The following is a 57,289-nucleotide window of genomic DNA, read 5'->3' as shown; positions in this document are numbered from 1 at the left end:
GAATCCTATAGGAGCCAGCAGAGGAGCAAAGATTCCCCCCAGAAGCGCCAGATAGCTTTCATCCATGCTGACATTCATGCCGTCTGGACCGGCATAGGCGAGCAGCCAGATCAGGACAGAGCCTGCAAAGATGAAAGTACCGGCTTTTTTTACGAATCCTTTTCCCTTATCCCAAGTGCTTCTCCAAAGCGCTTTTGCCTGCGGCATTCTGTATGGAGGCAGCTCTATGACGAAAACGGAGGTTTCCCCTTTCAACAGTGTCTTTGAAAAGACCTTGGCCAGAATAAGGGCGATTGCCACCCCTAGTACATACAAACTAAGAACCACAGCGGCCTTATGCCCTGTAAAAAAAGCACCTACAAACAAAGCATATACAGGAAGCCTGGCTGAACATGACATCAGCGGCGTCAGCAGGATGGTCATTAATCTCTCTTTTGGTGTCTCAATCGTCCTTGCCGCCATGATGCCTGGCACATTGCAGCCGAAACCGATCATCAACGGGATGAATGCCTTCCCGTTGAGGCCTACAGATTCCATCAACCTGTCCATGACTAGCGCGACACGGGCCATATACCCTGAATCCTCGAGCAGGGAAATGAAAAAGAACAAAATGAAGATTTGTGGTACAAAGACAAGAACTCCACCTACCCCGGCCACAATTCCATCAAGCACAAGGTCTTTTATAAATGAGGATGCTCCTGCCCAGTTAAGTGCCGCCGCGATACCAGCTGTCACAGGTCCGGATAAGATTGTGTCCAGTTTATCTGAAAGCGGGAAGCCAAGCCAGTCAAAGGTAAGCATGAACATGATATACATCATGACCAGGAAGATCGGAATCCCGAGGAATTTATTCGTCACAATCATATCAACTTTCTCAGTCAATGGTATTTTTCCATTTTCCGGTCTCGTTGTAGCAGCAGATACAATTTTATCTATCGCTTCACTTCTTTTGCGATGTATTACCTGGTCCAGCGCTTGTTTGCTCCCTGATTGTTGTTGCTCTGTAACAATGATAGAGTCGACAAGTGATTCGATTTCTTCCGATGGCAAAAAGGCAGTCAAATAGTTTTTAACATAGGGATTCCCTTCAAACAATTGAATGGCCAGCCAGCGAACAGGAAATCGTGTCCTCCCATCCAATTTCAGCCCCAGCTGGAGGATTCCCTCCTCTATTGCTTTTCCATAATACACAAGATTTGTTTTGCCAGTTCCTGACGGTTCTCTTGTCGCAAGTTCAGCAAGTTCGTTACAGCCCTTTCCTGATCTTGCCACGACAGGAGCAACATGGACCCCTAATGATTTTGACAACTGTTCAATATCGACTTGTATGCCCCTGTTTTTTGCAACGTCAAGCATATTCAAACCAATAGTGATCGGGGCGCCATATTCCAGAAGCTGCAGGGTAAGGTGCAAATTACGCCTTAATTGCGACGCATCGAGGATATTCAAAAGTTTCTCGAACGAATCCTCCAGGAAAAAGTTCGTAACCACACCCTCATCCTTCGACAATGGATTGAGCGTATAGACTCCTGGTAAATCAATCAGCTGATCCTTTCCATTCTTGAAAAGGCCAACTTTCTTTTCGACCGTTACTCCGCTCCAGTTGCCAACATATTCATATGATCCTGTTAAGTTATTAAATAACGAAGTTTTTCCGGTATTCGGATTGCCGATAAGCGCTATGTTCATCATACTCGCTCCACTTCGATCCGTAATGCTTCCTTGCGGCGGATACCTATGCATTGGCCGCATGATTCAACCATGACCGGGCCGCCAAAAGGCAGAATGCATTTTATGCATACTTCCGATCCTTCAGAAATCCCGAAATCAAGCAATCTTCTTCTGACATATTTGTCAGTTCCAGCAATATTCATGATCCGGCCTTTTTCACCAGTCTTTAATTTTCCCAGCATAGCCATCACCTTTTTTCAGTTTGTTAGTTTTTTATATCTAATTGAGAATGATTATCTTTATTTAATCAGTTTCAGGTCACTTTCACTGTGACATAAATCACAAAACACACTTATAACATATGAGAATATGGAAAACTCCATAGAATTGACAATTTTTCCGAGTTTCAGTTTCACGCTCATCACATACCTTAACGGGTATATTATAAAGGTGAAAAAGGAGAGCTGAATGAATTGTCAGCTCTCCTTGATATATCACATTTTATTGCTTACAAGTGTCGATTTGACCATCCTTGATGGAGCATAGCCAATGACAAGAATAATGATAATTGCGCTTAAAATCATACTTGGAATCATATAGGTTCCGTTATAGATGAGTGAATACAGCCAAGCCGGCTGTCCTTCTGGCGCCCAAACTCCGAAAAAGACCCAGCCGGAAAAGAAATGGGCGATAAAGCGAAGCAGGCTTCCAAGGAAGGTCCCCGCGATGATCAATCCTATCCACCTCTTTTTATATCCATTCCTGATATTCTCTTGGATCTGTCTTGCAAAAATACCGGCAAACCCTAATACAGTGAAAGCCATCAAATAATCGATGATTCCCTGGACAGGATGGAATATTTGCGAGAATCCCAGGATGAATTGCAGTAGTCCCAGCAGAAGCCCTGTGATGGCTCCTCCCTTGATTCCCCAGCGAAATGCCATCAGGAAAACCGGTACCATCGCGATTGATACTGAACCGCCCTGCGGCCAGATTCGAGAAAATAAAAATCCCGAGAATAAATCCAACAAATAAGCCAGTGCGGAAAACACTGCCACTTCCACTAAAAATAATGTTTGTTTTTGCTTCATAACTGTTCCTCCTTCTTTCCAGAATGAGGTCCGTTTTCAACACGCCTTTTCTGCTTCAGAAACAAAAAAAGCAATCAGGGGATCGATATAGGATTCCCATGATTGCTTTCCTATCGCATCCACATTCCTTCGCTAGCATTAACTAACAGGTTCAAAGGGTAAGAACTCGGCCGCTCACTCTCAGCTGCTCTCTGGCAGCTCCCCTTGTGGTTATTATTTAGTTTCTACACTATGAATATACTACTTCTTCTTTCTTATCACAAGTTAAATATTATTTTTCCAATCCTTGTCGAATCAAAAAAGACAAATCTCACCTCAAGTTGCTAAAAATATCGGTCTTTTGTCACGTTTTTATCGATTCGACGCTATTCAGCGGATGTTCTCAATTTTCGACAAAGGGATTTCGAGCTGCACCTCGAATCTTTAATATCGAAAAGAAAAACTGGGGGACTTAATAAAATGCTGCCAATCACGGATAACCGTTTGCTTAGCTTCCTGACTAGTGAAAGGGAACAACTCATTGCCGACTGGGCTGTAAAAATCATCGTCTCGGAAGATGATCCATATAAAGAAAAAATAACCAAGAACGCTGAGAAAATGTATGAAATCATTCTCTCTGTTTTTTCCAAGACAAATGAAGAACTGGAGGACCACCTCCAAAAACTTGCCTTTATGGTAGGAGAAGAACGAGTTCGCGCAGACATCAATATTGGGGATTTTGTCTACAATGTCAATTCAGGACGATCTGTACTTTACAAGCACCTGCACAAAATGAATATGGAATGGGAAGATATGCAGGAGTCCATCAACCGAATCAATTACTGTTTTGATACCTTCCTGTATTACGCAGTATCTTACTACAATGAACAGAAAAACAAAATCATTGAGGAAAAAAACCAATTCATCGACTCCACCCATAAGGACCGGCTGACATTGCTCGGCCAGATGACGTCAAGTTTTATCCATGAATTCCGCAATCCGCTGACTTCTATCCAGGGATTTATCCAGCTGTTGAGATCCGAACACGAGGATATGAAGTATCTTGATATCATTTCCGGGGAGCTTGAACAACTCAATTTCCGGATCTCTCAATTTCTGCTTCTTTCTAAAAAAGAACTAATTGGAAAGGAAAAAAAACTTTTCTCATTAAACAGAATGATTGATGAGGTTTTAAATTTCCTTTATCCCAGCATCCTCGACACCAATGTACGGATTGCCAAGGAAGTAGCAGATGACATGGAATTGTATGGATATTCCGATGAAATCAGACAGGTCTTGATCAATATCATCTTTAATGCAATTGATGTGTTGAGCCAGTATCGTGCTGACCCTAAAATTGAAATCAAGGGATACTTCGTGAATGATACACATATAAAAATCGAGATTTCCAATAATGGACCGGTCATTCCCGACCAGTTGCTGAAGACGATTTTCGAGCCATTCGTCACAACAAAAACGCTCGGAACCGGCCTAGGGTTATTTGTCTGCCGGGAAATAATCGAGAAGCACAAAGGCATACTTGCATGCTCATCAGAGCCAGATAAAACTTCATTCATCATGCTTTTGCCATTAATAAGGATGGAGAACTAACATCACAAAAAGACCCTTGCCGGTGCCGGCAGGGTCTTTTATTTAGGCTCTTTTCTCAAACTTTGTTGCTATTGACTACTAAATTGGATTGAATGACCTAGTTTTCTTTATAAAATTCAAGCTTATTATGAGAAAAGAGCTTGCACACTTAAAAACGAACTGCAAAATTGCTTATAGCACGTTAAAATCGGCTTTAAGATTTTAACAACAATCTTTACGAAAACAGCCTTTATTTATTCTTAATATTCAAGTGTACGATTGTCCTCTGTACTTGTGATTCTTCTTTTCTCTTTTTGAACAACATGTTTTTTCTCCGTTTCAGCAACAATGACTGCACATGCTGCATCTCCTGTGATATTCACAGCTGTTCGCGCCATATCAAGAAGACGGTCAATTCCCAGGATCAACCCGATGCCTTCAACAGGCAGGCCGACAGACTGGAGAACCATTGCCAGCATGATCAAGCCTACGCCCGGCACACCTGCTGTTCCAATACTTGCAAGTACAGCCGTTAAAACGACTGTCAACAGCTCAGTCATTGAAAGGTCTACTCCATAAACCTGGGCAATAAAGACAGTCGCTACACCCTGCATGATTGCAGTTCCGTCCATATTGATCGTAGCGCCAAGCGGCTGGACAAAGCTTGAAACAGATTCAGGAACGCGAAGATTCTTCTGGGCAGTTTCCATTGATACAGGAAGCGTTGCGTTGCTGCTTGATGTACTGAACGCAACCCCCATAGCCGGAGAGAATCCTTTGAAGAACTTGAAAGGATTCATTTTCCCCAGGAAGTATACACTTGATCCATAAGTCATCACAGCATGGATTACTAAAGCAAGAACTACAACGAGCATGTATACACCCATAGCCTTGATAGCGTCAAGTCCCTGGCTGCCGATAGCAGTTGCAATCAAACCAAATGTTCCGTATGGAGCAAACTTCATTACAAGTCCTACTAAATACATCATAATGTCATTGCCCTGTTCGAATAGGTTCAAAATTCCTTTGGTCTTATTACCCAAGGCAGTCAATGCTATACCGATGAAAATCGCAAAAACAATTACCTGAAGCATATTTCCTGTTGTCAGTGCTTCAAATGGGTTCGCCGGAATAAGATTTAAAAAGGTTTCACTTACTGGCGGTGCTTTTTCAGCTTTGAATTCAGCTCCAGCAGTATCAAACTGGCCCATCAAACCTGGCTTGATAAGGTAGGAAAGAGCAAGGCCTATTATAATTGCAATTGCTGTTGTAGCTAAAAAGAAGCTTACAGTCTTAAAACCAATCCTGCCGAGTTTCTTCGGATCACCCAGTCCTGCGGTACCAAGAATGATTGAAAACAGGACAATGGGCACGACAAGCATACTAATTAAATTGATAAATATCTTCCCTAGTGGCGTAAATAAGAATTTATCTAAAATAGTGAACAATTCAGGTGAAAAGATGTTAAGGATAAGCCCGGTCATGGCACCAAGTCCAAGGCCTATCAATATTTTAGTCGTCAGTTTCATAATCTTCCTCCCAGTTTAAAAAAGTATAAAAAAGAATGTAAAGATTTTTTCCCTCTTTCATTCCCTATAAACCACCTTTCGGCATTTAGAATTAATTCCCATTTGGGTTCTTACTGGAGGTATAGGATGTTTTATTTAAAGACCGATTCTGAGATCAGCGTTAATCTGTTTGGTTCACAGGACGCCAGGGAATTGTTCTGGCTTTTGGATACAAACCGAAGTTATCTGAGGAAATGGCTGCCCTGGGTAGATGGAATTCAATCACCGGGACAAATTCATTCTGTTATTCAAATGTGGGAGAAAAGTTCCCAAGAAGGGAGCAGCTTTCACTTTGGGATTAGATACAGAGGAGTCCTTGCGGGAAGTATCAGCCTTCATGCGATTGACTGGAACAACTCACAGGCAAGCATCGGCTACTATTTAGGTGAAAAATGGCAAGGCAGGGGCATCACAATCAGGGCAGTAAATGCAGTGATTAACCATGCCTTTTACGGACATGGATTAAACAGAATTGAAATAAGATGCGGTAAGGACAATCAAAAAAGCAAGGCTATACCAGTTAAACTTGGTTTTCGCAAGGAAGGAATCATACGCGACGGGGAATACTTGAATGGCAACTTTCACGACTTGATTGTATATGGACTTCTGGCTAGGGAGTGGAATGGCCGGTCAGCTGCATTCTATTAGTCATCTTATGGTTATTTGCTCTTAATATGTACCGGTTGTTTCCAGTAAGAATGGCTTGAAACAGCAAAAAATGGCAGGGGGAAGAATCTTCATTAATGCTGCCGAACAATTCACTGAATCGGCAGACTTATTGTGAAAGTTGTCCCCTGTGAACTCGATTCCACATTCATCTTGCCATTATGCTCTTCAATAATTTTATGGCATATCATCAGGCCAAGACCATTACCGTTTTCCTTCGTCGTAAAAAAAGGTTTGCCAATCTTATCCATATGTTCCTGAGCAATCCCTTTACCATTGTCTGCGACAATAATAGTCAAAACTTCCTCTGATTTCGAAATCCCCACGGTCACCTTGCCCGGCTGCTCCATCGCATCAATCGCGTTCATAAGCAAATTGATCAGCACTTGCTTGATTTTGTTTCCGTCACAAAGAAACATTCCATTCTCAAGTGTTGATTTCCTGGTAATTTCGACGCACTTCTTCGCTGCTTCAGCCATCAAAAGGGTGATCGCATGATCAACCACATCATTCATGTTGAAAGTTTTAAAATCGGACTTGTGCGGTTTCGCCATCAGCATCAGTTCTTTAGAGACCGCTTCAATGCGTTTGATTTCCTCTTCCATGATAGCTAAATAGCCTTGATTCAGTTCCCTTCCCGCTTTCATAAGCTGGATGAAACCCTTAAGGCTTGTCAAAGGGTTTTTAATTTCATGGGCAATCCCTGCTGCAAGCTGGCCTACAACATTCAATTTCTCGTATTCCAGGATGAAATGCTCCGCTTTTATTTTCGAGGAAACATCACTGGTTACAGAAATCAACTCAAAAGGCTCATTCGTTTTTGGGTCACGTGTGACAGAAATCTGTGAACTGACCCAGATGTATACCCCATCTTTTCTCTTTAACCGGTATGTCAGGCTGCACACCTCTTCCCCTTCAGGCATAGCGATTTTGGCAATTCTTTTATAATCTTCACCATGGACGAATAAGGTGTACAATCTTCCGATTATTTCACCCGGGGCATAACCTAGCATGGATTGAACGGATGGTGTCACATACTTAATGAGGCCGTCTGGCGTTCTTTTACAAATAAAATCTGTGGAAGGTTCCACCCAGATTTGATCATTTGTTTTCTCTTGCTTTTGCAGCTTGCTTTCCAGATTGGATAAAAGATTACTCATGTCCACCCTCCTTTCATTAATCTTACTGAATATTTAAAATAGTTTCAAACCTAAATTGCATAATATATTATTAAAAGTAAAATTTTTACATTGGGAAATTTTTCTTCAATCTGAAAATCGATTAAATTGTTATAATCAGAATTTTCTCATATAATTAAACATAAACTTCATACTTTATGTATCACTTTCATACATTGTTATCAACAACATTAATGTTCCCCGGAATTATTCTGGATATGGTATAATTAAATTTAAATGGTAAAGCAGAGGTGGTATGATGGGGCAAACTATCGTATCAAGAATGTAACAGCTGCTGAGCGGGCGGAACAGCTTAACAGGAGGTAGGCCCTGGCTGATCCAGCCGCACGGAAATGGGCCGTTGCAGTTTCTTGGAAAATTAAATTAATAAATGGAAGCTTGATTTAAGCTTAATTTTCAGTTTACTGGGAGGTGACTCCTTACCTGCAATTCTGCAGGCTAAGGGAACTTATTTGGACATATTTAACTTGGTTTGGATAGCCATTTTAATTGCTTTAACGGCATTTTTTGTTGTTTCAGAATTTGCAATTGTTAAAGTGCGAAGTTCCAGAATCGATCAATTAATAGAAGAAGGCAGCAAAAAGGCTATACTGGCAAAAAGAGTAATTACCAATCTGGATGAGTATCTTTCAGCCTGCCAGTTGGGAATCACGATTACCGCCCTTGCTATCGGCTGGCTTGGAGAACCGGCAATTGCCGAATTGCTGAAACCGTTATTCATCAGACTCGAGGTCTCTGAATCTTTGGGCCATATCTTGTCTGTCGGGATAGCCTTTGCGACCATCACATTCCTTCACGTCGTAGTCGGAGAATTGGCTCCAAAGACATTAGCGATTCAAAAAGCAGAGTGGGTGTCGTTGAATACCGCAGGTCCGTTGATCCTGTTTTACAAGATTATGTATCCGTTTATCTGGCTGTTAAACGGATCTGCCCGACTTGCTGTTGGGCTTGTCGGACTTAAGCCTGCCTCCGAAAATGATTTGGCTCATTCTGAAGAAGAACTGCGCATTATTCTTTCTGAAAGCTTTAAAAGTGGTGAAATCAACCAGTCAGAGTTTAAGTATGTAAATAAAATCTTCGAATTCGACAACAGGATCGCCAAGGAAATCATGGTGCCCCGTACGGAAATCATATCCCTGTCATTGGAAGATACGCTGGAGACTTTCCTCCAGATTGTAAAAGAAGAAAAATTTACCCGATATCCTGTCATTGATGGTGACAAGGACCATATTGTCGGCCTCGTCAACATCAAGGAGGTCATGACTGATTTGATTCACGATCAGGACCGCGGCAAAAAAGCGATAGATTCCTATATTCGCCCCATTATCCGGGTTATCGACAGCATTCCGATTCATGACTTGCTGGTCAAGATGCAAAAAGAACGCATACACATGGCGATTTTGATGGATGAATACGGAGGCACGTCAGGTCTGGTGACAGTAGAAGATATCCTTGAAGAAATTGTTGGTGAAATTCGTGACGAGTTCGACATGGATGAAGTGCCAATGATTCGTAAAATCAAAGAAAGCCACTATATCATTGATGCTAAATTACTTGTAAGTGAGGTAAATGACCTTCTTTCACTTGATATCAACGATGAAGACGTCGATACCATTGGGGGCTGGATGCTTACCGAAAATTACGAAGTAAAACAGGGTGACGTTGTCAGCTTCGGTACTTACCATTTCAAAATCATCGAGATGGAAGAACACCATATCAAATATATCGAGGTAACAAAACAACCTGAGCAAGAAAAGCCATCAGAAAGTTTTTTTATGAATAAAACTGAAGTCGTTTCATAAGCAAAACCCGGACATATTTTCCTGTCCGGGTTTTTGCATTGTTATTTACACTTTCCACGTCTGCACATCATCAGCTTCGATGATTCCCATGACTACATCGTCTACGTCAGGGTCAGTCAGTACCTTATCCCTGACCCTGAACTTGATATCATCCGCATCTGCCAGTGTCAGTCCCTTACGAAGTTCAAGATAGCTTTCGACGTGATACTGTCTGCCCTCCTGGACGATCCTTAGTGTATTGATGTCGACCACATCTGGATCGGACAGGATCAGCTGGGCAATCCGGTCCTCAACAACCTTTGGTGCTGCGACACCAATCAGGCCTATTGTATTCTCATAACCAATCTTCAAAGCAATCCCGATCAGCAGGATTCCAATCAGCAAGGTTCCGATACCATCGAGCAAATAAAAACCGGTTACTTGTGCCAGTACAATAGAAGCCAATGCTAAAAGTGCTCCGAATGTTGCAATTAAATCTTCATAGAAAACAAGCCTTGTCGGCGGTGCAGCGAAACTGACATTCTTAAAAGCATTCGGCACGATGCCAAACCCACTTGCTTGACTTCTAGTTTCATGGGCAATTTCCTTCATCGCTTTTACCAGTATACTTCCATCAACAAGGACCGCCACTAGCATAATCACGATATTCAGCCACATATTTGATGAAGCTTTTGGATGCTTGATGAGTTCCCATCCTTTGATGACTGTTTCGTATGCCATAATCGAAATGATGATAACTGCAATGAGTACAAATAGATTCACAACCCTGCCAAAACCGGTTGGGAACCGTTTGGTTGCTTCTTTTTCAGAAATGGAACTGCCAATGAAAACGAAAAATTGGTTCAATGCATCCGCAACCGAATGAAGAGTTGTCGCCAGCATTGTGCCACTTCCGCTAATAGCAGCCGCAACACCCTTGATTATTGCAAGGAATGTATTCCCGAGAGCAGCAATCCCGGAAGACTTGTTACCTCTTTTCAAAAATTCTATCATTGATGACATTCCTCCATCCGATTATCACTTGTGTTGATATTTCTTTTACATTTTTCACATTTTTGGCTACTTTAAACATTTATTATAATTGTCCTGTACACACGTTCCCTTTTTGCAGCAGACAAAAAAGGCTGTCAGGATATCCTGGCAGCCTTTTGTCATGGTTCATGTTCGGGTCTTTGAGGCTTCTGCGACTCGTTTATTATAAGCATTGAACCGCTGCTTGACATTGATTAAAATGTCCTCTGCCAATAGTTCAATCCCGATCGCAGTAAGTGAGAATATATCCGCATAATGCTTTTTAACTTCCCATTTCAGTTCATGCTTTCCGCATATACTGTATTTGTTGACCTCCTCCATTTCCTTGCTAAGCAGGGCCAGCTGGCGATTTTTTTCTTCTTCAGGCAGTGCGACGATTTGATCGATTTTTTCAATATACTCAAGTGATCTGTCAATTTTCTCATTGACTTCATCATGCGTCTTCTTGTCGACAAGGCCATGCTTCAACTTGAATGCATTCAGGTTTCTGGCAGATTCATAAGTTGACTGAACAATTTCATCCCTGGTCATATAATCGGTTTCAAAGCTGAGCATGTATTTCCAGGATGGCTGGGTGATTGCTTTTCTATGGTCTTCGATTGTGTGGCAGAACTTTTTATAGCCGTATTTCACCGGTTGTTCAAAAGCCGGGCTTGCCGGGTCGAGGAACGGCGCAAGCGGTGCGACAAAGTATGATAACCGTTTATCCCCTCCGCAGGCATTATGGATTTCCTCGCAAAAATTAACATTATCCAGGGCACTTTGGTAATCCTGATGCGGAATGCCAACCATGAAGAAAATATCAATCTTTTTGCAGCTGTGCTTCAATGCAGCCTGAAGCGTTTCAATTACTTTCGCATTCGTGCAGTTGAATTTCCCATTAAAACGGCGAATCTTTTCATCATGTGTTTCCAGGGTTAATTCAATGCTGTACTTGGGCACTGCCTGCTCGATTTTTCTAAAAAACTCTTCATTAGCATACTGGAACAGTTCAAAAACCAGTTCATTCTTAAGGTTGATTTGGCTTAGGCGGTCAAAAAACTCATCAACATACTCTTTGCCTGCCTGGCGGATATCATGAAGAATGAAAATCGGCGCTCTGCTGAAGCGCTGAATGAACAAAATGTCCTCTATTAATTTCTGTGGAGACCGTTTGGCAAGCACTTTACGGTTGCAGTTATCCTTATATGATTGCTTGGAGCCTCCGCAAATCAGGCATCCCTGTGTACAACCTTTTGCTGTGAGTATTGCTGTATTCGGATATTGGAGCCAGCCATTGTATGGCAGCGGGTCCAGGAAATTTTTATACTTGAACACAGACTTGATTGTATATCGATAGCCTGGTATATCAAATTCATCCAGACTGTCGGGGACATGGCTTAAAGGATTGTAAACAGGAGTATTGCCATCCTTCCATGTCAAGTTTGGAATCCCCCCAGGCTGATGTGTGCCATACTTCAAATACTTAATCAAAAGCAGCATCAATTTTTCGGTAGAATCGCCTCTCATGACAAAATCTATGAAGGGATACTCGATTAATTCTTTATGGTAATAGGTTGCAGATAGTCCGCCAAAAACGATGGGGGTTTGCGGGTGAAGATTTTTTACAATTTTGGCAAGTTCTATGCTGCCATGAGCATGGGGAAGCCAGTGCAGATCAATCCCAAAAGCACGTGTCTTGATTTTTTTCAGTTTCTTTTCCACATCGAAGCTCTCATCCATCAGCATCCGGTTTGCTATATTTATGATTTTCACCCGAAGTCCCTGACGTTCCAAATATTCCGCAATACTTGTCAGCCCAATAGGATACATTTCAAAAACGGGAGATGACGGAACAACATCACTGATTGGGCCAGCCAGCAATGCATTTTTTCGGAAATCATATACACTTGGTGCATGGAGAAGAACTAAATCGTATTTCAAAGTACTCACCTCGAAAAAATAGACTCTATTTAAATACCTGACAATGTTTGATTACACTTTAATCATAACTCCGGCCCCCTCCGTCCAAGACCAGTAATGGTAAATATTTTGTGAACAACTGAACATTCAATGTTCTAAAAGCTTATTGTAAACCACGTGCGACAAGCGTTTGCAGATTTATGAACGTTTTGTGGAAGTCTAAAACCATTTAATAAACAAAAAGAGACTGCATTTCGGCAATCTCTCCAAAATCTATTTTTCTTGCTGAACGATCAGGATTTCTTCCTCGACTCTTCCCAATTTCAACAAATGGGAATCAAGGCGTTTATGAATCGTGCTGAATTCAGCATTGTTCTTCGTTTCTGTCTGGGTCATTAACTCTTTCAGCATATTTTCGATTTTTGCACTTTGAAGCTCTTCCATTCTTTCCAGTGCGTCTTTTATATCTGTTATATCGATTTGGTTAGAAGTTACGCGATGCTCGATGCTATCCACTTTCTCAAGTCGGTCGAGTCTCTTTTCTATGCTTTCGGTCCGTTTATTCAGGGAATCGATTGAACTTTCGATTCCTTTTAACAGATTAACGATTTCAGATAAACCTTCCATTTTAGCATGCTCCCCTTCATTTGGCTTACATCAATTTTAACACCATTAAACATATCGATATGTTACAAAACTGGTAACAAATGCGGCCGATGTTTTCAAATCTGACATATTTTCAGTTGTATTCCCAGGGTGCCTCCTCAAAAGATCAAAGCAACAGCAAAAAAGCAGACCGCATGAAATTGCATGTCTGCTTTCTGTATGGTTAATTGCTTCCGGATGTTGCCTTCAGACCAATAATCCCGATTAAGATGAAGGCGACAAACATCAGCCTCAAAAGATTACGCGGCTCCCCGAACAGGATCATTCCAAGAATGACGGCACCTGCCGCACCAATCCCTGTCCAGATAGCATATGCGGTGCCAATCGGCAGTGTTTTGACAGCCATCGATAAAAAATAGAAGCTTATTGCCATCCCTGCCAGCGTAATTAATGAAGGTATTAGCTTCGTGAATCCCTCTGTATATTTCAGGCCAATTGCCCAAACCACTTCAAATATGCCAGCTATTACTAAAAAAATCCAAGCCATGCTCATTGCTCCTTTCATAAAGGTTGTTTTCGTAAAGATTGTTGTTAAAATCTTAAAGCCGATTTTAACGTGCTATATGCAATTTTGCAGTTCGCTTTTAAGTGTGCAAGCTCTTTTCTCTTAATAAGCTTTAATTTTATAAAGAAAACTAGGTCATTCAATCCCATTTAGTAGTCAATAGCAACAAAGTTTGAGAAAAGAGCCTTCATAAAAAAAACCGGGAGATATCATTTCGATATCTCCCGGGTTTTTATCCCTCCGTGTACACAGGTGTTCCTGTGCGTCCTCTCTCGGACCAGACCAGCAGTGCTGCCGCGGAACCCTAGAGGACTTTTCATAAGAGGAATAATATCATAATTGAACTGCACAGTCAAAAGAATGCGTTAATTCGCAAGGAGCTCCCTGTTCATCATGGCTTCGTATTCATTCGATGGCAAAGGCGGCGAATAGTAATAGCCCTGGACTTCCTGGCAGCCCAGTGACTTCAGCAAGTTAATCTGTGATTCTGTCTCCACTCCCTCGGCAATGACCTTCAACTTAAGGTTCGTTGCCATGGAAACGATCGTAGAAATAATTTCGCGATTTTCCTGGTAGTGTGAAACGAAGCTTTGGTCGATCTTCAGGCGATCGACTGAAAGCTTGCTCAAATAGCTCAATGAGCTGTACCCTGTTCCAAAATCATCGATGCTCACTTCAATCCCAATTTCTCTCAGGGCCTGAAGCTGTTCATTAATGCTGTCTTCCTTCTTGATCATGATACTTTCGGTCACTTCGATTTCAATCAATTCACCCACTAGACCATACTCTTTAAGAGATTGCTGCATGAACTTTACGAAATCCTCCTGATAAAAATGGATGATCGAGATATTGATGGATGTCCGCGGAACCTCGTACCTCTGCTCCTTCCAGGCGACAAGCTGACTGAACACCTGCCTGATGATCATCCTCTCAAGCGGAACAATCAAATTTGCCTCCTCGGCAATCGGGATGAACACTCCTGGAGGAATCATTCCGTGGCGGGGATGCTTCCATCTTGCTAATGCTTCTGCCCCGGTTATTTCATTTGTGATGGCATTGTACTTTGGCTGATAGAAAACAGTAAGCAAATCATTATTGATTGCGTTACGCAATTCATTCTCCAGTTCAAATTTATTGACATCCTGATCGACCATGCTTTCGTCAAAAAACTGGAAGTGATTCGTTCCGTTCTCCTTCGCTTTATACATAGCCATGTCGGCGTACTTCAGCAACAGCTCAAGATCGCTTGTATCATCTGGAAAATGGGCAATCCCGATACTTGCCGTAATCAGGAACTCCATTCCCCCGGCAAATAGCGGTGTCTGGAACGCCTTGATCACTTCTGCTGCGACGATTTCCGGCTTATTCCCTTCCGTCACGAGAATCGCGAACTCATCACCGCCGATTCTGGCAACCAGGCAGTTCTCAGGTGTCACCTTTGCAAGTTCCCTGCCGATTTGCACGAGAATCTTATCACCAAACGAGTGGCCAAACGTGTCATTGATCCTTTTAAAACGGTCAAAATCAAGGTAAATCAAAGAAAAGATTTCATCCTTAATGTACAATCCTGCCATCACTTTCTCTAAATTGCGTCTGTTCGGCAAATTGGTCAGTTCATCGTGATACGCAAGGTACTCAATCATTTTGTCTGCCTTGTTTTGTTCAGTAATGTCCCTGACAATTCCAAAGACACCAACAGTTGTATTTTTAACGATGATCCTTACGGCCGTGATTCTCACTTCGGCGAAGGTTGAATCCGCCTTTTTCAAAGAGGTTTCAATCACTTTGGTCTCGCCGCTCAACACTCTCCGGTAATATTTCCTGATTTTCTCCCCTTCTTCGCTGCTGCCAATCAACTCGATAAAATGGAGACCAGTGAGTTCATTCGCTGTATAGCCTGTCAGCTCAACAGCCTCTTTATTCACATTCAGGATAGACCCCTGTAAATCAACCCTGAAGACTGCATCGGGATTATGGCTGAACAAGGATAAATGAGACTGGACATTCTTCATGATCAATTTTTCGCCGAAAAGGTCTGGAATCAGCATAAAGAATAAATTAGCCAGGGCCATATAGATAAATGGTGCCATAAAGGATTGGATTCCTGCCCCTTCGGTGATCGGCATCATCGAAGTCAGGACAATATAAGGGATTCCGCCTAAGGCCATGCCGCCAAAGACACTCCCCCAATACTTATATTTTTTTATAAACTCATAGATATCCTCATTCGTAATCTGCATCAGGAACCTGAGCAGCAAAAAGGATGTGACTGACACCATGAAAGTGCTTAAAATCGCTAAAGCCCACTGGATCTCAATTGTATCTCTGAAAATGATATAGAATGCGGTATACTCTGCAATCATAATGCTGGCGGCGATCAACAGACTTGTGTATATGTACTGTGGCGTATTAGCAATATCTCTTTGCGCAAGGCTCAAAGATGAGTATGCTCCTATCGAGCAAATGCCATAGAACAGAAGAAAAAATAAATAGAAGTTGCCCGTTGAAAACGGAACACCTGCTGAAATGATCACGAAAATATGTGTCAATAAAAAGGTAAATGCCAGAAGCAGTGAATACAGAGCGATTCTTCGTTTTTTTCTATCCGTATTTTTTTTGACCTGTCTGCTGAATTCGACCGCCATGATTGATGAAATGATTAAAAAGACAACGGTCAAAGCTATTGTTTTTATGTCAAATATGTACATTTGGGGAATCTCCATCCTGCCCCTCGTTTCTGTCTTTTTAAGGCTGTTTTCGGATTGAATGCGGCTTTTTGATCACACTTATCCGAATTCTTGCTGGCTGCGGGGCTCATTTCGAATTTGCTTCCGAATCAGATTGCAGAAGTATTCGTTGTTTTTTGCTTTAAAAGCACAAAGAGCCTTCTTTCAATGCAATGCCTGTCAGGCTATAAAAAGAGCAAGTTTTTTAAATGGACTTCAGTTTAGTCCAGACGACAATTTCCCTGTAAAAGAACAAACCTTTTTCAATATTATACATTAATCATCAATGAAAAAAGCGACAAAAAAATCATTTTCTAAATTTTCAAAATGAAGTAACCCACAAAATTGGCAACTATTATATAATGAAAGTAGAAAAAGCCTCTTTATCTTTTGTTCAGCCCCTTACCCTTTACATCGATTTAATTCTTCTCAGTTCATTTATCGGCCATAAACATGGAATTCTTAAGAGGGAAACACCTGTAAGCGTTTTTGTTTTGACCCATTTAACATGTCAGCATTTTTTGAAAGGAGGAATTGTAATGAAAACTGGGAGAAAAAGAGGGATCCTGTTCATTTTTACAACGGTCATGAAAGCTTTATCCGCAATCGTCTGGCCCATCACTGGCTTTCTGTTTGACCTATTGGCCAATTTGTATCCTTTGTTCACGATCATAGGCACAATAGCAGGAGCGGCACACGTTACATTTGCAATCAGGAAAAAGCAAGGCGAAAAAGAAGAAAAAAAGTCCTGGCCAATCATAGAGTCCAGTGTGGGAGAGATTAGGCAGGCAGTCAGAATATATTCCGATCAACTCCCGAAAGGTGTTTACCGAACGATCCTTGTTAAGGACGATCATAGCATTGATTTAGAACAACTCGCCCCTATCTTGAAAGGTATCCCCGCCCAGAAATTTTACATGTCAAAGGAAACCTACGATATTTTTGCCGAGAATGAGAAGGACCTTGCGATCACACTCGATAAAGTCCAAAGAGCCGTAGATCATTATGTGAAAGAATTTAAAGAGTATCCCGTTTTGCCATTTGATCCATCGAACAGGGTAAACTATTATCAGTTGTTGAAAGCTCATTGTCTTGATGCAGAGCCGGAAATCGAGTTGTATATCACGAATTACGATGGTCTTGTCACTCATAAACAACCAGAGAAAAACAGCACAATGATGAAAACGTGAAGATCAAGCCAAGGATCAAAATAAAATGGAAATTAAATATAACCCGAGCAATAGGAAAATAAAAAAGATAATCCCTGTTGAAACTTTTATCAGACTATTTGCCGACTCGAAGGTTTGGCTGTTAATATTTTTCTGTACAGAAAAGTAATGAATGGTCGCAAGGAACAGGATGGTCAAGCCGATCAGCAGGGAAAAAATGCTGACAAAAACAGCGATCGTGTCGGCAAGCTGACTCACTGACTTGATATTGTTGAAATGCAGACTTGATGCCAAAAATCCAATCCCAATAATGGCGATGGATGTCCTGACCCATGCAAGATAAGTTCGTTCGTTCGCAAGATGCTGCTGGATATATTTAGATTCAAGCGTTTTATTCTCTTCCATTCCGATCCCCCTCTTCGATATCACATAAAGTTTACCACGTGAACACCATGCTTCCCCATCATATGCTCAACCCTATCCACTTTCTGCCTGTTTTATCATTCCTCGCGAATGGGAATAGTTATGCATCCTTATATAGGAGGGTGGAATTATATGATGTATTTTATGATTGCGGTAAAATTGGTCATCGGGCTTGCTGCCCTGATTATTGTAACCAGACTGCTTGGCAAAAAGGAGATGTCTCAGGTCACCCCTTTCGATTTTGTCTATGCAGTCGTTTTAGGCGGGTTGGTCGAGGAAAACCTGTTTAAAAAGTCATTTTCTACGATCTGGGAAATGCTTTTCGGAATTGGTGTCTGGGGATTGTTAATTTTCGTTGTTGAAAAAACAACCCAGAAATCTGATAACCTTCGGCCAATCCTGAAAGGACAGGCAGAACCTCTTGTCAAGAATGGGGAAATCCAGATTGAAAACCTGAATAATGCTGAGCTTGAAATGGAGCAATTAAAATCTCTGTTACGGCTTAAAGGCGTTTTTTCAATGAATGATGTGAAGGATGTCATACTCGAAACAAGTGGAAACATCAGCGTCCTGTTAAAGCCACAAGCACAACCCCCGACATACGCAGGGCTAGATGTACACGCTCCGAGAACGGAAATCGCTGAAACTGTCGTTGATGAAGGAAAGCCGGTATTGAAAGGTCTTAGAAATATTGGGAAGGATGAGAAATGGCTCAATCAAAAACTGACTGAGGAAGGAATACAAAAGCTGGATGAGGTCTATTTCGCTGAATGGTCCGAATCTGATGGATTCTTTATCCAGCAGAAGAGCTAGAGCAGATTTTAACGGGCGCGATTCCATCAGCCCCTGGATACGGTATAATGAAGGTGGGAGGCTGATGCAAGTGGAAGGAAAGAAAAAGGAAACTGCTGAACTGGATGAGGAAACTCTATTCATGGTGTCGCAAACATTCAAGGCCTTATCCGATCCGACTCGTCTGAGGATTCTTCACCTGCTGTTCCAGGGAGAACATTCAGTCAATGAAATTGCCGAAAAACTGTCATTACTGCAATCAACTGTCTCACATCAATTGCGTTTTTTAAAAAACCTCCGGCTCGTCAAATTCAGGAGAGAGGGTACAACCCTTTATTACACCCATGACGACGAACATGTCATTGACCTGCTGCAGCAAAGCATAGAACATGCCAGCCATCATTAAAGTAGATTAGCTGGCATTTTTTTTAAAAGTCTAATTACAAGGCCCATGCGCACACGGGCATCCGTGTTCCTCCGCTTCGACCTGAAGTGTGCTATGGTCGATGCCAAAACGGTCATGAAGCAGAGTCTGCGCTGCCCTGAGGACACGGTCATGTGCTCCTTCCCCTTTGACCGCAATATGGCCGCTAAGCATGAAAATCCCTGATGTGATCGACCAAACATGGACATCGTGCACATCCTTTACTTCTGGAATTTTCATGATTTCTTCTTTCACTTCATGCACTTTAAACTGTTCTGGGGTGCCTTCCATCAGTACATGAAAGCTATCCTTCGTAACCCTGAAGCCGCTGATGATGATCAGGATTGCAACTGCGACACTTGCGATTGGATCCGCAAGTCCCCAGCCAAAAAAGTAGATGAGCAATGCTGCAACGATTGCGCCAACTGAGCCTAGCATGTCACCTATTACATGAAGAAAAGCACTCCTGATGTTCAAGTTTTCATCTTTGTCACCACGCATTAAAATCCATGCCGCAACAATATTGACCAGCAAACCAATAACAGAAATGGTCAGCATTCCAAGACTCTGCACTTCAGGAGGATTGGCCAGGCGATGGTATGCTTCGACAAAGATATAAACCGAGATGATGATCAAAGTCAGACCGTTGAGGGCAGCTGCGATAATTTCAAAACGTTTGAATCCGTATGTCTTGGAGTGTGTAGCTTTTTTTTCACCAAGCTTCATCGCAAATAAACTCAACCCAAGTGCTGCCGCATCAGAAAGCATATGGCCGGCATCGGAAAGAAGTGCCAGACTGTTTGTAAGGATGCCTCCGATTACTTCCACAATCATGAACGCTGAGATTAAAAGGAAAGACCAGAACAATGCCTTTTTATTGTTTGAATGACTATGGCCATGACTGTGACCATGCGAATGATTATGACCCATTTGTCAGACCCTCCTTTACATATATGAATATATGCTCATATATATTATTATGACTCAATTGTAAAATTGGTTCAACAATAAGCTTGTCTATTTTATTTACCTTATTATTATGTTTTTTACACATAAAAAAACCGCTGGTATCAGCGGTTCTGTCCTGGACTTATAAATATTTGCGGTGGACCCCTTTTCCATCATACGTGTAAAGCATGGCCCTGCCTTCGACAATCGTTTCAATATGACACTTTCGGCCCCATAGCTGATGGATATACGGGAGAACTTTTTCAAGGTATTTAATGTCCAATTCTATTCCTTCGAAGCCATGCGTTATATATAGCTCACCGTTTTTAAGGTAATCACCATCTGTCACAGTCAGATAAGGGAACCCGCCATTCACTCTCATCCCTACAAGCTGGTCACGGACTTGTTCCCAGGCTTTGTCTACGACTTTGTATTCCCTGCCCTGCTTTTGGAAAAGATACATATCCTCTCGCATGACAAGATCCTTGGTCAGGTAATTGCGTAAAAATGATATATCCGATTCAATCTCACGGACTTCGAACATTTTTTCCCTTCCTGATCCTGGTTTGACACCTCGTCGTTTCATTTCCTCAGTTGGATTATCATACCGCTCTTCTATATCTTCAAACATTTTAATACCAAGATAATATGGGTTGATTCCTGTCTTCGATGGCTGAACAACACCAGCATTCAATTTGGCGAACTCGATTGACTCCCCGCTGGTCAGGTCCATCTCTCGGAGAATCCGTTGGTGCCAGTAAGATGCCCATCCCTCGTTCATGATTTTCGTCTCCAGCTGCGGCCAAAAATAGAGCATTTCCTCACGCATCATCGTCAGGATATCCCTTTGCCAGTCAGCCAACTCCCGGCTGTAGCTTTCGATGAATAAAAGAAGATCTTTCTCCGGCCTTGGCGGGAATTTCTTTTTCTTGTTAGCTTCTTTGGGCTGTGCATTTTTTGTATCAAGATCCCAAAGATCATCATATGGACTGGCTGCAGTTACTGGTTCATCATCACCGTCATCGTCTTCGATTGACCATGCGAGCTTTGGCCTCATTAATGAAGGATCGATATGCTCTTCAATCGCCAATACAGCATCCAGAAATGACTCAACTGCTTGTTTCCCATGCTCGATTTCATATTTGCGGATCCGTTCCGCGGTCGCTGCCATGCTCTCAACCATATCCCTTTTCGTATTCTGGAAACGTACATTATTTTTGAAAAAATCGCAATGAGCGAGTACATGGGCAACAATTAATTTGTTCTGGATCAGCGAATTCGAATCAAGCAGGAAAGCATAACAGGGATTCGAATTGATTACCAATTCATAAATCTTCGATAGCCCCAAATCATAATGAAGCTTCATTTTATGGAACTGTTTTCCGAAGCTCCAATGTGAAAATCTCGTTGGCATCCCGTATGCCCCAAATGTATAGATGATTTCGGCAGGACAAATTTCATATCGCATCGGATAAAAATCCAGCCCAAATCCCTTTGCAATCTCAGTAATTTCAGAAATGGCATATTCTAGAGACTTCTGTTCTTCCGACACCATCTCTCCCCCTTTCACCTCTTACAACAATGTATGAGAAAAAAAGGAGAAAGATGAACAGGTTAAAAACTTTACTGCTGTTGCTGTTCAGTTACGCTAAGGCTTACTAATCGGTTGTTTTTCAAATCATGTGTGATTTGTACGGTCATAAAAACTGGTTTCCCGTTTACATTTACTTTGTACTGGAAGGAGTCCAGCACCTGCCGATCATCAATTTGCTTTCGGCCCATATACTTATAATCCTGGACCTCCTCACCGGGAAAATCTTCTTTGATCACGGCGGTAGCGATCCGGCCATATTTTTCATAATCAGGCCTTTGCGCACCACTATCTATACTTAGGGAGCCGATGGACATAAGCATGGTTACTGTTAATGATAAAAGAAACTTTTTCATTTATAACGCCCCTTTTCGCTGTTTTTTCCCCTTAAGTACCCAGAGTTCATCTAATGGCCGAATATACAGGTAAATATTAAAAAACCCTGTAAACAAAGGCGTCCAACATTTTCTGAGGAAGTTCCGCACTCAACTCCATATAATATTATCAACTCCTCATAAGGAGGATTGACAATGAACAAAACGGATTATGACCGCGCACTATATTACACGCATCGGTCCCAATGGGATAACCTGCTCATCCTGATGGTCAGGACCGAGGATCAATTCCTGGCTAAGAAAATTGAGCATTTTCTCCACGCTTATAACTTTGAAAAAGATTATACCGTCATTGAAAAAAGCCTGTATTCACTGCTAAGATACATCGACCACGCAAATGAAGCCGCCGGCGACGACTGCCTGGAAACCGCTGTAACCGGCTCGATTTAAACTGAGAATTCCACCAAAAAATAACACGGCCACCTATATTAAGGTGCCGTGTTTGTTCTTTTTTATGCTGTTATCCATCAGGAAGTTTCTGCTAGGCCGAAGGAGGTTCCTGATCCACAAGGCGATTCCTGACTGCATACAAAGCCGCCTGAGTACGGTCTGCCAGTTCCAATTTTGCCAGGACATTGGATACATGGGTCTTTACAGTTTTTTCTGTAATATATAAGGCAGCTGCGATTTCTTTGTTGCTTTTTCCGCTGGCTATTTCCTTCAGCACCTCAAGCTCCCGTTTGGTCAGCTCATCAAGCGGTCTTCTAATAGTTCGGTTATTGCCGGAAAGATGCTTCAAAACGAGTGAAGTTGCTTTTGGATGCAGCTGGCTTTCGCCTTCCACCATCCTGATGATCGACTTGACGAGTTCATCCGGCTGAATGTCTTTTAGCTGATATCCCGATGCTCCAGCCTCGATTGCAGGTATGACATGTTCCTGGTCGGAATAGCTGGTCAGCATCATGATCTTAATATCAGGATTTTTTGCTTTAATGATTTTTGTCGCCTCAATACCGTTCAGTTCAGGCATGATTAAATCCATTAGGATAATATCAGGATTCAGTTTCTCCGCAAGCTCAACTGCTTCCTTCCCATTACCTGCCTCCCCAATGATTTCAAGCTGCTCCTGTGTCCTTAGGAAGAAAGCCAGGCCTCTCCTGACGACATGATGGTCATCTGCAATCAGCACTTTAATTGCCATTCACGGTTCCTCCTTTTAAATAGGAATTCTTATGATAACAGAGGTTCCTTCCCCATGTTTACTTTTGATTTCAACCAGGCCTCCAAGTGAAGAAGCACGAGTTTGCATACTTTTCAAACCAAGTGAAGGCAGCTCTTTTTCCGGATCGAAATTAAAACCGCATCCATCATCCTTGATCCTCATTTCCACCAGTTCGGTTGCCGTGTTAAGCGACAATTCAACTTGATTAGTCCCAGCATGTTTTTTGCAGTTGGCCAAGGCTTCCTGACCAATTCTCCAGAGTGCTTCTTCCACTTTTCCTGGCAGACTTGCAACTCCCGATACTGTTGTGTCCAAACTTAAATCCAGCATCTCTGCATAACCGGCTAGCGCGCATATGATTCCGTTCTCTAGGCCGCGGGGACGCAGTTGCCAGATCAGCGCCCGCATTTCCCCCTGTGCTTCCTGAGCCAGGTCCTGTATGTATGAAAAAGTCTCTTTCAGTTCGGTGGTACCCGCCATTTCAATGCCAGCCCTTGCCGTCAGGCTTAAAGAAAAAAGAAGCTGGTTCACCGAATCATGCAGATCCCTTGCCAGCCGGTTACGCTCAGCTGCCAGCGCAAGCTCCTGCTCCTGCTGAGCAAGTTTTATTCGTTTTATGGCAGTACCGATTTGGAATGCGACCGCTTCAAGCAAGGCAAGCTCTTCTTTTTTAAAATGTGTTTTATGAGGCGAGCCGACGTTCATAACCCCGAACTTCTCATCTCCCGCCCGCAATGGAACCGTCGCATGATGCGTCAATCCATTCGTATCGCCTGTTTTATTATTGATCGCATCTTCAAGCCTTTTACATTCAAATATATTCGTTGCTTTATTCAGTCTTCCATCATTATAGCGGTCCACACACCAGCAGCCGCCCTCGCACATTGGCATGAAATCATTCCGGGATAATGCAGGCGGCAGGTTGGACTTTGCAGCCAGCTGATATTCACCCTGTCCGTCAATTAGAAATATCCAGCCCGTCTCCAAGCCGGTAATATGTAAAAGCCTGCTTAGAACCTCCGCCAGGACACGATTAAGCTCTGTCCCCTCGTTCAGTACTTCTGCAATTTCCTTCAGAATGCCGACATTAGAATCAGCTTTATTTCCTGACATGCAAATCCCCCCGTTTCTATTTATTATATCTCTATTCGGAAAATGGCGCTTTCTAAAAAAGTCTGAAACTCACTCAGACAAAAGTCGTAAAAGCAAAAAAATCCGAAGAGAGACTCCTCTCTTCGGATTGGTTTTAATTTTAAGCAATCGGATAATTCTGTACCAGTAGATGGATGACGATTTCATCGATCAGCATATGCTTCGGTGCTGAAGCCATATAGACGACAGCATTGGCAATGTCCTCCACTTTCAGCCAGTCGTTTTTTTCAGGAATATCCTGTTTGGAGTCTGCGAAATAGGTGTCAACCATTCCCGGGTTGATCGTGCCAACCCGGATTCCGTACCCCTTACTTCCTGGTTTTTGCTGCTTCCATTTTCTCTTCTACAACCTGCATGAAATCCTGTTCGATTTTTTGGAGCTTCTGCTTGCTTTCTGCAAGACTCTTGTCATTCACACCAAAATAGAACTTGATTTTCGGCTCAGTTCCAGATGGGCGAAGGCACATCCAAGTGCCATCCTCAAGATAGTATTTGATGACGTTTGAAGAAGGAAGCTGGATCTTTTCTTCCTCGTTATTTTCATTCACTCTTACACCTGTTAAATAATCTTCCACTGCCGTTACTTTCAATTCACCCAGATTCTTAAGCGGTTCCTGGCGGAAGACCCCAAGTGTTTTCTGGATCAGCTCGGCTCCTTCTTTGCCTTTTAGCGTAAGGGAACGAAGCCCTTCCTGATAAAAACCATACTCTTCGAAAACACTTAACAGCGCATCGTACAAAGACATACCCTTCTTTTTATAATACGCACACACTTCAACCGCCAGCATTGCAGCCTGGACGGCGTCTTTATCACGGGCAAAGTCACCGATCAGATATCCGTAGCTTTCTTCATATCCGAACAGGAACTTATATTCTCCCGTCTCTTCATATTGTTTGATTTTTTCAGCAATGAACTTGAAGCCAGTAAGGACATCGAGGGTTTCAAGTCCGAAAGATGAAGCAATTTCACGTCCAAGTTCGGACGTCACGATTGTTTTTAACACGATTCCATTGGCCTGGAGAGTACCTTTTTCCTTTTTCTGTGTAAGAATATAGTGCAGCAGCAAGGCTCCTGTCTGATTCCCTGTGAGCACAGTATACTCGCCGTCAGCATCTTTGACAGCAATTCCAAGGCGGTCAGCATCAGGATCGGTTGCGATCAGCACATCAGCATCGATTTTCTTCCCTTCACGGATTGCCAGTTCAAATGCTGCATGCTCTTCAGGATTCGGACTTTTCACTGTCGAAAATTCAGGATCTGGAAGCTCCTGCTCCTTTACCACTACTACATTCTGGTACTTAAGATTCGTCAGTATATTTCGCACCGGCATATTGGCGGTTCCATGCAATGGGGTGAAAACCACTTTTATATTGGTTTCATCCGATAATGTAGGATTTTCGGAAATGGTCATCAGCTTTTCTAGATAAGCCCTGTCCACTTCTGGCCCAATCATCTTGATCAAGCCCTTTTCCTTCAGCTCCTGCTCATCCAGTACCTCGATTGACAATTCATTTTCAATTTCATTCACTTTGCCAATGACTTCGTCAGCACTGTCAGGCGGCAGCTGCCCACCGTCCGGACCATAGACCTTATATCCATTGTATTCAGGCGGATTATGGCTAGCTGTAATCACAATTCCTGCGTATGCATGCAAGTATCGGACAGCAAAAGACAGCTCCGGAGTCGGTCTCAACTCTTCAAATACATATGTCTGGATACCGCGCGTAGCTAAAGTCTTTGCAGCTTCCATCGCGAATTCCGGTGATTTATGGCGGGAATCATAAGCGATCGCGACACCGCGCTGCTTCGCCTCAGCCCCATGTTCTTCTATGTATGCCGCCAGTCCAGCCGACGCTTTGCGCACAGTGTATATGTTCATACGATTGGTCCCGGCCCCAATTTCCCCGCGCATACCGCCAGTCCCAAACTCAAGATTTTTATAAAATACTTCCTCTAAATGCTTCTCGTTTTCCTTTAATGAATCAAGTTCGGTTTTAAGCTCCGGATCCAATCCAGCAAAACCAAGCCACTTGTCAGCATTCATCTTCCAATCCATCGAATGACCTCCCGAAAAAATAAGATTTAAATCTTACAGCTAATTATAAAACAAGATAGTGCATCTTAGATAACTTTTGTGACAACTTGTTAAATTGTTTTGGAATTATTTCTTAGAATTCCACTTGGACATAGGCGATCTCGTTCTGTTTTCTGTATTCAGGTTTCCTAGACGTTATATTGGTGATACGTTTTTTCTGTTACTGGGATTTTAGGGCACCATTATTGGTGACACGATTATCCATTTTATGGAGATTCGTTGATCCAATAGGGCTTATTGGTAATGCGATTATCCATTTTATGGATTTCGTTGCTCCAATAGGGTTTATTGGTGACACTATTTTCCATTTTATGGAGATTCGTTGATCCAATAGGGCTTATTGGTAATGCGATTATCCATTTTATGGAGTTTCGGTGCTCCAATAGGGCGTATTGGTGACCTGATTATCCATATTTTGGATTTCTGTTGCTCCAATAGTGCGTATTGGAGACCTGTTTTTCTAGTTTCTGGATTTTTAAGACATCAAGAACCCTTATTGATGGCCTATTCTTCCAAATTCTGAGAAATCCAGACACCAAGACCGCTTATTGGTGACCTATTTTTTCAGTTTCTGGATTTCAGGTCACCAATCCGCTCTATTGGTGACCTATTTTTCTTGTTTCTGGCTTTTCAGAGTACCAAGACGCTTTATTGGTGACTCCCAGTTACTTGATTTTCCAAGGTGTAAATCGCAAATAAAGGATGATTACCGGGATACTGCCCCAATCCCATGGAAAAGCACCTGAGGAATTATGTGCTTTTCCCCAGGTGCTGCAGCATGGCCAGCTTCTACTTCTTATATTTAATCCTGTATATATCGTGCCTGCGGTCTTTCAGCTGCCTTACTGTTCCGTCCTGGCGCTGGCGGCGGAGGATTTCGAGGTCGACATCGCCAATCATCACCATTTCGATGTTCGGGTTCGTTTCGCCGACGATCCCGTCCCTTGCAAATTCAAAATCGGATGGCGCAAAAATCCCGGATTGGGCATATTGGATATCCATGTTTTCTGTTTGAGGCAGGTTCCCGACAGTTCCGGAAATGACTGTGTAGACCTGGTTCTCGACCGCTCTTGCCTGGGCACAGTAACGGACACGAAGGTATCCCTGGCGATCTTCTGTACAGAAAGGAGTGAAGATGATCTTTGCTCCCATATCCGTGGCGATTCTCGCAAGCTCAGGAAACTCGATATCATAACAGATCTGGATGGCGATTTTGCCGCAGTCTGTATCGAAGACTTTCAGTTCATCGCCCCGGCTGATCCCCCACCATCTTCGTTCATTCGGCGTAATATGGAGCTTATACTGCTTGTCGATTGTTCCATCGCGGCGGAACAGATAGGAAATATTATAAATTTCCTCATCTTCTTCTTTTACAAAATGGGAGCCTCCAATGATATTGACATTGTACCGTACCGCCAGATCTGTAAAAAGTTCAATATATTGTTCCGTGAATTCCGCCACTTTGCGGACAGCGAGCGACGGTGATTTTTCATTCATGAATGACATGAGCTGTGTTGTAAAGAGTTCCGGGAACACCGCAAAATCCGAACCGGCATCGGAAGCGACATCGGTAAAGTATTCAACCTGGTGTGCAAAGTCATCGAAGGATGAAATTTGCCTCATCATATATTGGACCACGCAAATGCGGACCGGGTTGCTTGTTTTAAAAAAGCGCTTCGATTTCGGATGGTAGTCGACATTATTCCATTCCATCAATGTTGCATATTTGTTTGACTGAAGATCGTCAGGCAAATAATTGGGATTGATCCTCATTAATATGAAGTCATTCCTTAGCTGGAATGAGAGAACAGGATCATAAATTTTATGCGATGCGACCTGCCTAACATATTCCCGAGGTGACATTTCTTCCGCATGCAGATGGTAATTCGGGATTCTGCCGCCGATGATGATACTCTTCAGGTTCATCTGCCGGGCGAGGTCTTTTCTTGCCTCATACAGACGGTAGCCCACCTTCATCCTCCTGAATTCAGGATGGGTCATTACCTCAATTCCATACAAATTATAGCCATCGGGGTTATGGTTGGTGATATACCCTTCATCCGTGATGTCGTCCCAACTGTGGCGGTCATCGTATTCGTCGAAGTTGATGATCAGGCTGGAACACGACCCGACCACCTTTCCGTCATATTCCGCCACGAACTGGCCTTCAGGGAAAATTTCAAGATGGCTTTCCAGCTGCTCACGTTTCCAGGGGTCCATCCCAGGAAAGCAGCTATTTTGCATTTTAATGATTTCTTCAATATCCTCTTGCTTTGTATTACGGATAATCATTCTTTTTTCAAATTTGGACAAATCCAGTTCAGTCATATATTGATGCACCCTTTCTTAATCGTCTTGCATATATGTAAAAAATCACTTCATCATATCCCTATACCCGCAATCAACAAAATATAATACTCTATATGTAGCTTCTCCTGATCTATTGGGAAAAATTATTTCACATAATGTTAATTGAAATATTTTATTACATTCCTTAAGATGTAATGAGAGATAGTTGTTTCTTTTATAGAGAATGTTTAAATAGAAATTACATAGCTTAGGGGAGATTAGCTTGGAAAAGCCTAAAAAAGATCCAAGGGAAACCTTATTATTTACAGCATGGGCCACATCCATCATTGCGATGTTCGGCAGTCTATATTTTTCGGAAATCCGTCAGTATGAGCCCTGCCTGCTATGCTGGTACCAGAGGATCCTGATGTATCCTTTTGCCTTGATTCTTGGGATAGCTGTTGTGAAGAAGGATTATAAGATCTCTTTTTATACAATGATCATGGCCGCTGTCGGAGGACTGATATCGCTTTACCATTATTCATTGCAAAAAGTTCCATTCATGGCGGATAATGCTGTTACCTGCGGAAGAGTGCCTTGTACAGGCCAGTACATCAACTGGTTGGGTTTTATCACCATCCCATTCCTGGCTTTGACCGCATTCATCATTATTTTTTCTGTAAGCCTGGTTATTTGGAAGAAATCGAAGGAGGAAGCTTAAGTTGAAAAAGGTTATCATTTTTTTGGTTATTATCATAGGATTGTTCGCAGCTTTATTCTTTGTCAATAAAGCGCAAAATGAGGAAAAATCTGAAGGCAATCCATACGGCAAGGATACGCTTCATCCCGAAACCGTCAAACAGCTGGATGACCCAAATTATCAAAACATCATCCTGCCTGATGAACTTGATAAGAAGCTTGAAGCCGGAGAAGATGTTACGGTTTATTTTTTCAGCCCAACATGCCCTCACTGCGTCCGTACAACACCAGTGGTCGCACCTCTGGCAAAGGATATGGATGTTGATTTAGTACAATACAACCTTCTCGAATTCGAACAAGGCTGGAATGATTACGGAATCGAATCGACTCCAACCATTGTCCAATACAAGGATGGAAAAGAAGTTAACCGGATCGTCGGCTATCAGGAAGAAGCCACTTTTAAAGATTGGTTCAATGAGTACACTCTGAAATAACGAAAAACGCCTGCGATTCGCAGGCGTTTTCTTCTTATAACAAGAGTCTGTTGGCAGCTTTGGCATAAGTACTGATATACTCTAGATGGACATGTTTTGATTCAGAGAACTGACTGTAATTGAAAGGGAAGCAAATTCCGTAGTCCGTCAAGATCTGGACATTTTTACGGAACATGGACTGATATTTTTCGGGAATATGGCCAGACTCCAGGATCGAGATCAACGTCTGCATACTTGTAATGACCTGGAAAGCGTCTCCGAGTGTACTGAATCTCTCGAACTGTTCCGGCCTTGTATGTAACACTTCCAGCATTTCGAATTCATGTATGTCTTCATCCGTGAAGTATAATGGAAAAATATCAGAGTAAAAATAATTCGCAAGCTCTACCACTTTTTCTTCCTGTCCGGGTGTAGACGCATAAACAATTTTCAATGATCGACCCACCTTTTTAACCCTTTGTAATCTAATCGTAATATATATTCCTAGAATAACATATCCATTCCAATTAACTGGGTGGTAATTATGCCCATGCAGGCGGTAAAAGTTGACAAAACCTAAGGTAAAATGGAATCTTATCTTACATACACAAATAAGGAGATTATGATGATTCAGACAAACAAAAAAGGCAACTGGTTTGAAATCACGGTTCCCGGAGAATGGGAAAAATACACACTCGAAACTCTTTTCAAGGACTTTTGGAAGGCACCGAAAAAGCTGGTCCATACCTTCCGGATGGAAAAGAGCGTCTTACTAAATGGACAGGTGCCTGATTGGACACTCCCTCTGAGTAAGAATGAGCGACTAAGCCTCAAGCTTTTTACTGAGGAAGAATCGACTTTCATCCCCCAGTATTTGAATGTTGACATCATTTATGAAGATGATCACCTAATTGTCTTCAATAAGCCCGCGGGAATGGACACCCATCCAAATGCAGATGGTCAGACCGGCACACTTGCTAACGCTGCTGCATTCCATATGCAGGCAAGTGGCGAGGTCAACCGACCGCGCCATATTCATAGACTTGACAGGGATACCACTGGTGCTGTCCTTTTTGCGAAAAATCCCCTGATTGCCGCCATCCTTGATAAGATGCTTGAGGAACGTTCAATCAAAAGAACCTATTTGGCACTGGCAGATGGAATCATCAGGCAGAAAAAAGGAACAATTGATAAACCAATTGGGCGAGACCGCCACCACCCAACTAGAAGGCGTGTATCCGATACAGGCCAGCAAGCGATTACCCATTATAAAGTTTTGGAAAAACTTAAACAGAGAGACCTTACCCTCATCCAGTGTTCATTGGATACAGGCCGAACCCATCAAATCCGTGTCCACTTCAGCTCCATTGGACACCCGCTGGCTGGAGACGAGCTGTATGGGGGAAGTGATGCCTTCCACCGGCAGGCGCTGCATGCAGTAAAGATGGAATTCACCCACCCGTTTACACAGGAAAAAATAATATGTCATGCTCCTTTTATCGACGAGGAACCGATTTTTATTAATATTGATCCATATGAAATTTGATATTTTGGTGGCAACAAAGAATGACTTTGATCGCTACCCATTCCACACAAAAAAGCCCTTCCGAATTTCGGAAGGGCTCATTTACCTTTTATTAGTCAGCTCTGCGCATGCTCTTCATTACAAGGCTGACGATGAATACTAGTGCGATGGCACCGATCAAGGCTGGAACAATCGCAAAGTCAGCTACTACAGGTCCCCAGTCACCCAGGATTGCTTGTCCAATCCAAGCACCTACAAAACCTGCGATGATGTTACCAATGACTCCGCCTGGAATATCTCTTCCAAGGATTAGTCCTGCTATCCATCCAATAATACCACCGATAATTAATGCCCAAAGAAAACTTAACATAATTGTTCTTCCTCCTTATGATGTGAATGTAATGTAAAGTAGTAGTGCCAGGTGTTCATGCACCCATTTTTCATGCTGCAGTGTTTTTAAAATCAGGCTGTGCTGGTGAAGATTGCTTCCCGGGAGCTTACCAGCTTGCTCTAATTTTATTTTACCTCTTTAACAGTGATGTTAAACATGAGATTCTGCAGCAGACAAGCAGTAAATCTAAGATGTTGAATCATGTTGTCTTCTGCTTGTACACCTACATTACCACCCTCCGATTGTTTTAAAACCTTCAATTTCCAAATCCTATTTAAAACTTTTCGTTGGGTTTTATCTCTGTTTTTAGTGTATCCATTTTAGAAAATAAAAAACGGACTGATAAAAATTCAGTCCGCTTTTAGCTTATATTAAAAATCGATGTGGTCAGGATCAGCTCCAAACCGCTGATCTTTGTTGAGGCCATCAATCTCTGCCATTTCTTGTTGACTAAGCTTGAAATCGAATACCTCCGCATTTTCTTTCAGCCTTGACGGCGTGACCGATTTGGGGATCGGAATAATTTCATGCTGCAGGTGCCACCTTAAAATAACCTGAGCTGGGGTCTTTCCATGACGGTCGGAGATGCTTCCCAATACAGGTTCATCCAGGAATCTCCCCCTGGATAATGGCGACCATGCTTCCACCTTAATTTCATTTTGACGGCAGAAATTCCGAAGTTCCGTCTGCGCCAGCAATGGATGAAGCTCAACTTGATTGATTACTGGCCTTTCAACACAGTGGCTTAGGAGATCCTGCAAATGATGTATCTTAAAATTGCTGACACCAATAGCCTTTACCCTGCCCTCCTTATAAAGTTTTTCGAGCGCACGCCATGTTTGCAAATACATTCCTTTTACTGGCCAGTGTACCAGATACAAATCCAGATACTTCAGGCCCAGCCTCTCCATACTTTCATCAAATGCTCGCAACGTATTGTCATATCCCTGTTCAGAATTCCAGACCTTCGTGGTAATGAACAATTCTTCTCTTGGGATGCTGCTGTTCCCGATGGCTCTTCCTACACCTTCTTCATTTTGGTAAAAAGAAGCTGTATCAATCAGCCGGTATCCGTAATCCAGTGCTGAATGAATCGTTTCTTCGATTTGTGTCCCTTCCTCTACTTTGTATACACCAAGACCCAGTACAGGCATTTCCACTCCATTATGTAATTTGACTTTGTCAAAAATGCTCTTCATGGAACCCCCTCCTTTTTATCCATTTTATCCCTCATCAAAATGGATTACAAATCAAAGCGGCTGCCGAAAAGCAGCCGCTAAATCTATATAAACGGCTCAATGGCCGAAATCTTCATCTTCTCTCAATATCTAATTTCCCGGCTAAAATTTGTCCTAAACAGCCGGACAAATCACTTTTGAAAAATGGGCTTTTCCCCCTGAAAAAATGTTTAGAGGATGATTAAACAAGGAAATCATCATTAATCCTTTGTTAAGATTGTAAAAAAAGAAACATGTTCTTTATTAAATTCATGTAATTTTTTTCGCAAACATCTTCTTATTTCGACATCTTTAAGCTAAAATAGATTTCGCTTCAAAAATTTATTTTGGATAATAGTGGGGGGACCATAATGGTTTTCAGAAAAAAGGACAAGTTTGCAATCTTGCTTACGGATATTTCCGTGAATCTGAAAGAAAGCAGTGAATATTTTGCTGATTATAAACTCAACAATGCCAGCGATCTAAAAATCTTCACTGAAAAAATGAAGGATATGGAGACGAAAGGTGATAATTACATCCATGAAGTCATCATGGAACTGAATAATGCGTTCATCACTCCTATCGAAAGAGAAGACATTCTTGCCCTCTCTATGTCAATGGATGATGTTCTTGATGGGATGGAACAATGCGCGAACCTGTTTGATATGTATTCGATCACGAAAGCAGATGAATTCATGATGCAGTTCGTAGCAGCCATCAAGAGTGCTGCATTTGAAATTGAACAAGCCGTTCAGCTGTTGACAACAAAAAAACTTAAACAAATAAGAGAACATGCCATTCGCATTAAGGATCTTGAATCAAAATGTGACGGCGTCCTTCGCCAGTCCATTAAACACCTATTCTCGGTGGAAAAAGATCCAATCAGAATCATTCAGTACAAGGAAATATATGAAGGCCTTGAAGAGATCGCAGACAGCTGTCAGGATGTTGCAAACACTCTTGAAAGCATCGTTATGAAAAACGCGTAAGGAGCCTGAAAAATGGATGTAGTTTTTATAGTAACAGTATTGATTGTTATCGGGGCTCTTGCATTTGACTTCATCAATGGTTTTCACGACACAGCAAATGCGATCGCCACTTCCGTATCAACGAAAGCCCTTAAGCCTCGCCATGCGATTCTACTGGCTGCCATCATGAACTTTGTCGGCGCCATGACTTTTACTGGTGTAGCCAAAACAATTACAAAGGATATTGTTGATCCTTTCACACTTGAAAATGGATCAATCGTGATTTTAGCTGCTTTGATTGCCGCGATTTTCTGGAATCTGTTGACATGGTACTATGGGATCCCGAGCAGTTCTTCGCATGCAATTATCGGTTCTATTGCTGGTGCGGCGATTGCAGCATCTGGATTTAGTGCATTGAATTATGGTGGATTCCTGAAAATTCTTCAGGCGTTGATTATTTCACCACTTTTAGCCTTTGCAATTGGATTTATAGTTTATAGTATTTTTAAAGTCTTGTTTAGGAATAACAATCTTGCAAAGACGAACCGTAATTTCCGTTATTTCCAGGTTGCAACAGCAGCATTGCAGTCATTTACACACGGAACGAATGATGCGCAAAAGGCTATGGGTATCATCACAATGGCCTTGATTGCAAACAACTACCTGACTACAAATGATATCCCGCTATGGGTACAGTTCTCCTGTGCGCTAGCCATGGGTCTTGGTACCTCAATCGGTGGCTGGAAGATCATTAAGACAGTCGGCGGAAATATCATGAAAATCCGTCCAGTGAACGGCGTAGCAGCTGATTTGACAGGTGCGCTGATTATATTTGGAGCGACTTATATCCACTTGCCAGTTAGTACAACCCATGTCATTTCATCTTCCATTCTTGGAGTGGGAACTGCACATAGGGTAAAGGGCGTTAAATGGACTACAGCACAGCGCATGATTATTACATGGGTTATTACCCTGCCAATTTCGGCTACTGTAGCAGCTATCTCGTACTTTATCTTAAATGCTATCTTTTAATGAGTTTCTGTGTTGATGAAAAAAGCCCAGGGCAACTGCCCTGGGCTTCTTATTTAGGTCATTATTTAATGCTGTCGATAGCGCCGATCAGCCTTTTCTCAATATCTGACGCGATGGCTTGCAAGTCCTCATTTTCAACAAGTTTAATTAACTCTGTTGGTTTCGGAAGCCCCACCTTGGTTGCACCGTTTTCTTTATAAACAACAATTTTACATGGAAGGAAATAACTCACGAGCGGATTTTTCTCCAGCACTCTTTTGGCTTCATGTGGATTGCATACTTCAAGGATAATATAGTCTCCGTCAAGCTCTACACCTTTACCAGCCAGTGTTTCCTTCATATTCAGAGACCAAAGGACTCCAAACTTCTCATTTTTCAGGCTTGCTTCAAGTGCCGATACCGCTTCATTCAATGACTTGTCCACTTCAATTGTATGATGGAACATACTTCATCTCTCCTTTCGATTTTAAAATACCTTAAAACACTAGCAGATAAACCACTATAGGTATTATATACATTGTGCCATAGTAAAAAACCGCCGTACAATTTTTTGCATACCGACGGTAAATAACTTTCTCGTAATCCATTTACATTATGACCTTTCCTGCAGTTCGGAAATCTCCACGGTTGTTCTCTCTTCCAGTGGTCCCCGCAGATGAACAGTCGCGGTCCGTCCATCTTCATTTAAATGATCAATCCAGACAGATGCACCATTATAGACGACATCGATTTCTGCAGATGACGATAAAATTTGCTTTACGCGGTTCAAATCCATTTCCCTACCTCCACAATCCATTTTCTCCACTATTTTAGCTAGAAGCTTTAGTTTTTATGCGGAACATTTAAAGAAACTTTGCATTCGTTGTAACTCAATTCTAATGTTATTTTAGGTCAATCGTCTTCGTAAGCAACGATAAGTACGCTTGAAAATATCCTAATCCTCCTGCCACTAAAATGCCCGTTTGCGTTAAAATAGAAGAAAAGTCTGAAATTCAGGAGGACATTATGCCTGATTGGTCCTATCACACGCTATTTAAACCATGGTTATCAAGGCTTCCCGGAAATGCGGGCAGGGAATTCATTCACAGGGGAATGTCGACGATTGCCAGTATCCCTGGAGGAAAATCATTCATAGAGTTTCTCGGCCATATGAGTCCTTCAGGAAAATTATCCCGCAATCTTTTTGGACTTGAATTCGAAAGCCCTGTTGGATTAAGCGGAAAAATCGACCCAAAATTAACAGGGACTCAAGCATTCCAAACGCTTGGGTTTGGAACAATCGAAGTTGGCCCTGTTACCGTTTTACCACGGGATCATGTTGTCGATGCATCACTGGATTCATCAGAAGATGCTCTGATCCTGCCAGAAAACCTGCAGACGATTGGACTTGCAGCCACAATCGACACTCTGAAAAAGAAGCAATTAAGTGTTCCAGTTCTGATCCGACTGGAAGAACCAGAGACGATTGCCAGACATTTCAAAGGAGTTGGGGATGCATTTGTAATAGAAATCGACTCCTTAAAAAGCCCGGATAATCTGTCACAAATAAAAGCTTTGTTGGATAACAGACCGATTCTTATAGCAGTCAGACATACCATTGTTCCGGAAACTCTTTCGAAACTTAAGGAAGCCAGTGCGTTTGCTGATGGAATCATGATTGAGGAAGACCGCGCCCTGAAATCCGGCAAACAGGTTCTGGCTTTACAGCAAATCAGCAGTTTGACCCGTGCTTTATCGATGATAAAAAAAGAAATTGCACTCCCTGTCGTGACTTCGGGAGGAGTTGCCGAACCTGCTGATGCCCTTGAACTTTTCAGAGCAGGAGCAGAACTTGTCTTTCTGTCTGGAGGCTATATCGCATCAGGTCCTGGCCTGCCAAAAAGAATCCAGGAAGCGATGCTTGATACCCGCAAAGAAGAAAAAGATCATTCGGGATGGGTATGGTATTGGCTTTTCGGACTGTTTATTTTACTTGGTGGTTCCATTGTCCTTTTTTATAGTTTGACGAAGGTAATCCTTTTCTATGATGAAGCTTTTATGCAAATGAGCAGGGTTGAATTGATTGCTTATAACTCTAACCTGTATAAATTCATGTCCCATGACCGGATGACCCTGGCGGGAACGATGATTTCCGGCGGGTTTATTTACATGCAGCTTGCCCGCTATGGCATCAGACATGGCATACATTGGACGAGGAAAGCATTTAATATCGGGTCAATTACAGGATTCCTCGGAATTTTGCTATTCCTCGGATTCGGTTACTTCGACTGGCTGCATGGATTGTTTTGGCTGATTCTGCTCCCTGTTTATCTAATTGGCTACAGAAAGACGCGCGGTGCGAATGGGCCGCCATCCTCGAAAAACCGAACAAACCATATTGCCTGGAAAAAAGCAGTGTTTGGACAGCTATTATTTGTGATCCTTGGCTTCTCGTTTGTCCTGGGAGGAGTCATTATTTCCACTATCGGGACGACATCAGTATTTGTTGATACCGATCTACAATACATTTGCATGACTCCTGATCAGCTTAATGCACTCAACGAAAAGTTGATCCCGGTCATCGCGCATGATCGAGCAGGCTTCGGCAGCTCACTTTTCAGCGTGGGATTATTGGTGCTGACCCTGGCTTTATGGGGATTCCACGAGGGGGCTGCCTGGGTATGGAGAACTTTTTTGATCGGTGGCATCCCGGCTTTTTCAGCAGGAATCCTCACCCATTTTTATATCGGCTATCTTGATTTTATTCATCTCTTCCCAGCCTATTTTGCACTTGCCCTTTACCTTGGCGGATTATGGCTGACCAGGGACTATTTTAAATTGAGCACCAGGTTGAACCATAAGCAGATGCCATGCAAGACTGCAGACATACCCTAAAAAGGCAATTGTCTGCGGTCTTTTTTTATTTGTACCAAATAAAACCCTTATGAAAAGTGGCTTTGTGTAATAGCAGCACACGCATAAGGATTCTTTTCTTTTTTAACGCTTCCCCCTCTCTATGGCCCATTAGTGAAAGGAAACGGCTATATAAGGGTACAATACAAGCAATACGGGCATTTTACATTTTTTACTGCATTGCCCTATCACAAATTCTCTCCATTTCTTTAAATTCACCCTTGTAAAACTCACTAAAAACGAATATTATATTTATTGTGTCTAAAAAACGTTCGTATTTTGGAGGAACTCATGTTTAAATTAAAAGAGAACAACACAACCATAAAAACTGAAATGATGGCTGGGTTAACAACCTTCTTCACGATGGTTTATATCGTAGTCGTCAATCCGATCATACTTGCTGATGCTGGTGTTCCCTTTGAACAGGTTTTCACGGCGACCATCATCGCTGCAGTCATCGGTACTTTATGGATGGCCTTATTTGCTAATTATCCTATTGCCATCGCTCCAGGCATGGGCCTGAATGCTTATTTTGCCTATTCCGTTGTCGGCAACCATCAAAATATTACGTATGAAACGGCTTTCGCGGCTGTATTTATCGCAGGTTTAATCTTTGTTATCCTTTCGCTGACATCTTTCCGCGAAAAATTGATTGAAGCAATCCCTGTCAACCTCAAGCATGGAATCACTGCCGGAATCGGCCTGTTCATTGCTTTTATCGGCTTGCGCCTGACAGGGATCATCACGGCACATCCGACAAACCTGGTTGCACTTGGTGATCTTCATTCACCTTCCGCACTGCTTGCTTTGGTTGGACTTGCCATTACGCTTATCTTGATGGTACTGAACATCAATGGTGCACTTTTCCTTGGAATGGTTGCCACAGCCCTCATTGCCTTTTTCACTGGACAACTGAACTTTAATGAAGGTTTCATGGCGATGCCTTCCCTGCCCGAGGGAATGATTGTCCTTAATCCATGGACAGCTTTGATGGATGTAATCCAAAACAGCTTATATGCTGTCGTGTTTTCGTTCATCCTTGTGACTATTTTTGATACGACAGGTACAATGATCGGTGTGGCTCATCAAGCAGGATTGATGAAAGGGAATTCCATGCCGCGCGCCCGGGAAGCACTGCTGTCCGACTCGATTGCTACTGCAGCTGGGGCTATGTTCGGGACAAGCCCGACGACAGCTTACATTGAATCGTCTTCAGGTGTGGCAGCAGGCGGACGTACAGGACTAACTTCACTGACAGTTGCTGGCCTGTTCATTCTTGCTGCTTTCTTCGGACCGCTTGTAAGCGCAGTTTCCGGATTGTCGGCTATAACTGCTCCGGCATTAATCATTGTCGGCAGCCTGATGATGGGAAGCATCTCTAAGATCACATGGGATGAACTTGATGAAGCATTCCCAGCTTTTCTGATCATCCTTAGCATGCCGCTAACATCAAGCATTGCTACAGGAATCGCACTTGGCTTCATTTCCTATCCTCTTCTGAAAATTGTCAGAGGAAGATGGCGTGAGGTCCACCCACTGCTTTATGTTTTCGCAGTCTTGTTCTTTTACCAGCTTGCGTTCCTGCCTCACTAAGGAAAAACTTGCAAATTTAATCGAAGATAGAACCTGCCATTGGCGGGTTCTTTTTTTATCGACTGTTCTAAGGCATGTCTTTTCACAATAAAAATAAGGTGAGACGGACAAGGCTGGTGATAGGGATGACAGGAAAAATTCTTGCTGTGATAGTGGGAAGCTTGTTGCTTGGAGTAGGAGTGAATGGATTTTTGGTACCCCACCATCTCCTGGATGGCGGTATGATCGGGATTGGGTTGATCATTCATTATTTTTACGGTTTTCCTGCAGGTCTCACGATGATCCTCCTGAGCATACCTCTATTCTTATTGGCATGGATACTGGAACGAAAATACTTTTTTCATAGCTTGTATGGTTTGTTGGCGTCAAGCTTGTTCATTGATTTATTCGTACCAGTGAAACGCGCAATACACTTAGGCATTTTGCCAAGTGCATTCATGGGAGGTATTTTGGTAGGCTGTGGAATCGGCTTGATGCTTCGTTATGAAACGAGCACCGGAGGAACGGATTTATTTGCCCAATTGATTCATAAATTTTTCCCTCTTAATGTCGGATTCATGATTTTCATAATTGATGGAGTAGTGGTTTTGTCAGGACTGAAGGTGATTGGGATGGAAAAATTCATTTTTTCTCTGCTCACCATAACCTGTGCAGGATTTATGACATCGTTGTGCGTGATTAAGCGAAGGATCGTTTACTGATTTTTTTGTGAAAAGATGACTTAAAAATCTTTTCCGTTGATCGCAATGTAATCACAATAAAAAAGCCAGCCAAAAACTTACTTGGCTGGCTTTTTTGCATTATTAAGCTTCCGCTTCAATTTTCTGATTCATATCTGTATAGACAGTAGAATCGATTTCTTTTGTAATCCTGCTAGTCAATATGCCTGATGTCATCGATCCGCTGACATTTACCGCTGTGCGGCCCATATCAATCAATGGCTCAATTGAAATCAGCAAGCCGGCAAGACCGACTGGCAGATTCAATGCAGAGAGCACAAGCAATGCAGCGAATGTGGCTCCTCCTCCAACACCGGCTACCCCAAAGGAACTGATTGCCACAATTATAATCACTGTCGCCAGGAATGATGGTGACAATGGATCGATTCCTACTGTCGGCGCAATCATGACTGCCAGCATAGCAGGATAAATTCCGGCACAGCCGTTTTGGCCGATTGATAGGCCAAACGATCCTGCAAAGTTCGCGATTCCCTCTGGAACACCAAGTGAGCGCTGGGTTTTGATATTCAATGGCAGCGCCCCTGCACTCGTCCTTGAAGTGAAGGCAAACGCAAGCACAGGAAATGCTTTCTTAACATAAGTGACCGGATTCAATCCAGCAATCGTCAATAATAGCAAGTGGATGATGAACATGATGGCAAGCGCGACATAAGAAGCGGCTACGAACTTACCCAATTTGAGGATTGCATCGAAATCACTTAAGGCAACTGTCTTGGTCATGATCGCAAGAACACCATACGGAGTCAGCCTCAGAATCAGTGTCACGACCCTCATGATGACTGCATAGAAAGCATCCACTATCTTAGCGAACAGCTCTGCCTGGTCCGGAGACTTCCTTCTGACTCCAAGGAAGGCGATCCCCAGGAATGCAGCGAAAATCACGACAGATATTGTAGAAGTTGGCCTTGCTCCTGTGAAGTCCAGGAATGGATTGGCCGGCAGGAGATCGAGAATTTGCTGCGGCATTGTCCGCCCCTCAATCCCGCCATATGTCTCCTCCAGTGCAGCTGCACGCGCCTGTTCAGCATCTCCCTGCGTGATTTGGACCGCTTCGAGATCGAAGCCGACAGCCGTGGCAATCCCCACAGCTGCTGCAACCGCCGTGGTACCGACCAGAAGTCCAAGGATCAGCGTGCTTATCTTGCCAATATTATTGGTCAGTTTCAGCTTAGTAAAAGCCGTAAGAATTGATATGAACACGAGCGGCATGACAACCATCTGCAGGAATTTCACATATCCGCTGCCAACGATAGAAAACCAGTCGGCACTCTTGTTGATGATTTCCGAACCTGCCCCATAGATTAATTGCAGTGCGAAACCGAAGATAATTCCAATTCCGAGCGCAATGAATACCCTTTTAGAAAAAGATACATGCTTTTTTTGCAAGTAAAAAAGAATAGCTATAATACCCAGCATGATTGCAATATTTAAAATCACTAATCCAGTAGTCACTCATTTCCCCTCCTATGTTATCAATCTCGAATAATATAATACATGTATTCTGATAAGTCAACTCGGAATTAAAATCTTCTCCTCCTTTTCCTAAATTTTTATACAGTATACTTTATGACTGTGTCATAGGTTACATGCATCGCAAAAAATTAAAAAAGGATGCCCGCCTGAATCCCAGGGAACACCCTCTACATCTCTGTCTGTCCTCTACTTCAAATTTTCAACCAGTTTTTCTATTTTGCTCCTGTTATTTTCAAATCCGATCAGAACTTTTTTGTTTTTAAAGAACCATAGCTTTGAGTTTGTAAAAATGAATGCTGGAACTATTACAGTCCCAGTCATATCTTTAAGTTTCTTTTCCTTTTCAGGTTCATCCTGCACATTGATTTCTTCATAAGGTACTTGGTTATGCGAAAGAAACTCCTTCGCCTCCTGGCAGTCTGTTCACATGGGACGAGTGAATAGTGTTAATGCACTTTTTGACATTTCCTTGCCCTCCTAAACCATACTCTTAACGGTATTATATATTCCAAAAGTCCAGCCAAGCCAATATTTAGCCTATTTAATCTTTAGGGAAGACCATCCTTACCTAATTTCTCACTAAAAGTCCATTAAACATAAAATAGAGCAAGCTAATTAAAAATCCTCACTTTATTGCTTTTTATGTTAAAGTAAAAGAAATATATCCGAATAATTTGTCTTTAAAATGGGGCTTGTGCTCACTTGATGACTGGGGATTAAAATATGAACCTTTTAACAGTTCTAGTATTGAATCTAATCTTCATCCTGATCACTACTTTTGTTTTCCAATACATTATCATCAATAAGTTTAAAGCATTATATCAAAGGCTCGACAAACTGTTGATAGTCTTGTTGGCAGGAAGCCAGATCGTTTTTTGCATGACTTTTACGCTGATAAACAACCCTGATTTCATTTTTGACTTACGGTTGATTCCTGTAGTTGTCGGAGGCCTGTATGGCGGTCCAATTGTAAGCATCCTGCTTTTCGTAATCGTTGCCCTGGCCAGGTTTCCCTTTGGCGGCGATGGTGTATGGGTCAATTTTTTCAATATGCTGACCATTACCGTTTTTACATCATACATATCTTTAAAATTCCGGAGTTTCCCTCTTGCTAAAAAGCTTTACACGGTAGTGGCTGTTGCTATTTCCTATACCCTCCTCATTTTCCTGATGAAAGCAGCTGTGTTTAAAGACCCTAATGACATTCAGTTTATGGTCATATACGGCGTAACTCTGACAGTGGGGATATTTATTATTGTTTACTATATTGAAATTATGAAGCAAAATCTTGTTTTACATAATGCTGTAATCAAATCGGATAAAATTGAAGTCGTTTCTCAGCTGGCTGCTAGTGTCAGTCATGAGGTCCGCAATCCGCTGACCGTAACCAGAGGATTTTTACAGATGCTGAAGGATCCCTCCATAGAGGAAGAGAAACGGCTTTATTATCTGAATACTGCCATCGATGAACTTGATCGGGCAGAGACAATCATAAAGGATTACCTAAGTTTTGCCAAACCGCAATCCGGGATAGCTTCATCAATTTGTGTGAAGGAAGAGATTGAAAAAGCAATGGAACTCATCATTCCTTACGCTAATCATTTCTCGGTCAGCATAAAAAGGGACCTTATGGAGGGAATGTTTGTTTCCGGTGAAGCTTCAAAATTCCATCAGTGTATATTGAATATCATAAAAAATGGCATAGAAGCTATGCCCAATGGCGGGGATCTTGAGATCGGCTGCAGGACGGAGGGCAAGCAAGCCACCATCTCCATAAAAGATACAGGATGCGGCATGACCCCGCAGCAGCTATCCAGGCTTGGAGAACCCTATTTTTCCACCAAGGCTGAAAAAGGCACTGGACTCGGCATGATGGTGGTTTATAAAATCATTGATGAAATGAACGGCAGGATCCAGGTAAAAAGCAAATTGGAACAAGGAACTATATTTAAGATTGATTTGCCACTATATGATACGGAAAAACGGGAGATATAATCATCTCCCGTTTTTTAGTCTTCTATCAGGTTAAGGACTGGCACGTCTTTTTCCAATTCCGGTTCAGATTTTGAATAAACCCTTGCCATCTTTGTTTTCTCGTCAACATGCTGGATAATGACGGGAGATCCATCATATGTCACATTGATCAAATCAGCTGATTCAACAATTTCCTTTGCTCGGCCAACATTCATTTTGAGTCCCTCCTTGATGATAACAAATATAATTTATGCGTAATCATATCATGCTATCCAAGAATCCGGCCCAAACATTAAATCTTGAAATTCAGTCTGATCACATTTGCTTTTCTTAAGGTTTCATAGATAATCACAATGATCGGGCCGGCGAAAATACCCGCTATCCCCAGCAGTTTCAGGCCGATATACATGCTGATCAAAGAAGCAAGCGGAGAAATCCCAAGGCTGGAAGAATAAATCTTGGGCTCTATCACCCTCCGGACAACCGTGATGACTAAGAACAGGATGATCAACCCGATCCCGAGAAAATTATTATCCTGAAGAATCGCGATGACAGCCCAGGGAACCAGCACCGAACCTGTCCCGAGGATCGGCAGGATATCAACTGCCACAATTAACAGTGACAGGAGGCCGGTATACTTCACCCCAAGTATACTCATGCCAGCCATAGCCATTACAAAGGTGACAAAACTCAGGATGATCTGCGCTTTTAAAAATCCGATTCCCGCCTTGTTTAACTGGCTGCCGACTAGAAAAACCTTTTGCCGGGTCTGTTCCTTCAAGTGGGACTCAAGTTTCAATTTCAGCTTAGGAAGTTCAAGACTGAACAAGAATAACGCAATTAAATATACAAGGAATTCAATCATGAATCCAGGGATTGCCGCAAGCAAATTGATAATGCCTGCAACGGCTTGCTGAAGAAAGGAATCGAGTGCATTAATATTTTTTTCGATTGTTTGCTCAATTTGCGTAATTACTTCCACCGGGAAATTTTGCGAGTAGAATTCCCATTTATGCATTAATGGCAAAATCGCTGTCCGGTAAATATCCCTTACAAAGGTTGGCGTCTTTTCCGATAATGATACTGCCTGGTGTGCGATAATTGAGACAAGATTATATCCAATCACTCCCAACAGGAGAACAAATCCGAGGAACACAGCGATCACAGCTTGGAGTCGCTGAAAAGAAAATCTTTTTATGATCCACTGAACCGCTCCTTCTAACATGACTGCGGTCAGGAAGGCAAAAATGAGCGGCAAGCTGTAAGGAATAAGAAGGAAGATGACTGCTGCAGCCACTCCAATCATTAACCATTTTTTCCACATAATCTATACTCCCTTTTAAAAAACTAAATCTGTAATAGCTTTAAAATTACTATAAACCATCTTGGCCTTTACTGCTATTTTTTCCGCCACATATTTTTGTTTCTCCCTCTTGCAGGGTATAAAGGTAAAAATGATTAGTGAGGAGATTTTATGGAGGAACAATTCAATTTTTCGAGCCCGCTGGAAAAAGACTTCTTTCAGCAGCCGACCCTAGACTTGGCTGCTTCCCTGCTGGGCTGCATCCTGGTAAAAGAAACCGAAGAAGGGGCAGCCGCCGGCATCATTGTCGAGACGGAAGCCTATATCGGCCCTATGGATCAAGCGGCACACAGCTATAATAATCGCAGGACACCGAGGACTGAAATCATGTTCCATGGGGCTGGATTGGCCTATACGTATGTCATGCACACCCACACCCTATTCAATGTTGTCAGTGGAAAGGCAGGCAATCCAGAAGCTGTGTTAATCCGTGGAGTGGAACCATTATCAGGTCTGGATTTAATGGTCAAGCGACGGGGCATGCCGGAATCAGCCAATCTCACCAATGGTCCAGGGAAGCTGACAAAAGCGCTCGGGATCACTATGTCAGATTACGGACATCACTTAACGAAGGAACCACTTTACATCGCACCGGGGTTGTTACCAGATAGCATTTCATCAGGCAAAAGAATCGGCATCGATAATTCCGGAGAAGCGAGAGACTATCCATGGCGGTTCTGGATTACCGGTAACAGCTATGTTTCCCGTCACCAGAAGGCCGAAAAAACATTTGTGAACAATGGAGGGTCAAAATGAAAAAAAAAGCGATATTCTTGGACAGGGACGGTGTCCTAAATGAAGTACTATCTCACCGGGTAAAATTCGTCAACTCCCCGGAAGACCTGTACCTCCTTGAAGGTGCAGCCGAAGCCGTTGCGGAACTGAGCAAAGCTGGTTATGAAATTTTTGTTGTCACAAACCAGGGTGGCGTCGGTCTGGGATTTTTAAAAGAAAAACGTCTACACGAAATTCATGACACCATGATTGAGATGATTAAGGAACATGGTGGCCACATCAAGGAGGTTGCCTACTGCCCTCACAAGCCAAAAGCCGGTTGCGAGTGCCGAAAACCGAACGCCGGCATGCTTCTCGACCTCGCCAGCAGGCATGAGATCAACCTGGAAGGAAGCGTCATGGTTGGCGACCACGAACGCGATATTGAAGCCGGCAAAAAAGCAGGCTGCAAAACCGTCTTTATTGGCTCGGAAGATACAAGTGCAGACAAAAAAGCCCCTTCACTCCAGGCAGCCGTTCCATTCATTCTCGAACTTTTAGATGAAGAATAACTTACATTGTTAAAACCGCTGCCTGTGGAGAACTGGCAGCGGTTTTGAATTTAAACTTGCGACATTCTATTTGCCGGTCAGGTAAGTGTTGCCCGGAAATTAAGATGGCTTTTCGATTCCGGGAACAGGTTTTAGCGTGACTGCTATTTTTGTGACCGGAATTCTGGCTTCGCTCTCTTTTCGGGCACATATTCTTCTTTTATGTGACCGTTATCCGTGGACTGCACAGTTTTCGAGCACATATTTCTCTTTTATGTGACCGTCATCCGCGGATTGCACAGTTTTCGGGCACATATTTCTCTTTTATGTGACCCTCATCCGCGGATTGCACAGTTTTCGGGCACATATTTCTCTTTTATGTGACCGTTATCCGTGGACTGCACAGTTTTCGAGCACATTTTCTCTTTTATGTGACCGTCATCCGCGGATTGCACAGTTTTCGGGCACATTTTCTCTTTTATGTGACCGTCATCCGCGGATTGCACAGTTTTCGGGCACATATTTCTCTTTTATGTGACCATAATCTAGGGACAGCCATCTTTTCGGGCACATATTTCTCTTTTATGTGACCGTCATCCGCGGATTGCACAGTTTTCGGGCACATATTACAATTAAAACCTCATTCCCCTCTCAAAACCGACTAACCCACGAGAATCATTCTATCCCGAGCCATCCATCAAGAGGCACTTATCTTCGTCAATGAACGCCCGAGTTCGAGCGCTCGCCGATTAATATCCAATAGGGAATGTTTTTCCGGCGCAAGCACTTTTTTCAACGCTTCCAAGATCGATTCATCTGGAAGGATTCCCGTTTCTTCTAAAAATGCGCCAAGAAGAATCATATTGGCGACTTTCGGGTTGCCAAGTTCATTGGCCTTCTCTGTTGCGTTGATATTCAACACCCTGATATCGGTTCTTTCCGTTCTTTTTGAAATTAATGAGGAGTTTACTATGAGTAATCCTCCAGCCCTTACAACTGGCTCGAATTTTTCATAAGAAGGATTGTTCAGGACAATGGCTGTTGTCGGGCTAGAAACCAGCGGCGAACCAACCTGCTGCTCGCTGACAACTACTGCACAGTTTGCGGTACCCCCACGCTGCTCAGGTCCGTAAGAAGGAAGCCATGATACAAACTTGCCCTCTGTCATTCCGGCATAGGCAATCAATTGGCCCATCGACATGACCCCCTGGCCGCCAAAGCCGGCAATCAGAATTTCTTCCATCAGCGAACATCCCCCTTCTGGACATCCTTATATACACCGAGAGGATAAGCAGGCACCATATTGTCCTTGATCCAATCTAGTGATTCATTCGGATCCAGCCCCCAGTTCGTTGGACAGCTTGAAAGTACCTCGACCATCGAGAAGCCAAGCCCCTGCTTCTGTGTTTCGAATGCTTTGCGGATCGCTTTCTTTGCTTTTAGGATATTCGGGACATCGTGCGAGGAAACCCTTTCGATATAAGCTGTGCCATCCAATGTTGACAGCATTTCACTAACCCGGATCGGCAGTCCCTGAATGCTCGCATTCCGGCCAAAAGGAGTTGTCGCCGTTTTCTGGCCAACCAGTGTGGTCGGCGCCATTTGTCCGCCTGTCATCCCATAAATCGCGTTGTTGACGAAGATGACCGTAATGTTTTCCCCCCGTGCTGCTGCATGGACCGCTTCGGCAATCCCAATCGAAGCCAGGTCGCCATCCCCCTGGTAGGTAAAAACAAATCGGTCTGGGAGGACGCGCTTGATCCCGGTCGCTACTGCGGGAGCCCGGCCATGCGCTGCCTGTGTCATATCACAATTGAAATATTCGTAAGACAGCACCGAACATCCAACCGATGCTACTCCGACCGTATCCTCGAGGATGCCCATTTCTTCCAGCACTTCTCCTACCATCCTGTGGATGATTCCATGCGTACAGCCAGGACAGTAATGGGTCTGGGTATCCGTCAGCCCCGCTGTTTTCTCGAACACCGTTTTCATCGTCATACCACAACACCCCCGGCCAGCTTGATGATCTGATCATAGATTTCTTCCTGCGTCGGCACTACCCCGCCAGTCCGGCCGAAAAATGAAACAGGAGCTTTGCCCTCGACAGCCAGCCTGACATCCTCGACCATCTGTCCGGCACTCATCTCAACCGAAAGAAAGCCCTTCACCCGGTCGCGGGTCTCAACAAACGGCAATTCAGGGAATGGCCAAAGTGTAATTGGGCGGATCATGCCGATTTTCAGTCCGTCTTTACGCGCTTTGTTGATTGCATTCATGGCAATCCTTGCGGCGGTTCCATAAGCCGTTACGATATATTCTGCATCCTCTGTTTCATACGTCTCATATCTGACTTCATTTTGCTGAATCAGCGCAAATTTTTTCTGAAGATGTTCATTGCGTTTTTCCAGGGCATCAGCATTTAATTCTAGTGAAGTGATGACCCTCGGCTTGCCGTCCCCGCGGGTTCCTGTCGTTGCCCATTCCTTCTGCTCCGGTTCCCTTTCTTTCAGCTCCTTGAACTCGACAGGCTCCATCATCTGTCCAAGCATGCCATCCCCAAGCAGGATAACAGGCGTCCGATAGCGGTCGGCAATATCAAATGCTGCTTCCGTCAGGTCTATGATTTCCTGGAGAGTAGATGGCGCCAGGACTGGTGTATGATAGTCGCCATGTCCTCCGCCCTTTGTTACCTGGAAATAATCCGATTGAGCCGGCTGGATGTTCCCAAGCCCAGGGCCGCCCCGCATAACATTCACGATCAGCGCCGGAAGCTCAGCCCCAACAAGATAGGAGATTCCTTCCTGCTTAAGGCTAAAGCCCGGGCTTGAAGAAGACGTCATCACGCGAACTCCGGTTCCTGCCGCACCATACACCATATTTATCGCAGCCACTTCACTTTCCGCCTGTAAAAATAACCCGCCAACCTCGGGCAGCCTTCTGGCCATATAGGCTACAAGCTCACTCTGCGGGGTAATCGGATAACCGAAAAAATACTTACAGCCCGCATGGACAGCAGCTTCGGCGATCACCTCATTACCCTTCATCAGTACTTTCCCCATTGTCATCTCTCCTTTGTTACACAGATTTGCGAACCTTCTCAGGCCTATATACAGTGATCACGGAATCCGGACACATTTGCGCGCATTTCCCGCAGCTGATACAGTTTTCCTGATCAGTGACGACGGCTGGCCGGTATCCCTTTTCATTCAAGTAATCAGCCAGATAGATCACATTTGTCGGACAAGCATTCACGCACAACTTACACGATTTGCAAGTCTCTTCGTTAAAAACAACTCTCTTCTCCACTGCTTTTGCCTCCTTTACATTTCCCACGGCAATCTCAGATACCTGGAGATCACCTTCACTGGTGCTGCCGCCTCAATATCGACTTCTTCTAATGCTTCAGTTGCTAAATGCTGCGGCACTACCGTGTACAACATCGGAATTCCAAGCTGTTCCGATAGAGCCATACTCAGTTTCAAGCCATTCGACACATCCTGATCCGTGGTATCATTTCCAACATTTGAATTATTGATGATGCCGGTGATCTTCAATCTTGAGGCTTTTTCAATTTTCTTCAAGGTATCCATTGCACCTTCCAGAGTACTTACGTAAGGCCGGTTGGCATTCAGGACAAAGAGTACCTCTAGCTTCATCTCTTTCCAATCGCTGTAGAATTGACCCAGTGCTGTCGCCCCATCCTTATCCCCGCCTGCATCGACAATCAGCTTATACGACGGATCATAAATCACCCTGCTTAAATCGCCAGGAACAATCGGCAAGTCCGCAGCAGCAAGCCTTTCAGCAGGTGCAATCAATTCAATCCCTTTTTCTGAAAAAATAGCCCTGGCATCCCTTGCACGATAATAAGGATTGACAATATCAAGATCGGCGACTGCGACTCTCGTCCTCTCCTTTGCTGCTTCTAACGCCAGATTGATCGATATCTCGGTTTTGCCGCTGCCAAAATGGCCGGTAATAATGGTTATATCCGCACCTCGTTTCACGGCTCCACCTCCTTCTTCTATTGAAAGCGTTTTCATTTACTATTATATAAGCCTACTTTTATCTTCTCTTTGACAAAAGTCACGTTTTCGATAAAAAAGGAGTTCATTATGAACTCCTTTTTTATCTTTCTTTATATTGCGAAACTGAGGACTACCTTTTGCGGCATGTCCTGTTCTTCGTATACTTCTTTTCTCAACCTTTCACATGAAGGCATTTCATAGGAAAAATCCTGCACTGCTTCAGGAATCAATCCGTCAGCTTTCAATGTTTCAAATACCCTCTGCATTGCATCGTCCGTATCCAGGCATTCATCTGATCCTTCATATTTAAAACAATCTACACATGTCTCCACGATATTTGCGTCAATTTGCTCCTGAGTAAAAACCAGTTTTGCGCCAGCCATCTTTTCCACTTCGCGATTTTCCAACTCAATAATCGTCGTTACGTTCATTATTGGCACCTCCGTTTGGATTACACTATCATTATAGTAAGTTGTCATCCAATCAGGGGTGTTTTGCTAATTAGTTCATTTTTTATTCACATATTTCATTCAAAAAGTTGTCAAAACTCCATAATAGCGGGACTTTCGATACCCTGCCAAGGATTACTCTATTACAGCAATTTCAACCAGGTCCCAGGAATGAATGATTTATATGTGAAAATAATGCAATTCCGCGAAACCGAATTAATTTCCCGCAAAATCCACCTGCAATTTCGTGAAACAGCCATATAATTCCGCTAATTTCCACTATCATTCCGCGACTTGGAAACCAGCATCTAAATTTAACAGCCAACTTCCAGAACATTTAATGTCATCCTGCTAATAATCAGAAAAAATCAAATAGATAAACTTCCTGGAATCCAATTGACCTAGGAAAAAATAACTGATACTATCTCTATTATTATTTAAATCCATCATTTTTCCTTGTATATGTTCGAGAATATGGCTCGGACGTTTCTACCATGCTACCGTAAAAGGCGTGACTACAAGGGACTTAGATATTTGCCACTCTTTTTTGGCATTTGTTTTGTCCTTTGTGGTACTCCGGCAGCATGCACTGCCGGAGTTTTTTATTTTCTCAAATAAACAACCAGGAGGACAGCACATATGAAAAACTTTTTCCAGTTTGCAGAACGAAACACCAGTTATAAACAAGAGTCACTTGCCGGGATTACGACATTCTTATCGATGGCGTATATTCTTGTCGTCAATCCGATGATCCTAAGCCAGGCCGGCATGGACAAGGGTGCCGTTTTTACAGCGACAGCGCTTTCTGCCATCATTGGCTCTTTGCTCATAGGACTGCTTGCCAATTTTCCGATCGGAATCGCTCCAAGCATGGGCTTGAATTCTTTTTTCACTTTTAGCGTCAGCATAGGGATGGGTGTTGAATGGGAGGTCGCCCTTACCGGCGTCTTTGTTGCGGGTGTCCTGTTCGTTATCCTCAGCCTTCTTAAAATCCGTGAAAAGATCATCAATGTCATTCCACAGGACCTGAAGCATGCCATCGCAGCGGGAATCGGCTTTTTCGTTGCCTTCATCGGCCTGAAAAATGCTGGAATCATAGTTGGCAGCGAAGCGACATTTGTGTCGATTGGCAACCTTACATCGGGGCCGGTATTGCTTGCTTTGTTCGGTTTCATCATCAGTGTGATCATGATGGTCCGCGGGGTCAGCGGAGGTATTTTTTACGGAATGGTCATTGCCACGATCATCGGGATCTCTACTGGCTTGATTGAAAAACCTGACGCCGTTGTCGGCACTGTTCCAGACATTTCTCCTACTTTCGGCGTTGTCTTCAACCACTTAGGGGATATTTTCTCACCGGATGTGCTTGCCGTCATTTTCACCTTCCTGTTCGTTGCATTCTTCGATACGGCGGGTGCATTGATTGCAGTAGCAAGCCAGGCGGGATTGATGAAGGATAATAAAATCCCGAATGCAGGCCGTGCCCTGCTTGCAGATGCTGGCTCGGCGGTTGCTGGTGCTGTACTCGGCACTTCAACAACCGCATCATTCGTGGAATCTTCAGCAGGAATCGCGGTCGGGGGCCGCACCGGATTCACTTCCGTCATCATTGCTGCATGTTTTGGCGCAGCCTTGTTTTTCTCACCTGTACTATCCGTGATCACTCCGGAAGTCACCGCACCAGCATTGATTATCGTAGGTGCGCTGATGGCAACTGAAATCAGCAAGATTAACTGGAATAACCTGGCTGTCATCATTCCGGCTTTCGTGACCATCATTATGATGCCGCTCACTTTCAGTGTCGCAACAGGGATTGCGCTCGGCTTCATTCTTTATCCATTAATGATGCTTGGCATGGGCAAATCCAGAGATGTCCACCCGATTATGTATGTTCTTGGATTCCTGTTTGTCGGTTATTTTATTTATGTATAGCAAACGAAAAGCCCGCAGCTATTAAAGTTGCAGGCTTTCTTTTTAAAAAAAGGGAATCAGCCCTGCGTAGGCTGGTTCCCTTTTTTAGATCCTATTCATTCACCCATGCCAATCCGATCGTGCCCTGCCCGGTATGTGTTCCGGCAACAGGACTGAAGGTAGTAGTGGTAAAAGATATATTTGGGAAACGCTGCTGCAGTTCTGCCTGCCATTCGTTTGCCAATTGTGGCACATTTCCATGAATGACACTGGCTTCCTTTACATTGCCAGATGCCTCATCAAAAATTTGGAACAAGCGCTCCTTCACCTTTTTTTCTGTCCTGATTTTATCAAAAAGAACAACCTTTCCATCATCAAACCTGACGATCAGCTTCAGTTTAATCAAGCTCCCGATGATCACCTGTGTAGTCGACAGGCGGCCGCCTTTGTGCAGCTGCTCCAGGCTTCCCGGTGCCATATACAGATTGGCCTTGTCAGGCAGCGTCCTTAAATAGGAAACGATTTCATCGTATGACTTGCCTTCATTTTGAAGCTCAATCCCCTTTTCAACCATGCGTCCTAATGGAAAGGACCCAATTTTAGAATCGATGACATCAACCTTGAATTCCACCATGCTGGAAGCGGCTACTGAAGATTGGTAAGTTCCTGTAAGGGCACTTGATGCGTGAATCGCAATCGCATGTTTGTATTGCTCCTTGAGTTTCTGATAAAGTTCCACAAACTCTCCGATCGCGGGCTGCGATGTTTTCGGCAGGACCTTTGATGCGGCAAGCTTTGGATAAAAATCCTCTGCTGTAATATCAACGCCCTCCAAATAGGATTCTTCGCCAAAAATAATGCTTAAAGGTACAACATATATATGGTTTTCTTTTATGAACTCTTCAGATAGTGAAGCTGTACTGTCGGTTACCCATGCAATGTTATTTAATGTCGTCATGTTTTCTCCTGTTCTCCGTCAAAAATATCGATGAATATGCTTACAATTCCCATGATATATGAAGTTCACTTATAAAACTATTAGTAATTTTTAAGAATACGATTTATTTGTTAGAAACTATAAAAAAGTTAATAACATTGACACATGTTTTTACAGATGACCCAACGGGAACAATGGTACAAACTCGACTGGGAGGAACATGTTCCATGGACCCTTATATCTACGCATTATATTCCCTCATCTACTTAATTTTATTCCTTTGGGGTTTAAAAGCTTCAATCAAATTCGGAATTCTCAGGTGGATGAATGTACTTTTGCTCGTTACGTTCGGACTGGTGTATGACAACCTGATTCTTGCGTTTGGAAGCTTGATCGGCGAAGGCTCTTTTTTAAAGACCATGAATCTTTTGCGTTTTTGGTTTCATGCCCTTTTCACCCCATTACTGATTATTTTTTCCTGGGCTGCAGCCAGCGAGGCCATCGCCATCGCATGGTTAAAAGGGCGAGGCGGGTTGCTCTTTGCGGGATTCCTCACACTGTCAATGGTCATCTCTGAGCTTGTTCAAAATACGGTAGGCCTCGAACTGGAGCCAGATCGCTCATATGGAGTGTTAAGCTATGATTCATCAGGCTCCCATGGTCCGCCAATCATGATCATTGGCGTTACTGCCGCCTTGCTTATTGCCGGCATCATCTTATGGAAAAAAAGGAAGTGGAAATGGATGGCTATCGGTGTCATCCTAATGGGAATCGGAAGTGCTGTCCCCTTTCCATTGGAAAGCGATGCGGCGACCAACGGTTTTGAACTTATCCTGCTCATTTCACTATGGGCTACAAAGGCATTTCTTGAAAACAATCAGGCCGTGAAGAAGGCATGATTGTTTTAGAATAATTTCTTAATTTCCTCCGCTGTCAACTGTTTGCCCGCCGAGACTACATTTTCATCAATGACCACAGCGGGGGTACAATCTACTGCATACTTTTCGATTTCTTTCCCATCTTCAATCTTTTCAACAATAGCCGCCACCCCAGCTTCATCGATCGCTAAATTAATATTCTCCTCAAGCACCTTGGATTTTTTGCAACCAGTTCCCAACACTTTGATGATCATGGCCTTTCCCTCCTTCTGATAAAAACACTGCATGGCTTATAGAGTGAATTTACCCCATTTTTAAAAACGAAAGACTCCTGCCCGCAGATTTTTGAGTTATGGCCGAGAAATGAAAAGGATTTTTGACAGCTTGTATGGCATTTGTTTTAAAGCTGTCAAAATAATGGCCGGTTCTTGACAGCTTTTCCTGCTATCGTCCCCAACCTGTCAAAATAACGACGTTTTCTTGACAGCTTTTACCGCCATCACCCTCAACCTGTCAAAATAACGTCGCTTTCTTGACTGCTTTTCCTGCTATCACCCTGAACCTGTCAAAATAACGTCGCTTTCTTGACTGCTTTTCCTGCTATCACCCTGAACCTGTCAACATAACGTCGTTTTCTTGACAGCTTTTACCGCCATCACCCTCAACCTGTCAAAATAACGACGCTTTCTTGACTGCTTTTACCGCTCTCACTCCGAACCTGTCAAAATAACCACACTTTCTTGACTGCTTTTCCTGCTATCACCCTGAACCTGTCAAAATAACGACGTTTTCTTGACAGCTTTTACCTCCATCACCCAGAACCTGTCAAAATAATGACGTTTTCTTGACTGCTTTTCCTGCTGTCGCCCCCAACCTGTCAAAATAACGGCCGGTTCTTGACTGCTTTTACCGCTATCACCCTCAACCTGTCAAAATAACCACGCTTTCTTGACAGCTTTTCCTGCTATCACCCTGAACCTGTCAAAATAACCACGCTTTCTTGACTGCTTTTACCGCTCTCACCCCGAACCTGTCAAAATAACCACACTTTCTTGACAGCTTTTACCTCTATCGCCCTCAACCTGTCAAAATACCGAGCGGTTCTTAACAGCTCTCCCCATGCCTCCTCCTAACCTTCCTAAAAAAAAGTCAGTACATCTCTGATTATCACGGTTCCCTGCAAACCGTCCCTTCGGATGCAATTGCTTTTTAGAAATATCAAAATGTGAGAAGATAGGAAAGTATTAAAATGAAGAGGAGGCGCATGGGATGCCAAAAAATCTCCAGGATACAACTAAATTACATAACGGTGTCAAGATGCCTTGGTTTGGTCTTGGCGTGTTCAAGGTGAAGGAAGGCTCAGAAGTTGTTGAGTCTGTAAAAGCTGCCCTTAAGAATGGCTATAAAAGCATCGATACTGCTGCGGTTTACAAGAATGAGGAAGGCGTAGGACAGGCACTTAAAGAAGCGGGAGTTGCTCGTGAAGAGTTGTTTATCACGACAAAGGTGTGGAATTCGGAGCAAGGTTATGAATCCACTCTTCAAGCTTTCGAGACAAGCTTGGAGAAGCTGGGCCTTGATTATCTTGATCTTTACCTGATTCACTGGCCGGTTGCGGGAAAATACAAGGAAACTTGGAAAGCTCTTGAAAAGCTTTATAAAGACGGCCGTGTCCGCGCGATTGGTGTCAGTAACTTCCACGTCCATCATCTAAAAGATTTGATGGCGGATGCAGAAATTAAGCCAATGGTTAACCAGGTTGAATATCATCCACATCTTGCCCAGACGGAGCTTCTGGAATTCTGTAAAGCCGAAGGTATTCAGATGGAAGCTTGGTCTCCATTGAAACAGGGTGAACTATTATCGGAACCGACGATTGTCGAAATTGCTGAAAAGCATGGAAAATCACCGGCACAAATCATCCTTCGCTGGGATTTGCAAAATGGCGTGGTGACCATTCCAAAATCCATCAAGGAGCATCGCATTATCGAAAATGCAGATATCTTTGACTTTGAACTATACACCGAAGATATGGACCGTCTGAACAGCTTGAACAAAGACGAGCGTGTAGGACCGGATCCTGATAATTTCGATTTTTAATTAAACTCTAAGTAAGTAATTAGACGCAGAATTTTTTCTGTGTCTTTTTTTATAAAATAAATTATTACTTAATTATTATACCTAAACTTAATACCTAGTGCTAAAAATCACTTCTTTTTATACTTCACCATGCTAAACTGCAAGTGAATATAGTCAGAAAGGGGTATAAGCATGAATTTGCCAGAACTTAAAATCGGCCATATGGTTACAAGTGTTCCAATCATGCAAGGAGGAATGGGGGTAGGAATTTCACTGAGCGGATTAGCTTCAGCGGTAGCTAACGCAGGCGGGATTGGCATCATTTCCGGAACAGGGATTTCGACCGAGGAATTACGGTCACATATCAGGAAGGCGCGCGAGCTAACAGATAGGAAGGGATACATTGGCGTAAATGTATTATTTGCAATGAATGATTTCGCTGAAAAAATGAAGGCTGCATTAGATGAAAAAGTGGATTTCATCATATCTGGAGCAGGGATATCAAGGGATATGTATTCCTGGGGCAAACAAGCTGGCATCCCTGTCATTTCGATTGTCTCT

56 protein-coding genes, 2 pseudogenes and 3 riboswitches (2 of these 61 cut by a window edge) are annotated in these 57,289 nt (G+C 43.0%); of the genes and pseudogenes, 22 read left to right on the top strand and 36 right to left on the bottom strand.

The genetic code is table 11. From position 1 onward, the window contains the following. The 3 genes from feoB to thiT all read right to left on the bottom strand — a co-directional run. Positions 1-1,689, bottom strand: partial view of a ferrous iron transport protein B gene (feoB, locus tag QNH36_RS06405; protein WP_283905380.1) — the 5' portion only. Its footprint begins 321 nt before the window's first position; 1,689 of the gene's 2,010 nt are visible here — the first part of the coding sequence; the start codon lies at positions 1,687-1,689; its stop codon lies beyond the left edge, outside the window. Then, positions 1,689-1,913 (bottom strand): FeoA family protein, encoded by a 225-nt coding sequence (locus QNH36_RS06400; RefSeq protein WP_144474403.1) that lies wholly within the window; start codon positions 1,911-1,913, stop codon positions 1,689-1,691. The genes feoB and QNH36_RS06400 overlap by 1 nt, the downstream gene beginning before the upstream one ends. Positions 1,914-2,165: 252 nt before the next feature. After that, entirely contained in the window at positions 2,166-2,762 is a 597-nt protein-coding gene (thiT, locus tag QNH36_RS06395; RefSeq protein WP_283904950.1) for an energy-coupled thiamine transporter ThiT, read from the bottom strand. A 107-nt stretch (positions 2,763-2,869) separates the two neighbouring features. Then, positions 2,870-2,977: riboswitch (TPP riboswitch) on the bottom strand. Positions 2,978-3,221: 244 nt separating this feature from the next. On the opposite strand from thiT, the gene QNH36_RS06390 reads away from it, so the two are divergent. Further along, a complete protein-coding gene (locus QNH36_RS06390; RefSeq protein ID WP_251544624.1) occupies positions 3,222-4,352 on the top strand; it encodes a histidine kinase N-terminal domain-containing protein in 1,131 nt (376 codons plus the stop codon). A gap of 239 nt (positions 4,353-4,591) precedes the next feature. Here QNH36_RS06390 and QNH36_RS06385 read toward each other — a convergent pair whose 3' ends face one another. Next, on the bottom strand, positions 4,592-5,860 hold the full coding sequence (locus QNH36_RS06385) for a dicarboxylate/amino acid:cation symporter (protein WP_283904949.1): 1,269 nt from the start codon (positions 5,858-5,860) through the stop codon (positions 4,592-4,594). Positions 5,861-5,986: 126 nt separating this feature from the next. On the opposite strand from QNH36_RS06385, the gene QNH36_RS06380 reads away from it, so the two are divergent. After that, positions 5,987-6,547, top strand: coding sequence for a GNAT family N-acetyltransferase (locus QNH36_RS06380; protein WP_144474395.1), 561 nt, complete (start codon positions 5,987-5,989; stop codon positions 6,545-6,547). A 110-nt stretch (positions 6,548-6,657) separates the two neighbouring features. Here the strand turns inward: QNH36_RS06380 and QNH36_RS06375 are convergent, their stop codons facing one another. Continuing rightward, positions 6,658-7,725: an ATP-binding protein gene (locus tag QNH36_RS06375; protein ID WP_283904948.1), complete on the bottom strand. Its 1,068-nt coding sequence runs from the start codon at positions 7,723-7,725 to the stop codon at positions 6,658-6,660. A gap of 491 nt (positions 7,726-8,216) precedes the next feature. Between QNH36_RS06375 and QNH36_RS06370 the strand changes: the two genes are divergently transcribed. Next, a complete protein-coding gene (locus tag QNH36_RS06370; protein ID WP_144474391.1) occupies positions 8,217-9,566 on the top strand; it encodes a hemolysin family protein in 1,350 nt (449 codons plus the stop codon). Between the two features lie 45 nt (positions 9,567-9,611). Here QNH36_RS06370 and QNH36_RS06365 read toward each other — a convergent pair whose 3' ends face one another. The 5 genes from QNH36_RS06365 to QNH36_RS06345 all read right to left on the bottom strand — a co-directional run bounded on the left by QNH36_RS06365 (position 9,612) and on the right by QNH36_RS06345 (position 16,379). After that, complete coding sequence (locus QNH36_RS06365; RefSeq protein WP_283904947.1) at positions 9,612-10,568, bottom strand: cation diffusion facilitator family transporter; 957 nt, start codon at positions 10,566-10,568, stop codon at positions 9,612-9,614. A 156-nt stretch (positions 10,569-10,724) separates the two neighbouring features. Next, positions 10,725-12,521: a TIGR04190 family B12-binding domain/radical SAM domain protein gene (locus QNH36_RS06360; RefSeq protein ID WP_144474387.1), complete on the bottom strand. Its 1,797-nt coding sequence runs from the start codon at positions 12,519-12,521 to the stop codon at positions 10,725-10,727. A gap of 252 nt (positions 12,522-12,773) precedes the next feature. Then, a complete protein-coding gene (locus QNH36_RS06355) occupies positions 12,774-13,127 on the bottom strand; it encodes a hypothetical protein (RefSeq protein ID WP_144474385.1) in 354 nt (117 codons plus the stop codon). A 202-nt stretch (positions 13,128-13,329) separates the two neighbouring features. Further along, entirely contained in the window at positions 13,330-13,653 is a 324-nt protein-coding gene (gene sugE, locus QNH36_RS06350) for a quaternary ammonium compound efflux SMR transporter SugE (protein ID WP_144474383.1), read from the bottom strand. Positions 13,654-13,890: 237 nt separating this feature from the next. Next, a riboswitch (guanidine-I (ykkC/yxkD leader) is annotated at positions 13,891-13,990 on the bottom strand. A 46-nt stretch (positions 13,991-14,036) separates the two neighbouring features. After that, positions 14,037-16,379, bottom strand: coding sequence for a sensor domain-containing protein (locus QNH36_RS06345; RefSeq protein ID WP_283904946.1), 2,343 nt, complete (start codon positions 16,377-16,379; stop codon positions 14,037-14,039). 557 nt (positions 16,380-16,936) lie between these two features. Here QNH36_RS06345 and QNH36_RS06340 point away from each other — a divergent pair. Then, positions 16,937-17,587: a DUF3939 domain-containing protein gene (locus tag QNH36_RS06340; RefSeq protein ID WP_283904945.1), complete on the top strand. Its 651-nt coding sequence runs from the start codon at positions 16,937-16,939 to the stop codon at positions 17,585-17,587. 15 nt (positions 17,588-17,602) lie between these two features. Here QNH36_RS06340 and QNH36_RS06335 read toward each other — a convergent pair whose 3' ends face one another. Beyond that, on the bottom strand, positions 17,603-17,971 hold the full coding sequence (locus tag QNH36_RS06335) for a YidH family protein (RefSeq protein ID WP_144474377.1): 369 nt from the start codon (positions 17,969-17,971) through the stop codon (positions 17,603-17,605). A gap of 150 nt (positions 17,972-18,121) precedes the next feature. Here QNH36_RS06335 and QNH36_RS06330 point away from each other — a divergent pair, with 150 nt between their 5' ends. Then, positions 18,122-18,802 carry a DUF421 domain-containing protein gene (locus QNH36_RS06330; protein ID WP_251544629.1) on the top strand — a complete coding sequence of 227 codons (681 nt, stop codon included), beginning with the start codon at positions 18,122-18,124 and terminating at the stop codon, positions 18,800-18,802. Positions 18,803-18,866: 64 nt separating this feature from the next. After that, positions 18,867-19,187 carry an ArsR/SmtB family transcription factor gene (locus QNH36_RS06325; RefSeq protein ID WP_144474373.1) on the top strand — a complete coding sequence of 107 codons (321 nt, stop codon included), beginning with the start codon at positions 18,867-18,869 and terminating at the stop codon, positions 19,185-19,187. A gap of 30 nt (positions 19,188-19,217) precedes the next feature. Here QNH36_RS06325 and QNH36_RS06320 read toward each other — a convergent pair whose 3' ends face one another. The 3 genes from QNH36_RS06320 to QNH36_RS06310 all read right to left on the bottom strand — a co-directional run bounded on the left by QNH36_RS06320 (position 19,218) and on the right by QNH36_RS06310 (position 22,100). Then, positions 19,218-20,135, bottom strand: a complete 918-nt coding sequence (locus tag QNH36_RS06320) for a cation diffusion facilitator family transporter (protein ID WP_283904944.1) — start codon at positions 20,133-20,135, stop codon at positions 19,218-19,220. Positions 20,136-20,295: 160 nt separating this feature from the next. Then, positions 20,296-21,708 (bottom strand): SpoVR family protein, encoded by a 1,413-nt coding sequence (locus QNH36_RS06315; protein ID WP_144474369.1) that lies wholly within the window; start codon positions 21,706-21,708, stop codon positions 20,296-20,298. A 68-nt stretch (positions 21,709-21,776) separates the two neighbouring features. Continuing rightward, a complete protein-coding gene (locus QNH36_RS06310; RefSeq protein ID WP_144474367.1) occupies positions 21,777-22,100 on the bottom strand; it encodes a DUF3889 domain-containing protein in 324 nt (107 codons plus the stop codon). 174 nt (positions 22,101-22,274) lie between these two features. Here QNH36_RS06310 and QNH36_RS06305 point away from each other — a divergent pair, with 174 nt between their 5' ends. After that, complete coding sequence (locus tag QNH36_RS06305) at positions 22,275-22,529, top strand: YhdB family protein (protein ID WP_144474365.1); 255 nt, start codon at positions 22,275-22,277, stop codon at positions 22,527-22,529. A gap of 91 nt (positions 22,530-22,620) precedes the next feature. Here the strand turns inward: QNH36_RS06305 and QNH36_RS06300 are convergent, their stop codons facing one another. The 5 genes and pseudogenes from QNH36_RS06300 to QNH36_RS06280 form a co-directional block, all read right to left on the bottom strand. Then, on the bottom strand, positions 22,621-23,280 hold the full coding sequence (locus QNH36_RS06300) for a response regulator (RefSeq protein WP_144474363.1): 660 nt from the start codon (positions 23,278-23,280) through the stop codon (positions 22,621-22,623). 15 nt (positions 23,281-23,295) lie between these two features. After that, complete coding sequence (locus QNH36_RS06295; RefSeq protein ID WP_144474361.1) at positions 23,296-24,414, bottom strand: GAF domain-containing sensor histidine kinase; 1,119 nt, start codon at positions 24,412-24,414, stop codon at positions 23,296-23,298. Positions 24,415-24,553: 139 nt separating this feature from the next. Continuing rightward, positions 24,554-24,757, bottom strand: a pseudogene (locus QNH36_RS06290) (SDR family oxidoreductase); the annotation flags it as partial. Between the two features lie 4 nt (positions 24,758-24,761). Further along, positions 24,762-26,510: a phospho-sugar mutase gene (locus QNH36_RS06285; protein WP_251544632.1), complete on the bottom strand. Its 1,749-nt coding sequence runs from the start codon at positions 26,508-26,510 to the stop codon at positions 24,762-24,764. An 828-nt stretch (positions 26,511-27,338) separates the two neighbouring features. Next, positions 27,339-28,877, bottom strand: coding sequence for a bifunctional GNAT family N-acetyltransferase/carbon-nitrogen hydrolase family protein (locus QNH36_RS06280; protein ID WP_144474357.1), 1,539 nt, complete (start codon positions 28,875-28,877; stop codon positions 27,339-27,341). 244 nt (positions 28,878-29,121) lie between these two features. Here QNH36_RS06280 and QNH36_RS06275 point away from each other — a divergent pair, with 244 nt between their 5' ends. Beyond that, a complete protein-coding gene (locus QNH36_RS06275) occupies positions 29,122-29,559 on the top strand; it encodes a disulfide oxidoreductase (RefSeq protein WP_251544633.1) in 438 nt (145 codons plus the stop codon). 1 nt (position 29,560) lies between these two features. Next, complete coding sequence (locus tag QNH36_RS06270) at positions 29,561-30,031, top strand: thioredoxin family protein (RefSeq protein ID WP_144474353.1); 471 nt, start codon at positions 29,561-29,563, stop codon at positions 30,029-30,031. Positions 30,032-30,065: 34 nt separating this feature from the next. On the opposite strand, the gene QNH36_RS06265 is transcribed toward QNH36_RS06270, so the two are convergent. Then, on the bottom strand, positions 30,066-30,464 hold the full coding sequence (locus QNH36_RS06265) for a YhcU family protein (RefSeq protein ID WP_251544634.1): 399 nt from the start codon (positions 30,462-30,464) through the stop codon (positions 30,066-30,068). A gap of 168 nt (positions 30,465-30,632) precedes the next feature. Here QNH36_RS06265 and QNH36_RS06260 point away from each other — a divergent pair, with 168 nt between their 5' ends. Continuing rightward, on the top strand, positions 30,633-31,556 hold the full coding sequence (locus QNH36_RS06260) for an RluA family pseudouridine synthase (RefSeq protein ID WP_349654839.1): 924 nt from the start codon (positions 30,633-30,635) through the stop codon (positions 31,554-31,556). Between the two features lie 91 nt (positions 31,557-31,647). On the opposite strand, the gene QNH36_RS06255 is transcribed toward QNH36_RS06260, so the two are convergent. Next, positions 31,648-31,905 (bottom strand): GlsB/YeaQ/YmgE family stress response membrane protein, encoded by a 258-nt coding sequence (locus QNH36_RS06255; RefSeq protein WP_144474349.1) that lies wholly within the window; start codon positions 31,903-31,905, stop codon positions 31,648-31,650. A gap of 392 nt (positions 31,906-32,297) precedes the next feature. Next, complete coding sequence (locus tag QNH36_RS06250; protein ID WP_251544635.1) at positions 32,298-33,125, bottom strand: aldo/keto reductase; 828 nt, start codon at positions 33,123-33,125, stop codon at positions 32,298-32,300. 389 nt (positions 33,126-33,514) lie between these two features. Here QNH36_RS06250 and QNH36_RS06245 point away from each other — a divergent pair, with 389 nt between their 5' ends. Together QNH36_RS06245 and QNH36_RS06240 are read left to right on the top strand one after the other, a co-directional pair. After that, on the top strand, positions 33,515-34,132 hold the full coding sequence (locus QNH36_RS06245; RefSeq protein WP_144474345.1) for a DUF47 domain-containing protein: 618 nt from the start codon (positions 33,515-33,517) through the stop codon (positions 34,130-34,132). A 12-nt stretch (positions 34,133-34,144) separates the two neighbouring features. Continuing rightward, positions 34,145-35,143: an inorganic phosphate transporter gene (locus QNH36_RS06240; protein WP_144474343.1), complete on the top strand. Its 999-nt coding sequence runs from the start codon at positions 34,145-34,147 to the stop codon at positions 35,141-35,143. Positions 35,144-35,204: 61 nt separating this feature from the next. On the opposite strand, the gene QNH36_RS06235 is transcribed toward QNH36_RS06240, so the two are convergent. Continuing rightward, the gene (locus QNH36_RS06235) at positions 35,205-35,588 is read right to left on the bottom strand and encodes a DUF302 domain-containing protein (RefSeq protein ID WP_144474341.1); all 384 of its coding nucleotides are present in this window, start codon (positions 35,586-35,588) and stop codon (positions 35,205-35,207) included. Positions 35,589-35,735: 147 nt separating this feature from the next. Beyond that, positions 35,736-35,918, bottom strand: coding sequence for an H-type small acid-soluble spore protein (locus QNH36_RS06230; protein ID WP_144474339.1), 183 nt, complete (start codon positions 35,916-35,918; stop codon positions 35,736-35,738). A 230-nt stretch (positions 35,919-36,148) separates the two neighbouring features. Between QNH36_RS06230 and QNH36_RS06225 the strand changes: the two genes are divergently transcribed. From QNH36_RS06225 to QNH36_RS06215, 3 genes are all read left to right on the top strand, one after another. After that, positions 36,149-38,017, top strand: coding sequence for a dihydroorotate dehydrogenase (locus QNH36_RS06225; protein ID WP_283904943.1), 1,869 nt, complete (start codon positions 36,149-36,151; stop codon positions 38,015-38,017). Between the two features lie 309 nt (positions 38,018-38,326). Beyond that, positions 38,327-39,628 carry an NCS2 family permease gene (locus QNH36_RS06220; RefSeq protein WP_283904942.1) on the top strand — a complete coding sequence of 434 codons (1,302 nt, stop codon included), beginning with the start codon at positions 38,327-38,329 and terminating at the stop codon, positions 39,626-39,628. Positions 39,629-39,753: 125 nt separating this feature from the next. Next, positions 39,754-40,329: a YitT family protein gene (locus tag QNH36_RS06215; protein ID WP_144474333.1), complete on the top strand. Its 576-nt coding sequence runs from the start codon at positions 39,754-39,756 to the stop codon at positions 40,327-40,329. Between the two features lie 102 nt (positions 40,330-40,431). On the opposite strand, the gene QNH36_RS06210 is transcribed toward QNH36_RS06215, so the two are convergent. Together QNH36_RS06210 and QNH36_RS06205 are read right to left on the bottom strand one after the other, a co-directional pair. Next, positions 40,432-41,784 (bottom strand): L-cystine transporter, encoded by a 1,353-nt coding sequence (locus QNH36_RS06210; RefSeq protein ID WP_481825319.1) that lies wholly within the window; start codon positions 41,782-41,784, stop codon positions 40,432-40,434. Between the two features lie 243 nt (positions 41,785-42,027). Further along, positions 42,028-42,249 (bottom strand): annotated as a pseudogene (locus QNH36_RS06205) (glutaredoxin family protein); the annotation flags it as partial. A gap of 315 nt (positions 42,250-42,564) precedes the next feature. On the opposite strand from QNH36_RS06205, the gene QNH36_RS06200 reads away from it, so the two are divergent. Then, positions 42,565-43,836, top strand: coding sequence for an ATP-binding protein (locus QNH36_RS06200; protein ID WP_283904940.1), 1,272 nt, complete (start codon positions 42,565-42,567; stop codon positions 43,834-43,836). A gap of 14 nt (positions 43,837-43,850) precedes the next feature. Here QNH36_RS06200 and QNH36_RS06195 read toward each other — a convergent pair whose 3' ends face one another. Both QNH36_RS06195 and ytvI read right to left on the bottom strand, forming a co-directional pair. Continuing rightward, entirely contained in the window at positions 43,851-44,030 is a 180-nt protein-coding gene (locus QNH36_RS06195; protein WP_144474325.1) for an H-type small acid-soluble spore protein, read from the bottom strand. A gap of 77 nt (positions 44,031-44,107) precedes the next feature. Next, positions 44,108-45,139, bottom strand: coding sequence for a sporulation integral membrane protein YtvI (gene ytvI / locus QNH36_RS06190; protein WP_144474323.1), 1,032 nt, complete (start codon positions 45,137-45,139; stop codon positions 44,108-44,110). Between the two features lie 150 nt (positions 45,140-45,289). Between ytvI and QNH36_RS06185 the strand changes: the two genes are divergently transcribed. Next, entirely contained in the window at positions 45,290-45,934 is a 645-nt protein-coding gene (locus QNH36_RS06185) for a DNA-3-methyladenine glycosylase (protein ID WP_283904939.1), read from the top strand. Beyond that, positions 45,931-46,464 carry a D-glycero-alpha-D-manno-heptose-1,7-bisphosphate 7-phosphatase gene (locus QNH36_RS06180; protein WP_144474319.1) on the top strand — a complete coding sequence of 178 codons (534 nt, stop codon included), beginning with the start codon at positions 45,931-45,933 and terminating at the stop codon, positions 46,462-46,464. The genes QNH36_RS06185 and QNH36_RS06180 overlap by 4 nt, the downstream gene beginning before the upstream one ends. Before the next feature lie 676 nt (positions 46,465-47,140). On the opposite strand, the gene QNH36_RS06175 is transcribed toward QNH36_RS06180, so the two are convergent. From QNH36_RS06175 to QNH36_RS06150, 6 genes are all read right to left on the bottom strand, one after another. Beyond that, complete coding sequence (locus tag QNH36_RS06175) at positions 47,141-47,686, bottom strand: 2-oxoacid:ferredoxin oxidoreductase subunit gamma family protein (protein ID WP_251544639.1); 546 nt, start codon at positions 47,684-47,686, stop codon at positions 47,141-47,143. Next, a complete protein-coding gene (locus tag QNH36_RS06170) occupies positions 47,686-48,444 on the bottom strand; it encodes a thiamine pyrophosphate-dependent enzyme (protein ID WP_283904938.1) in 759 nt (252 codons plus the stop codon). The genes QNH36_RS06175 and QNH36_RS06170 overlap by 1 nt, the downstream gene beginning before the upstream one ends. Further along, entirely contained in the window at positions 48,441-49,505 is a 1,065-nt protein-coding gene (locus QNH36_RS06165; RefSeq protein ID WP_283904937.1) for a 3-methyl-2-oxobutanoate dehydrogenase subunit VorB, read from the bottom strand. Before QNH36_RS06165 ends, QNH36_RS06170 begins: the two co-directional genes overlap by 4 nt. Before the next feature lie 16 nt (positions 49,506-49,521). Next, positions 49,522-49,752: a 4Fe-4S binding protein gene (locus QNH36_RS06160; protein ID WP_214709587.1), complete on the bottom strand. Its 231-nt coding sequence runs from the start codon at positions 49,750-49,752 to the stop codon at positions 49,522-49,524. A 14-nt stretch (positions 49,753-49,766) separates the two neighbouring features. After that, positions 49,767-50,453 carry a nucleotide-binding protein gene (locus tag QNH36_RS06155; protein ID WP_283904936.1) on the bottom strand — a complete coding sequence of 229 codons (687 nt, stop codon included), beginning with the start codon at positions 50,451-50,453 and terminating at the stop codon, positions 49,767-49,769. Between the two features lie 131 nt (positions 50,454-50,584). After that, complete coding sequence (locus QNH36_RS06150) at positions 50,585-50,905, bottom strand: hypothetical protein (protein ID WP_144474309.1); 321 nt, start codon at positions 50,903-50,905, stop codon at positions 50,585-50,587. Positions 50,906-51,359: 454 nt separating this feature from the next. Further along, positions 51,360-51,461: riboswitch (purine riboswitch) on the top strand. 101 nt (positions 51,462-51,562) lie between these two features. Between QNH36_RS06150 and QNH36_RS06145 the strand changes: the two genes are divergently transcribed. Further along, entirely contained in the window at positions 51,563-52,855 is a 1,293-nt protein-coding gene (locus QNH36_RS06145; RefSeq protein WP_283904935.1) for an NCS2 family permease, read from the top strand. 91 nt (positions 52,856-52,946) lie between these two features. Here QNH36_RS06145 and QNH36_RS06140 read toward each other — a convergent pair whose 3' ends face one another. Then, positions 52,947-53,792 carry a DegV family protein gene (locus QNH36_RS06140; RefSeq protein WP_144474305.1) on the bottom strand — a complete coding sequence of 282 codons (846 nt, stop codon included), beginning with the start codon at positions 53,790-53,792 and terminating at the stop codon, positions 52,947-52,949. A gap of 206 nt (positions 53,793-53,998) precedes the next feature. Between QNH36_RS06140 and QNH36_RS06135 the strand changes: the two genes are divergently transcribed. Next, complete coding sequence (locus tag QNH36_RS06135) at positions 53,999-54,670, top strand: hypothetical protein (RefSeq protein ID WP_186326617.1); 672 nt, start codon at positions 53,999-54,001, stop codon at positions 54,668-54,670. A 5-nt stretch (positions 54,671-54,675) separates the two neighbouring features. Here the strand turns inward: QNH36_RS06135 and QNH36_RS06130 are convergent, their stop codons facing one another. Further along, entirely contained in the window at positions 54,676-54,903 is a 228-nt protein-coding gene (locus QNH36_RS06130; protein WP_283904934.1) for a thioredoxin family protein, read from the bottom strand. Positions 54,904-55,918: 1,015 nt separating this feature from the next. Between QNH36_RS06130 and QNH36_RS06125 the strand changes: the two genes are divergently transcribed. Further along, on the top strand, positions 55,919-56,749 hold the full coding sequence (locus QNH36_RS06125; protein WP_283904933.1) for an aldo/keto reductase: 831 nt from the start codon (positions 55,919-55,921) through the stop codon (positions 56,747-56,749). A gap of 171 nt (positions 56,750-56,920) precedes the next feature. After that, positions 56,921-57,289: the 5' end (the start) of an NAD(P)H-dependent flavin oxidoreductase gene (locus QNH36_RS06120; protein ID WP_144474297.1), read on the top strand. It continues 597 nt past the right edge of the window; only the first 369 of its 966 coding nucleotides appear in the window; it begins with the start codon at positions 56,921-56,923; the stop codon falls past the right edge of the window.

This window comes from Mesobacillus sp. AQ2 (assembly GCF_030122805.1).
In the GTDB taxonomy this organism is placed as follows: domain Bacteria; phylum Bacillota; class Bacilli; order Bacillales; family Cytobacillaceae; genus Mesobacillus; species Mesobacillus oceanisediminis_A.
This window is presented reverse-complemented; position numbering and strand designations above follow the sequence as displayed.

Bases quoted from the DNA above. Each gene is read 5' to 3' on its own strand.
- QNH36_RS06400 (WP_144474403.1), bottom strand. From the start codon at position 1,913: ATGCTGGGAAAATTAAAGACTGGTGAAAAAGGCCGGATCATGAATATT.
- thiT (WP_283904950.1), bottom strand. From the start codon at position 2,762: ATGAAGCAAAAACAAACATTATTTTTAGTGGAAGTGGCAGTGTTTTCC.
- QNH36_RS06390 (WP_251544624.1), top strand. From the start codon at position 3,222: ATGCTGCCAATCACGGATAACCGTTTGCTTAGCTTCCTGACTAGTGAA.
- QNH36_RS06385 (WP_283904949.1), bottom strand. From the start codon at position 5,860: ATGAAACTGACGACTAAAATATTGATAGGCCTTGGACTTGGTGCCATG.
- QNH36_RS06380 (WP_144474395.1), top strand. From the start codon at position 5,987: ATGTTTTATTTAAAGACCGATTCTGAGATCAGCGTTAATCTGTTTGGT.
- QNH36_RS06375 (WP_283904948.1), bottom strand. From the start codon at position 7,725: ATGAGTAATCTTTTATCCAATCTGGAAAGCAAGCTGCAAAAGCAAGAG.
- QNH36_RS06365 (WP_283904947.1), bottom strand. From the start codon at position 10,568: ATGTCATCAATGATAGAATTTTTGAAAAGAGGTAACAAGTCTTCCGGG.
- QNH36_RS06355 (WP_144474385.1), bottom strand. From the start codon at position 13,127: ATGGAAGGTTTATCTGAAATCGTTAATCTGTTAAAAGGAATCGAAAGT.
- sugE (WP_144474383.1), bottom strand. From the start codon at position 13,653: ATGGCTTGGATTTTTTTAGTAATAGCTGGCATATTTGAAGTGGTTTGG.
- QNH36_RS06345 (WP_283904946.1), bottom strand. From the start codon at position 16,379: ATGTACATATTTGACATAAAAACAATAGCTTTGACCGTTGTCTTTTTA.
- QNH36_RS06340 (WP_283904945.1), top strand. From the start codon at position 16,937: ATGAAAACTGGGAGAAAAAGAGGGATCCTGTTCATTTTTACAACGGTC.
- QNH36_RS06335 (WP_144474377.1), bottom strand. From the start codon at position 17,971: ATGGAAGAGAATAAAACGCTTGAATCTAAATATATCCAGCAGCATCTT.
- QNH36_RS06330 (WP_251544629.1), top strand. From the start codon at position 18,122: ATGATGTATTTTATGATTGCGGTAAAATTGGTCATCGGGCTTGCTGCC.
- QNH36_RS06325 (WP_144474373.1), top strand. From the start codon at position 18,867: ATGCAAGTGGAAGGAAAGAAAAAGGAAACTGCTGAACTGGATGAGGAA.
- QNH36_RS06320 (WP_283904944.1), bottom strand. From the start codon at position 20,135: ATGGGTCATAATCATTCGCATGGTCACAGTCATGGCCATAGTCATTCA.
- QNH36_RS06315 (WP_144474369.1), bottom strand. From the start codon at position 21,708: ATGGTGTCGGAAGAACAGAAGTCTCTAGAATATGCCATTTCTGAAATT.
- QNH36_RS06310 (WP_144474367.1), bottom strand. From the start codon at position 22,100: ATGAAAAAGTTTCTTTTATCATTAACAGTAACCATGCTTATGTCCATC.
- QNH36_RS06305 (WP_144474365.1), top strand. From the start codon at position 22,275: ATGAACAAAACGGATTATGACCGCGCACTATATTACACGCATCGGTCC.
- QNH36_RS06300 (WP_144474363.1), bottom strand. From the start codon at position 23,280: ATGGCAATTAAAGTGCTGATTGCAGATGACCATCATGTCGTCAGGAGA.
- QNH36_RS06295 (WP_144474361.1), bottom strand. From the start codon at position 24,414: ATGTCAGGAAATAAAGCTGATTCTAATGTCGGCATTCTGAAGGAAATT.
- QNH36_RS06285 (WP_251544632.1), bottom strand. From the start codon at position 26,510: ATGGATTGGAAGATGAATGCTGACAAGTGGCTTGGTTTTGCTGGATTG.
- QNH36_RS06280 (WP_144474357.1), bottom strand. From the start codon at position 28,877: ATGACTGAACTGGATTTGTCCAAATTTGAAAAAAGAATGATTATCCGT.
- QNH36_RS06260 (WP_349654839.1), top strand. From the start codon at position 30,633: ATGATGATTCAGACAAACAAAAAAGGCAACTGGTTTGAAATCACGGTT.
- QNH36_RS06255 (WP_144474349.1), bottom strand. From the start codon at position 31,905: ATGTTAAGTTTTCTTTGGGCATTAATTATCGGTGGTATTATTGGATGG.
- QNH36_RS06250 (WP_251544635.1), bottom strand. From the start codon at position 33,125: ATGAAGAGCATTTTTGACAAAGTCAAATTACATAATGGAGTGGAAATG.
- QNH36_RS06245 (WP_144474345.1), top strand. From the start codon at position 33,515: ATGGTTTTCAGAAAAAAGGACAAGTTTGCAATCTTGCTTACGGATATT.
- QNH36_RS06240 (WP_144474343.1), top strand. From the start codon at position 34,145: ATGGATGTAGTTTTTATAGTAACAGTATTGATTGTTATCGGGGCTCTT.
- QNH36_RS06235 (WP_144474341.1), bottom strand. From the start codon at position 35,588: ATGTTCCATCATACAATTGAAGTGGACAAGTCATTGAATGAAGCGGTA.
- QNH36_RS06230 (WP_144474339.1), bottom strand. From the start codon at position 35,918: ATGGATTTGAACCGCGTAAAGCAAATTTTATCGTCATCTGCAGAAATC.
- QNH36_RS06225 (WP_283904943.1), top strand. From the start codon at position 36,149: ATGCCTGATTGGTCCTATCACACGCTATTTAAACCATGGTTATCAAGG.
- QNH36_RS06220 (WP_283904942.1), top strand. From the start codon at position 38,327: ATGTTTAAATTAAAAGAGAACAACACAACCATAAAAACTGAAATGATG.
- QNH36_RS06215 (WP_144474333.1), top strand. From the start codon at position 39,754: ATGACAGGAAAAATTCTTGCTGTGATAGTGGGAAGCTTGTTGCTTGGA.
- QNH36_RS06210 (WP_481825319.1), bottom strand. From the start codon at position 41,784: ATGCTGGGTATTATAGCTATTCTTTTTTACTTGCAAAAAAAGCATGTA.
- QNH36_RS06200 (WP_283904940.1), top strand. From the start codon at position 42,565: ATGAACCTTTTAACAGTTCTAGTATTGAATCTAATCTTCATCCTGATC.
- QNH36_RS06195 (WP_144474325.1), bottom strand. From the start codon at position 44,030: ATGAATGTTGGCCGAGCAAAGGAAATTGTTGAATCAGCTGATTTGATC.
- ytvI (WP_144474323.1), bottom strand. From the start codon at position 45,139: ATGTGGAAAAAATGGTTAATGATTGGAGTGGCTGCAGCAGTCATCTTC.
- QNH36_RS06185 (WP_283904939.1), top strand. From the start codon at position 45,290: ATGGAGGAACAATTCAATTTTTCGAGCCCGCTGGAAAAAGACTTCTTT.
- QNH36_RS06180 (WP_144474319.1), top strand. From the start codon at position 45,931: ATGAAAAAAAAAGCGATATTCTTGGACAGGGACGGTGTCCTAAATGAA.
- QNH36_RS06175 (WP_251544639.1), bottom strand. From the start codon at position 47,686: ATGGAAGAAATTCTGATTGCCGGCTTTGGCGGCCAGGGGGTCATGTCG.
- QNH36_RS06170 (WP_283904938.1), bottom strand. From the start codon at position 48,444: ATGACGATGAAAACGGTGTTCGAGAAAACAGCGGGGCTGACGGATACC.
- QNH36_RS06165 (WP_283904937.1), bottom strand. From the start codon at position 49,505: ATGGGGAAAGTACTGATGAAGGGTAATGAGGTGATCGCCGAAGCTGCT.
- QNH36_RS06150 (WP_144474309.1), bottom strand. From the start codon at position 50,905: ATGAACGTAACGACGATTATTGAGTTGGAAAATCGCGAAGTGGAAAAG.
- QNH36_RS06145 (WP_283904935.1), top strand. From the start codon at position 51,563: ATGAAAAACTTTTTCCAGTTTGCAGAACGAAACACCAGTTATAAACAA.
- QNH36_RS06140 (WP_144474305.1), bottom strand. From the start codon at position 53,792: ATGACGACATTAAATAACATTGCATGGGTAACCGACAGTACAGCTTCA.
- QNH36_RS06135 (WP_186326617.1), top strand. From the start codon at position 53,999: ATGGACCCTTATATCTACGCATTATATTCCCTCATCTACTTAATTTTA.
- QNH36_RS06130 (WP_283904934.1), bottom strand. From the start codon at position 54,903: ATGATCATCAAAGTGTTGGGAACTGGTTGCAAAAAATCCAAGGTGCTT.
- QNH36_RS06125 (WP_283904933.1), top strand. From the start codon at position 55,919: ATGCCAAAAAATCTCCAGGATACAACTAAATTACATAACGGTGTCAAG.